The sequence below is a fragment of the Flavobacterium sp. TC780 genome (assembly GCF_056783245.1).
Genome location: NZ_JBXBAV010000066.1, coordinates 1 through 49,865, shown reverse-complemented (window position 1 = coordinate 49,865; position 49,865 = coordinate 1). Strand labels below are relative to the sequence as shown.

Sequence of the window (49,865 nt, the reverse complement as noted above, 5' to 3'; positions counted from 1 at the left end):
AAGGTTAATACATGCTCCTGTTGTTAGGGAGGCAGCACCTAGATGTTCAAGGTTCAATTTATTTTATAGATTTTAAAACTGGATATTTACTTTTTCATGAAATTCAATTATAAAAAATCTCTTTTGAATAGCTTTAACCTTTAAGTCAACGCATTAAAATTTCTGACTAAATTTTTCATGCAAAGACACCAAGTCGTTAAGTTACCAATACTTTCTCTGTGTCTTTGCACCTTTGCGAGAGATATATTCAGTACAATATTTAAAGCGTTTTTTTTACTTAATACTTTTATACTTTAGCAAAAAGCAAAACAAAAGCATATCTTTGAAAAATATGAAAAACAAAAGAACCTATCCTAAAAAAATGCGACTTGTCGTAATACTACTTGCTGTAGTGTTTGCGCTTGCTCCGTGTTCGGTAAAAAGTTCTTTGTTTTCTGTTTTTGACATTGAGTATTTTCAGACGCTTAATAAGAACCAAACTACCCCAACAGGAGTTTCTTATTGCGAAGTACAAGAATCAAGCGTTAATCAATCAGAAAATAGCGTTGAGAAGCTTAAGAAACAAATTCCTGTTTTACCCGTTTCTGTTTCTCAAAATCAAATTTTATTAGCAACAGCATTACATAAAAAACATATTTATGTAAATGTTGCCACTGTAAATACTCCACCTTTGTATATTTTATACAAACGATTAAAATCCGATTTGGCATAATCCCAAACAATCGCGTTTTATTTATTATCGTTTTTTAAAATTAAAATATACACTTATGAAAAATATTCATACGAATCAGTCATATAATTTGGCTGGTCTTTTTACGCTTTCTATTAGGCTTGTTATTGGTTGGACATACTTTTCTGCGTTTTGGAGAAGGCTTATTCTCGAGAACAAACTAATCCAAGATGAAGCAGGATATATTGGCGAAAAATTCAATCATTTCCTTCCAAATGCTTTAGGAATAAAACCCATAATCGAATATTTAGTTACAAATCCCGAAGCGCTCTGGTGGTCTATGGTTAGTTTCACCATTATCGAAGCTATTGTAGGATTACTAATTATGTTAGGATTCTTTACCCGATTAATGAGCTTTGGAGTATTTAGTTTAGCTATGGGGATTTTATTAGGTTCTGGCTGGATTGGTACCACTTGCTTAGACGAATGGCAAATTGGAGTTTTAGGAATTGCTTGTGGATTTACCCTCTTTTTAAGCGGAAGTGGTCCTTATTCACTAGACAATTACTTCATGAATAAAAATTATGGTTTCACTAAAACAAAATGGTTCTCATGGCTTGGTTCAGGACCACTTTCTATTCCTAAGCTTAAACCAATTGTTCTAGTTGGATCATTACTAATATTAGCACTTACATTATTTACGAATCAATACTTTCACGGTGGCGTATTTGGAAAATTGCATAACAAATCGGTAAAGCCTAAAGTAGAAATTAGCGATGCAACTATAAAAAATAATGCCTTACAATTTCAAATATATCGTACAGAAGGTGTTGATGTTTATGGTTCGTTTTTAATTGGAATTCAGCTAAAGAATGAACAAGGAGAAATTATCTTGGATTTAAAAGGGGAAGATTTGGCTAAATTTCCTAAAAAAGACATAGCCAACAAATACGTTACAAAAGTAAAACCTGGTAAACACAGTTTGATAATTCCGCTTGGCGCAAAAGCAATTCTGAATTTTGATTTAACGAATTATCATTTGCAAAAAAACACTAATTATACTATAATCCTCACCGACATTAGCGGAACAGAATGGACTAGTAAAGTGACTAATTAATGTGTAAATAATTTTAGGTTTGGCGGAACGGTAACTTATTTTTTATTTGTATTTTCGTACATTAAAAAATCTATTTATTTCTATTTCCGTCAAGCTTTTTCTAATTTAGATGTATTGGTCTTAACTATTATAAATTCGTTATTTAAAATTAATTTCAACGCATAGAAATATAGATTTTGTACTCTCGAAAAGACGTATCACTTATTCAAAAATACAAAGCTAGAGCTAGCTATGTGGAAGAAATATATTTCTTTTTGTATTCTATTTTATGTATAAAAACTATGTTTCTATGTGTTTAATGAGATACACTTAACACATTATTATAAAAATTAAAAAAAAATAAAAATGGTAAAATTCGGTTATACAATATTATATGTTAACGATGTAAGTAAATCAATTACATTCTATGAAAATGCCTTTGGTTTTACGAGAAAATTTGTAACTCCCGAAAATGATTACGGAGAACTTAGTACAGGGGAAACTACAATTTCATTTGCATCAAAAGAATTAGCTAATTCTAATTTAAAAAACGGTTTTATCGAAAGTGATTTAACCAATAAGCCTTTTGCTACCGAATTGGGTTTTATAACCGATAATGTAGAAGAAGTACTTGTAAAATCTAAAGAAGCTGGTGCTACCATTTTGCAAGAAGCAAAGCAAAAGCCTTGGGGACAAACAGTTGCCTATATAAGAGATATTGATGGGTTTTTAATCGAGATTTGTACTCCGATGGGATAATTATTCTATATCATTACTCTTTACATAATTTATCAAAAAGTTTACTCAAATTTATAATACAATGGCAAATTCACTACAGAGTTTACTTGGCAAATCAATTAAATCAGAAGAACTTCTTTCGTTTATGAAGGAATTTAAACTGCCAAATAATCCTAAAAGAAATTTAGACACAGCTAATGATGCTTATGACACTGTATCCAAAAATAAAGAAAATGGGATCCATATGAATTTTGATGGTTACAATCGATATAAACAAGAATATGGAGAACCTGAAACAATTAATACAGGAAACAAAGAGGAGCTTTTTTTAGACGAAATTACCATTGATCCTAATTACGAAAAGACAAAAAAGAAGTCTATTGTACCTCTTCCATTTGAGCTTCTTTTAGGAGATAGCAAAGAAGTAGTATTAAATAAATTAGGAAAAAAACCTTATGAAAAAGGAAATACTTCTTACGGTTATTATTACTGGACACAATTTGATTATTTTAGAATTTTAACCGCTTTTAATTCTGAATTTCAATTGATTTGGATTCGAATTATAAAACTTACATTAGACGAAAAAGCGAAAATAGAACTCAAAAAATTCCTTAGCCAACAAAATAAAAATATTAAACCAGATAATCATAAGTTCATTATAGAGTACACTAACAAAGTACCTACAATTGAGTGGAAAAAAAGGAAAGAAAAAGGTGACACTGTATTTACAGAAAATAATATCATTGCAATCGAAAATCTACTAAAAGATTACTTGGATACTTTGGTTACCCTGACCATTAATAAAAAAGCAACAAATATATACAACTCAACAAAGAAACTTGTACAGACAATAAATAAGATTAATAATCAGAATAACAGTTTTATTGAAACAATGGAAAGAGAAGAATTATGTGAATTCATAAATAACGTTATAAGAACCACAGGATTTGATTTTGATCATACTATTGATTTAACTGAAGAATGGCGAGAATGGTAAGTAACTAAAGCCTCTTACCCCTATTTATCAAATCATCAATAAAAAAAATATATTTATATTTAACGGAGAATCATTTAAATACTCAGATTATCCCTGATGTCATTTTTCGATTAGTTTATTTGCAATTCTGTTTTAGAACATTATTAAATTTAAATAGTTGTAGTAATACAAAATAGAATATATTCGCTCTGTTAAAAAACCAACCAAACCAAAGTGAAAATAATGGAAGAATTAAGACCTAATGAGCAAAGGGCAAAAAATGCAATGTTATTAATATGGATTGTTTTATCAATTAATATTGTTTCATTAATTTCAAACTTTCTACAATACAATTTACTTCATACTGTAGCAAATGGAGGTTTTATAACTCCAGATGAAGCAAATGCAAATGATAGCACCCAACAAATTATTCTAATCATTTACTTGATTTTTTTCATTATTTCTGGAGTCACTTTTATACAATGGTTTAGACGTGCTTATTATAATCTTCATTTAAAAGTTGACAACTTATCACATAGCGAAGGCTGGGCAGCAGGATGTTGGTTTGTTCCAATTATATCTCTATATAGACCGCTACAAATAATGAAAGAACTATATAATGATACCGATTTTTACTTATCTAAAAAAGGAATAAACATTGGTAAAAATTTCACAACTGGAGCATTGACTCTATGGTGGACACTCTGGATTATTAATAATGTCCTAGGACAAATCATTTATAGATATACTTCAGATGCAACATCTATAGATCAATTAACTACAAGTACAATTCTGAATATTATAGATAAAGTTATCGAAATACCATTAGCTTTAATTACTATAAAAATTATCAAAGATTATTCAAATGTAGAATCACTACTTGTTGAAATAGAGAATAACGAGAAACAAATTAAAACTACAGAGCCTTTAGTTGAATCAAATCTTGAATTATCTTGAATTATTATACCTATTGGTCAGTATTAGATTTACCGTCAAACTCGATTAAAACATCTGACGTATTTCTATATATAGCAATCATCACAATGATAACTTGGCTTCTAATAAAAAAGCTAAAAAAACAAAATGAAGACTATGAAAAATCAATTCTATTATGGTCAGTCGGCATTTTATTTATGTTATCTAGTTTTATACTCATTTATTTAAAATTCTATACAATCGATAATAGTGATGAGAGAATTCGTAAAAGTTTAGCTTCTGAACAAGTTGGAAAAGTCGAAGGAGTAATTTCTAACTTTAATCGCAGATTTGTACAAAAAAAACTTGGTTCCAATACTCACGAATCTTTTAAAGTTGACTCCATAAAATTTAGTTATGGTGATTATTTGTTGGGACGTTTTAATACCTATAGTAATACCAACAATGACATTATAAAAGATGGATTAAGAGTTCGTATAACATATCGGAAAATCGATAATGAATTACTTAAAATTGAAATTGCTAAGTAAGTTTTTATCTATACTTAGCTCATCTTTCACCTCAACCATCAATGAGAAAATCCTAAAGAAACACTTATCAGAATAATAAAGATTACAATTAGAGTAATTACTACATACAAATAATCCTTCTCTAGTAAAAAAGAGAATAGTGATAATAATACACGTAATACTGGAGTAAGAAAAAGTAATAATTACTCCAAAAAATATTATTGATTCACCATTACCCTGAATAACTCCGTTATAAATCGCTGCAATTACTTCAAAGATGTTTCTATCGTTTTCTTTAAATACCGAATAGTCTTCAATATCACCGCCATGATTCATTAAATAAATAATTCCGCCAATAAAAGCTACTGATAATGAAATCCATACTCCGTAACGCAATAAGTTCCCTATAATGGATTGAAAATCTTTTTCCAAAGTTTTGTGTGTCATAACCTTAGATTTTTCCATTAAGTCCATTATAAATCATATTTATTGCAAGTACAAAAATAAGACAGGCAAAAAAGATACGAAGCTTTTTGGGATTTGTTTTAACTAATAATTTGGCTCCAGCCATAGCCCCAAATAATACACCTATCACTACAGGCATACATATTCCGGGTTCGATATATCCTTTTTGAATATAAATTACTGAACTCGCCATTGCTGTAACTCCCATCATAAAATTACTGGTTGTGGTAGAAACTTTAAACGGAATTCGCATGATATTATCCATTGCAATTACTTTAAAAGCACCAGAGCCTATCCCTAATAATCCTGACATCATACCAGCAATCCCCATCATACTAAATCCGCCCACGACATTTTTTGTTCCATAGCTAATCACTTCTCCATCATGTGCAGGATAAGTCCCTTGTAATTTCAGCTTTTTAGCTAATGGACTTGACTCTAAAACAATATGCTCTTCTTTTTTTCGCAATGAATTAATAGCCGAGAAAATTAATGTAAGTCCGAATAAAACAGCAATAAAAGATGTTGGTGCAATTGTAGAAAGTAGTGCCCCGCCAACAGCACCAATAGTAGTTGCAATCTCAAGAAAAATCCCCAAACGCATATTGGTAATTCCCTCTCTAACATAAGCTGCAGCAGAACCCGATGAAGTTGCAATTACCGACACCAGAGCGGCTCCAATAGCATAATGGATATCGACTCCTAAAACAACTGTTAATAAAGGGATAATGATTATTCCGCCGCCTAAACCTGATAATGAACCTATAAAACCTGCCAAAAAAGCACCAAAAAGCATTATCAGTGTAAATGTAAGTACTGTCATTCGAATGTATTTATATCGCCCCTAATTTACGAATTGATATTAATTATTTCAGATTTCTGTTTCATAACAAAATATTAAAAAACAGAATCATGGCTATAACCATCAATTTTAATAGCACATTCCCGCAATTAAGTGTTATTTTTGATAATCTTTGTCATTAAAATAAATACAAGAAACAACTATCATATGAATGTTTTACTCATCGAGGACGATAAACGCATAAGCGAATTTATAGTAAAGGGTCTGGAAGAAAATAACTTCACAGTGCATTTAGCAGAAACTGGTGAAATTGCCAGAGACTTACTTCAGGAAAACACTTGGGATATTATCTTAATGGATATTATGCTTCCGGGCATTGATGGTATTCAGTTAACCAAATTAATGCGTTTTAAAAAAATCCATACTCCCATATTAATGCTTAGTGCACTTAGTAATACCGATGATAAAGTGAATGCTTTAGATTCTGGAGCCGATGATTATCTTGTGAAACCTTTTCATTTTCAGGAGCTAATTTCCAGAGTCAATGCATTAACCCGAAGAACAAAATTTAATTATAACAAGGTCGAAACATTATACACCTGCGGGAGCTTAACAATAAACCCTGAAGAACATAAAGTTACCGAAAACAATCAACCAATTGATTTGTCTCCAAGAGAATATAAATTACTATTGTTTTTGCTAGAAAACAGAAATAAAGTAATGTCAAGAACCCAAATATTAAATGCCGTTTGGGGAATTAATTATGATAATAATACCAATGTGGTTGATGTTTATATTTCTTACTTAAGAAACAAAATAGAACAAAACCATAAATTTATCCATACCATAAAAGGAACAGGATATATGATTAAAGAATAGTTATGAAAATACGCAACCGATTTACATTAATATCTTCATTTACGTTTAGCATAGTATTTATAATTGCTTCGATTATAACATACTTATCATTTTACAGCTATTCAGAAAAGATAATGTACAACGAACTTCAAAAAACATGTTTACTTACTGGAATCTTCTATTTAGAAAAAGATGAACTGCCAGAAAATCAACATTTAATCATTGGACAGCAATTCAAAGAAAATTCTCTTGAGATAGTAACCCGTGTTTACAACAAGCAAAACGAAATTGTTTATGGTGAAAAAGGACATGATAAAAATATAACTATTGAAAGACTAGATTATATTCGGAAGAATAGGAAATTAAGTTTTAAATCAAATCACCACTTTTATTTCGGAAGCTATTACCGTGACAATCAAGGTGATTTTGTTGTTTTTGTTAAGAAAAATGATATTGAATTTAAAACTATTACCAACCGATTGTTAATTATCATGGTGCTGGTTTTACTCATTGGACTCATACTAATATACATGGTTAGTCGTAAGTTATCAAACCTTGCTTACAGTCCAATTAAAAACATTGTAGATCAGGTAAACGAAATCGAGGCTTCGTCACTAGACAGGCATATTATATCTCCAAATACCAAAGACGAAATACAAGAACTTATAGAAACTTATAATAATTTATTTAAGCGTTTATCGGATACATTTGTAATTCAAAAAAACTTCATCAATTATGTTTCTCACGAATTTAAAACGCCTTTAACAGCCATATCAGGAAATTTAGAAGTATTTGCACAAAAAGAAAGAACAAGTGCTGAGTACAAAGAAATGTCTGAAAAAGTATTAGAAAATGTATATCAAATAGAAGATACTCTCAATACACTTATGATGTTGTCCGGACTTAGAGACAATACTGAACTTAATGAAGTTTTTAGAGTTGATGAACTCGTATGGGATATTAATGACCAGTTACCAGAGGTACATAAACTAAAGGATTCTCAAATTCAAATCGCACTAGAAGTTACTAATGACAAATTACTTTCGATAAAAGGAAATAGTAACGAAATAAAAATTGCTTTGTATAATATCATAGAGAATGCCGTGAAATACTCGAATGGTAATCCTATAAAAATAAGCTTATTACAACAGGATAATCAATTAAAAATAGTAATCGAAGACCACGGTACTGGCATTAGTGAAAACGACTTAAAGTTTATCAAACAAACCTTTTATAGAGGCAAAAATGTCGATGATATAAAAGGCAGTGGTGTAGGACTTTCTTTGGCAAACATTATCTTCAAGCAAAATAATATTCATTTTGCAATTACTTCTAAAAAAGATGAAGGAACAACAGTAACATTACTATTTCCGCCACTCTAATCGTTTTCTAATGTTAGTCTAATCCTCTTTTAATATATATCAAATTATGATTTAATATGCCGCAACTAGCTTTGCATCATATTAAAAACAACATAATTTGAAACGTATAATCTTAACCCTACTCGTTATTGTATCACACAAAGCTGTGGCGCAAAATACTACAATAAACGATACAATTGTTCTTTCTAGAACACAGGCCGAGGCTTTGTTTCTAGACAAGAACCTTTCACTTATTTCCGAAAAACTAAACATTGACATTGCCGATGCACAAGTTATTCAGGCAAAATTATGGCCAAATCCAACTCTTAATGTAGGTGAGATAAATCTTTGGAAAAACGCTACAGTTGAAGACTTACCACCTATGATGGGCAATTTTGGAAGAACAACTCAAGTTAATGTTGAGCTGGAACAACTTATCCAAACAGCAGGGAAAAGAAAAAAGATGATTGCTATGGAAAAAGTTGGTGTAGATATCGCCAAAGAATATTTTAAAACTTTTTTACGTAATCTGAAAATTGAGTTCAGAGGAAATCTAACCGAACTACAATTTGTGCAAGCGCAAGAAGCCGTTTATCAAAAACAGCTTTCTTCAATGCAAACATTACTCAAAGCATATAGTAATCAAGTTACACAAGGAAATATTGGTAAAGGGGAATATATTAGATTAAAAGCTTCTGAATTGCAATTCTTAAAAGAAATAAGCGAACTCAAAAAAGAAAATAATTCATTGCAAAAAGAACTTAAAGTTCTTATGAATATGCCTGCTACAAGTTATATCCAAATTACCGATGAAGGTTTTGTTCCCGATAATAAAAACATCGATAACATAAACTTAGGCAATCTATTGGCTTCGGCTATAGAAAACAGACCAGATATGAAGGTGCTTAAACTAGAAAATGAGTACAATACTAATAAGTACAAATACGAAAAAGCCATGCGAACGCCCGATGTAACTCTTGGTGTAACCTATGATCGAGCTTCAAATATAATGAAGGATTTTGTTGGAGTAGGATTCTCTATGGATCTCCCTTTTTTAAATAGAAATCAAGGAAATATAAAAGCCGCAAAAATAAGTATCGACCAAGGCAAATTACTTACCGAAGAAAAAGCGATAAGTGTACAAGCAGAAGTACTACAAGCCTATGAAGATTTAATAGTTACCAAGAAACTTTATGATAGTGTCGACTCTAGTTATGAAGGAGATTTAGACAAACTTTTAGAAAGTTATCGTAAAAACTTAATGCAACGAAACACCAGTATCTTAGAATATCTGGATTTTGTAGAAGCTTATTTAGAAAACAAATCAATACTGCTGAATTCTAAAAAAGACCTTAATAAAAACCTTGAAGAACTACGCTATATAGCAGGTCAGGAAATTAATTAATTCTCCTAATCTGGAATACTGTACTAATTATCTAAAAATAACAACAAACATAATGAAGAAACATATTTTACTTCCTATCCTTGGTTTAATGCTCGTTTATGGGTGTGACAAAAAAGAAACAATTAAAAATACAACAGATGAAAAATTTTGTATTGACAAAGACCTAAAAGAAAAAATTACTATCGAGCCTGTACAAAAACGTACGGTTAGTGAATCCATAAACCTTACTGGGAATATTACCTACAATAATGACCATGTAGTACAATTTAATAGCCTTGTAGAAGGGATTATAACCAAAACTACTTTTTCATTGGGTGATTATGTAAAAAAAGGACAAGTACTGGCAGAAATAAAAAGTACAGAGCTAAACGGTATGCAATCAGAAAGTAAATCATTACAATCACAATTATCAGTTGCTAAACGTCAATTACAAGCAACAAAATCAATGTTTGATGATGGAATTGCTTCGCAAAAAGACTTAATGCAAGCCCAAAGTGAATTAGATGTTTTAAAATCTTCACTAGAAAATGTAAAAGCAAATCTTGCCATGTTTAGTGCTAGCAGCGAAAGAGCCGTTTTTCAGATAAAAGCACCAACTGAAGGATATGTAGTAGCCAAAAACATTAGTCCTGGAATGCAGATAACTGATGGCAGCGAACCTCTTTTTACAATTTCTGATTTAAAAGAGATTTGGGTATTGGTAAATGTTTATACCAGTAATCTAAAAAACGTAACAGAAAACATGCTTGTAGATGTTACTACACCCGCTTATCCTGGAGAAATATTTAAAGGAAAAATAACCATGCTTTCTAAAGTTTTTGATGCCGAAGAGCATGTACTAAAAGCCAGAATTGTAATGGAGAATAAAAACTTAAAATTAAAACCAGGAATGACAGCAGATATCGTTATCGATAAAAGCTTAGGAGGAGAAATGCTAGCTGCAGTTCCTGCAAAAGCAGCCATTTTTGATAACAATCGTGATTCATATCTTAATCTATAAAGACGATTGTACAATTGAAACCAGAGAAATAAATCCAATTACAAAAAATAACAACTGGATTTATTTTGATAAAGGAGTTAAAGAAGGTGAAAAAGTTATTACTAAAAATCACTTGTTAATTCACGAAAGATTAAAAAACTAAATATCCTCCATAAAAACGGATAAACACAATACAAGACATGAAAAAATTTGTACAAGGTTTAGTAGCATTTTCGTTAAAAAACTCACTCATCGTGTTTTTCTTGACTGCAGTACTACTAGTAGCCGGAATAGTAAGCTATATCAATACGCCTATAGAAGCTTTTCCCGACGTAACCAATACCCGAGCAAGGATAATTACACAATGGCCAGGAAGAAGCGCCGAAGAAGTAGAGAAGTTTATTACACTTCCTATTTCCAAACAGATGAATACGATTCCGAAAAAATCCGAAGTACGTTCTATTTCACTTTTTGGATTATCAGTTGTAACCGTATTATTTGATGATGATGTTGAGGATTTTTACGCGCAACAATATGCATCTAATCGCCTTAACGGATTAGATCTTCCTGAAGGTGCAGATGTAGATATTGAACCACCATCCGGAGCAACAGGTGAAATATTCAGGTATGTCATAAAAAGTGATTTACCAATTAAAGAAATAAAAGCCATTCAGGATTGGGTAATCGAAAGAGAACTGGTATCAGTTCCCGGAGTTGCCGATGTAGTAAGCTTTGGTGGAGAAGAAAAAATCTTCGAAATAAAAATTAACCCTACACAATTAGAAAATTATAATCTATCAGCACTCGATGTTTACGAAGCTGTCTCCAAAAGTAACGTAAACGTTGGTGGTGATGTAATCCAGCGTGGGGATCAGGCATATGTAGTAAGAGGAGTTGGTCTTATCAATAAAATAGAAGATATTGGTAATATACTAATAGAAACCAAAGGAGCATCACCAATATTAGTAAAACACGTAGCCGAAGTTAAAATAGCAGCTAAACCAAGACTAGGACAAGTAGGTCTAGATAACGAAAATGATGTTGTAGAAGGTATTGTAATTATGCTTCGTGGAGAAAATCCAGGCGAGTTATAAAACGACTTAAAGATCGTTTAAATGAACTTAATGAAAGAGTACTCCCGGATAATTGTAAAAATAGTTCCGTTTATAGACCGTACTGAGTTGGTAAACACAACCGTAAAAACAGTTACAAAAGTTGTTGAAGGAATATTACTAGTATCATTAATAGTGTTTATTTTCCTTTACAATTGGCGTACATCATTAATTGTTGCATCGGTAATACCGCTTTCATTCTTATTCGCAATTATAATGTTACGAATACAAGGATTACCAGCCAACTTAATATCTATGGAGCTCTGGATTTTGGGCTGTTGCTCGAGGGAACACGTAGTCATAGTCGAACAGGTCTTTCTGTATCGCTGGAAAAGAAAGCGCATAAAGTAGGTATGGAACGTTTTAACAAAATGAGTAAAATGGGACTTATCAAGAAAAGCATCGGTAGTGTAGCTACTTAATATTTTCTTTGCTCTAATTATTTTGATTGTAGCACTTATGCCTATATTCTCTTTTAATAAGGTAGAAGGTAAAATGTTCTCTCCCCTAGCCTTTACTTTAAGCTATGCGTTATTAGGCTCATTAATCCTGTCTCTTACCTACGTACCTAGTAATGTGTAAAAGTAATGTTGACCAAAAATATTGTTTTAGAAGAAAATATGATTTCGCGGTTTTCTTTAAAGAGAAAACCTATTTAAATTATTTAAATGGAGTACTCGAAATCGTAAAGCAACATTATACGGATTCTTGGTATTACTTGCTGTATGTTGTGCCAAATTTGCTTTTTATGGTTCCGAATTTATTCCGAAACTAAATGAAGGAGCGATCTATGTAAGAGCAACTTTACCTAATAGCATTAATCTTGATGAACTTGTACGTCTTACAAAAGAGATGAAAGAAAATAAGAAAATTTGAAGAAGTAAAATTTATACTTACGAAAACAGGAAGACCAAATGACGGAACCGATCCAACAGGATTTTTTAATATCGAATTGCATATTGAATTATTACATCAGGATGAATGGAAACGTAAAATTAGTAAAGAGGACTTAATCGCCGAAGATTAAAAAGGAGTTGGATGTATATCCAGGAATTAGCTTTGGTTTTAGCCAACCTATTCAGGATAATGTAGAAGAATATGTCGCAGGTGTAAAAAGTCCTCTTGTTATAAAGATTTTCGGAAATGACTTATTTCAATTAGAAGAAATGGCGGCAAAAGTTGCCAAATCTATAAAAGATGTAAAAGGAATTGAAGATATAAATGTATATAAAAACATAGGTTTACCAGAATTAAGAATACAACTCCATGATGAAAAAATGGCACGTTATGCTATTACAACTGCCGATGCGCAAGCAGTTATTCGAATGACAATTGGAGGACAAGCAGCAACCCAGTTTTATGATGACGAAAAGATATTTGATATTAGTATACGTTTCGAAAAAGAATACCGAGACTCAAAGAAAAGATAGAAGATATCCTTATTCCAACCATGAATGGAAAAAAGGTTCCTTTAAAAGAAATCGCTACTGTAGAATATAAAACGGGTCCAACATTTATATACCGTGAAGGAAATAGTCGTTATATCGCAGTAGGATTTAGTATCGAAGGTCGAGTATCTAGGCATACAATTAACGAGGCACAGAAAAAAGTGGCTGCCGAAGTAAAACTACCTAAAGAAAATGTAATGAAATGGGCTGGAGAATTTGAAAGTAAAGAAGAGCATCTAAACAATTAGCGATGATTGTTCCAGTAGTACTAATTCTTATTTTATGCTTATTGTATTTCAATTTTGGTAATTTCAAGGATACTATGGTAGCAGTGAGTGCCATGCCATATGCCTTTATAGGTGGTTTCTTATCGTTATGGATAACAGGAACAGTGTTCGGAATATCAGCAGGAATAGGTTTCATTATACTCTTTGGAGTCAGCGCAATTGATAGTATTGTCCTCATCGGAATCATAAAAGAAAACATGAGAGCCAATATGCACCTAAAAGATGCAATATCAAATGGTATATACAGCCGAATACGACCTATTGTAATGATTGCACTTATGGGGTCTCTTGGATTATTACCTGCAGCATTATCTACAGGAATGGGATCAGAGGTACAAAAACCATTGGCAATTATGATTGTAGGAGGTCTAATTGTTTGTATGATCTTATCATTAACAGTATTACCTCAAGTATTTTATCTAGTATATCGCAAAAAAGATACAAGTAATACCGATTCATAATCATCTTACTATATTGAATTTAAGAACACCTTTGGACTTCATGTTTAAAGGTGTTTTTTTAATTAGATTGTCTAGAAATGGAACGCGGATTAAACGGATTTCTTTAATAATGAAACTGAAAAAATCCGTATCGTGTTCCTTTATCACATACTAAACGCGCACTGCTATACACCTCTACAAAAAACCTTTGTGCCTCTGCACCTTTGAACCTCTACTCCTTCTTCCTAAACTCAGATGGGGAAACTCCAGTACTTCGCATAATGAATTTATTAAAATGACTGCTGTCTATAAAACCCAAATCATTGCTGATTTCTGAAAAGTCAAATTGCTTTTACTTAATTTTTCGGTTACTACCTTCAGTTTCGTTTGTTCAATGTAATCTCTTAAAGTAATGTTTAAATGAGTTTTAAAATACTCCCCTATATAATGTATAGAAACATTAAAATAACTGGCTATTTCTTTTTTCTTAAGCAGATGTGGATTCGCAATATTAAAACGGATGTAACTTAAAATAGTATCTATCTTTAAAACCTCAGTAGTTTGGATATTTAAATCATTTTCATGTAGACTAGCATTTCTTCTTATTATTTGAATCAGTGACATCATCAAACTTTTGATTATAATTTCATTCTGTCCTTTTTGTCTGGCTACTTCATCTAATATTTTTAAAATCACCAATTCGCAAAATACCTTATCATCATCAGGCAAAATCAAATTTCCATTAAGCTGATTGTGGTAATAAAATATTTTTTATTTCTTCTATTTCCGTTTTATTTGAAAAAAAATTAGGTAAGAAACGCAAACAATGAAACTTAGTAGGTTCTAATGTTTTAAAAGAATGATAATCTTTTGGTGTGAGCAGATAAATATCATTCTGTTTATAATTATGATGAATGGAATTCAAAATATGATTTCCAGTACCATATTCAATATATAACAACTCAAAAAAGTTATGCCTATGCACCTCTTTCTTCCATGTTAATTCTTCAACCGAATAAATTTCGAAATCTTTATATATAAAAAAAGTGTTGTTCATAATCCTTAAATTATACAAATATAACCTATATTTTTACATCAATATATAAATACAAACCAGTTTACTTTGTATCAATAACCTAAATACAGTAAATACTAAAAGATGAATACAGATACAATAAAAATAGGAATTCTTGGAATTGGTGGTATCGGCGGATTTGTTGGCGCACCATTAGCAAAAAAGTACAAAGACAGTACTACCAAAATTATATTTATTTGCAGAGGTGAAACTAAAAATGCCATCCAAAAAGACGGATTAATATTTGAATCCAAAGGCATAAAAGAAACTCTATTTCCAGATTTAGTATCAGATAATCCAACAGAAATTGGAATCTTGGATGTGCTTATAATCACAAGTAAATCATACTCTGTAAACGAAATACTAAACTCTTATAAAGATTGCATAAGTCCTGATACTATTATAATCACTTTGCAGAATGTTGTAAATGCAAGAGAAATTATTCGTGAGACATTACCCGAACTAGGGCAAATAATGGAAGGTTGCATTTATGTGGCATCAAATGTAAAAAAACGAGGGCACGTTCAGCATGTTGGAGGACCTGGGAAGATTTTCGTTGGCGGAGAAAAAGAGAATCAATGGCTAATAGATTTATTAACAGCGGGTGGATTAGACATTACTTATGTTTCTGATATTAATCAAATACTCTGGAAGAAATACCTATTTGTAGCTCCAGTTGCCGCAATAACCTCAGCTTATAAAGTCACTTTTGGGCAACTCTTAGAAGATAAAAATTTAATGCATATTCTAGAAAATATGATGATCGAGATTCAGTCACTTGCCCGCAAAAATAATATTATCCTGACGATAGAAGACATCGAAACTTCAAAAGATTTATTGACTAAATTCCCTTTTGAATCTAAATCATCTTTGCAATTGGATTTTGAAAACAACAACCAAACTGAAAAAACTTTCTTAGTAGATTACGTCATTGAAAATTGTAAGAAACACGAAATCCTGACACCTTTTTATGAGAGTATCAACGAAAGAATTATTTCGCAAAATTAAAGAATAATTAATTTTGATTTGAATAGATTTCTGCAAGGTTAAAAAAACTTTGCAGAAATAAAATTTATCTTTTTTTAATCAAATCTCTCTTTGTATTTTTTGAACAAAGTATTCATTATCAAAAGCACTACTCCTACTCCCAATAAGACTAAAGCTCTGATTAGGAAATCCGCATTTGATAAATCAAAAAACATTAATCGGATTACACAAACACCAACTAAGGAAAGCGAAACGTAACGGAAATATTTTTCTTTCAGAATAATTCCGAGTATTAATAATCCTAGAGATTCTAAAATCCAGAAGAACGTTAAGATTCCTTTGTCAAACGAGAGAAACAGAAACAATCCGATACTAAAAGTAGCAGGATAAATAATGATACTGTTTCTGAATTTGAAATCTTCAATATATTTATAAATAATAAAAATGTATAATGCTAATAGGGCAAATATAATCAGATAAACAAATTCAAATTTAGATTCGTAATAATTGAAACTAATAAACGCTAAATGAAAATTTGCCAATAAATAATAAACAATACTAATCTCTTTTTTAGTACCGATTTTTTTATAATAAAGACATAAGTTTATTATAGCTGTTGCTGCCCAAAATACAGGAAGCCATTTGTGTTCTAATTGAGAGAACATAATAATCGAAAGCCAAATGTTTATGACAATTTGATAATCTATTTTTAATGATTTAACAAAGTCTTTTTTATTCATCAAAAGCACTAAAACAATCAATAAAGCAATACTAGAAAGTTGTAACACCCAGTCTAACAAGGTAAACTGATTTAGTTCTTTGATACTATATAAAACAGAGATTAAAATAGACAATAACCCAATCATAAGTACCGATTCTGGGACTAAATCTATTTTTTTGTAGGCGATTAAACCAAAATTAAGAATTGCCAAAAGCATAAATAACAGTGGTAAATAAGCCATCTCTACCTGAATAAATAATAAAATTATAATCCATAGATTTTGAATAACAGGTAAAATAGCAATAAACATTTTTCCTTTTTCTTTCAAGCATTTAATCTGTAAATAACTATAAACAACAGACAACAAAATGCATGTTGCTTGTGTCACATAAAACATCGTTTTATTAGCAGCATTTGCTTCATCGATAGCTAAATAAACACTTATAAGTATAGCGCTCATTAATAATATAAAGGAGTAAATATTATAACGTTTAATTTTTTCAGTTTTTTGAAAAACCCAAAAAGTAAGCAATGCCAAAGCACCTAAATAAACAGGGATATAATCGATTTCAATACAAGAAAATCCAAAAACCAAAGCATTAAAAAGAATAAATTCAGAATTAAGAACACTTAAATTTCCCCACCCCGAGATAATAGCATTTGATTTGTTTCTGATTTTGTCTACAAATAAAATATACGTTTCGATTATAGAAAGTCCAACAGCAATTAATCCAATTTCGGTATTATTCAAAAATTGGGTATTGTATAAAAACAAAAAGCTTCCAAATATCGAAAAAGCAAGACAAGAACCATAGAGCAAAGTTTGGTTGTTGACAGAAAGTGTTTTTCGTTTAAATTGAATCCATAAAAATTCGTGATTTAGTAGCGCTATAACAAAGAATCCAAAAATTTTGATAATATAATAAAGAGCAAAATATTTATATAAAAGCGAAACTAATAAAACATTTACACCAATAATCCCGACCATTTTGATAGTAGAATCATCTGTATATAATAATTTTATAAACCAGTTAAATGTTATTACAGAAACAATTCCTAAAGCAAATACAACATCTAAATTAGATTTTGGTTCAGTTAGAATTAATATTAATCCTGTAGCAATGGTAATGATTAAAAAAGTGAATCTTCCAAAATCAAAAGTATTTGTTTTGAATTTGAATCGTAAAGAACACCACAATAAAGCGATAAATAAAAGAGGGTAATAAAACGAAATTTCAATCGTATGATACCAACTTAAGAAAAATAATATTGAAAATAGTACCGAGAAAACTCCATTTAAGCTCAAATCTTTTTTAACAATAAAAGAATCTATTGCTAAGAACTCTTTTTTAATAGAACAAAAAACAGGAACAAATAACGTCATGAATATCATAACGATCAAGCTAGCAAAGGAGTTTGTAATATTGGTTTGTTCAGTAGATGGATTAATATGCAGAACAAAAAAGCCGAAAATAAACAAACAGAAAATATGATTGAGCCCTAAGAATATTTTAGACAACAAGACTTCCTTATTTTTATAAACAATAAACAAACAAGTAATTACTAAAGCGTACAATCCACAAGCAATAATATCAGAGCCAACTCTCCAATCATTAAGCATGATGATACTCAATGCAAAAAGTAAAAACGAAACCATCCCATCCAGATGATACAGCCAAAAGATCTTTTTCTTTCTAGCAAAAAGAGTTGCAAAAAGGCAAAGGACTCCTGCAATAAATAAAACGAAAATTTTAATCGTACTTCCTGTTGAATGCAAAATTAAGCCTAAAGCAAATAAAACCCAGTTAATAAGATGCGTTACAAAAGCAATTTTATCAAAACGGGTATTAGCATAAATGTTTCGATACTGCATATACATACAGCTTACTGAAACCAAGATGATACCCAATATTGCAAAAATATTTTGAGACGCACTCAAAGTATTTGCCCCTTGAGTAAACCAAATATCAAATATGATAAAGCACGAAATAACTATCAATAAATGATATTCCCATTTTTCTTTATAGGATAAAATGATTCCTGCCGTTGCTGTTATTGCTGCTAGTAAGAATGTAATTAAGAGTTTTTCGGGAATTACACATAAGATCAAGATACTTAAAATTACGTGAAGCGATAAAAAAGTTTGCTGCCTTATAATGTAACCAACATATAAATTGATTGCAATTCCAATTCCGATGAGTGAATAAGCAATTGGAATATTATCTATAAAAGTAAGTGCCGGAATTTGCGAAGCACCAAAACAGCCAAACAAAAACAAACTCGCTCCTGCACTGCGAAGCCAAAGTCCTGTTTTAAACCATTTTTCTTTTGTTTTTAAAAAGAAATAGGATCCAACTAAAATTCCGGCATAAAGCCAAAGAATTAAGATTCGGAACATTGGTGAAACTTTTAAAGCAGTATAAATGCTTAAATAACCAATTCCTAAGACCATAATTGCAGTACCCAAAATACCTGTCCAATTTTCAGCAAATTGATGTTCTATCTTTTTAATTAGGATAGAAAAAGCACTTTCTACGTAAACCTCTTCTTCATAAACTTGAGGCTCAGGCTGAGGTTCAGGTTCGTAAACAGGTTGCGTTTCAAGGTTTTCTTCTAGTTCTGGAGTTTCTTTATCGTTACCATTTTCTTCTTTATCAAGTATATGAATCGTTCGGGACTCAAAGCTAAAAGCAGGTTTTTCTATAGACTCTTCAATAATGACATCTTCTTCTTTTTGAGGAGAATTATCAATAACATCCAAAATATCAGGAATGTCTTGAGGAATAACTTCTTGAATTGGTTCTGAAATGTTTTCTACTTCAGCAATTTTTGATACTAAATTTTCGGTAACAAAACCAGGTTGCATGATTTGATTTTTAATCTCATCAATTTCCTTTTTCAAAGAATTATATTCCTCTTTGTTTTTTCTATAAAGAGAATCTAAGTATTCGTTCTCTCTTTTTAATATAGAAAAATTATAAAATAGAATAACAACACATACAATTAAAGCAAAAAGGAGAAAACCCGCCATAGTTTAAATTTAGAATCGTCTAATGTAAGAATTATTAGCAATTTTAAATTCACCAAGTCGTTTTTTTTGTTAGAATAAAACAACTTAATAATGCACAATTAAATGATTATAAATGAATTAAGCTAAACAACATAGAAAAGACATTAATAAGAATAATAATAACCGAACAACTTAATCACACTCAACAAGTTAACATACCCTTTATCCTATTTGCATTATATGCCTTAGCTTTTATCTTTTTACCTATTACTTATCTTAATATTACATCCAGAATTTCAATACTTTACCTCAAACAACACCTTCCTTAGAATTTATTTATTCAGCAATAAGAAAAAACTATGAGAGAAATATTTTTTAATCTTAAAAATTGCCATACATTTGCCTAACGGTGTTAAACAATTTAATACTCTATAAAAATGGCAAGTAAAGATCGAATTTTAAGACAAAAAGAAGAGACCAGAAAAAATATTCTGGATGCTGCCTGTACTATTGTAAAAGATGAGGGATGGCAAGGTCTTAGTATGCGAAAAATCGCAGACAAGATTGAATATACTGCCCCAATCATTTACGAATACTTTTCTAATAAAGAAGCAATATTACAAGAACTAACTGGTAGAGGTTTTGTAAAATTAACTATTGAACTAGAAAAAGCCAGAAACAAATACGATAATCCTGAAGAACAGCTTGAAGCAATGTGGATGGCATATTGGGATTTTGCATTTACCGATACCGAAATGTATCAGTTAATGTTTGGTGTACAAATGACTTGTTGCAATGAACGATGTTCGGCTTCTGAAGCACCTTACAAACTATTTGTTGCAGTTATTGCCGAAGTAATGAAAGATAGCAAGCCAACTGAAGAAGTAATAAAACAAAAGTATTTTACTTTCTTTTCTGTTATTCACGGATTAATCTCAATCAACATCATTAACAAAAGTGAGGTTTTGGAAACAATTAATACCCAAATTTTAAAAGATGCCATTGGTGGAATTATAAAATCAATACGATAAAAAAAATTTAATGCTAACTTAACGCTGATAAATAATTTAATGTAGTAATTTTGAACCAAACATTAGTACTCCATTATTAACCTAAGCTGAATTAAACAAAAAAATCAAAAAAGTTTTTTTTTATAATTTCACTTAACAACGTTAAAAAATTTAATACAGTAATTCAATACCACAATTTCAATTTATTATCATCCTTTTGTCATCCTGAGCGGAGTCGAAAGTCGTGTCGAAGGAGAAATTGTTTTTTTTTGCCACATCACTTAACAGTGATAAATAATTTAATACCAATTATTACATAATATAACTGGAATGAATCATTATATGGATTTTTATACCAATTTACTTAACGTCGTTAGAAAATTTAATACAATTAAATGTGAATCAAATTAATACAAAACCCAATCCAAATTTAAATAACTCAAATGTTCAACAAATTAAAATCAAAGCTAAAATGAAAAAAATAATAATTACCAGTGTCCTAATTGCCTTAGTTGTAATAGGATGTGCAGATAAGGCTCAAGCACCTGCTCCTGCAGCCCCATTGTTACCAGTGCTTGCCATTAAAAATTCAGATGCAACCACCGATTCCGAATATCCAGCTTCGATACAAGGAACAATTGATGTAGAAATCCGACCACAAGTAAGCGGTAACCTAGACCGAGTTTTTGTAGATGAAGGTGCTTACGTTTCAAAAGGACAATCATTATTTAAAATAAACGAACGTCCATTCCGTGAGCAACTTAACAATGCATTAGCAAACCTTCATGGAGCCGAAGCAGCATTAATCAATGCTCAACTAGAAGTTGACAAACTAACTCCTCTTGTACAAAACAAAGTAGTTTCAGACTATCAATTAAAAACAGCAAAAGCTTCTCATAGAATTGCCGCTGCAAATATTGAACAAGCCAAAGCAATGGTAGAATCTGCAAAAATTAATTTAAGTTATACTACAATTACAGCACCAGTTAATGGTTACATAGGAAGACTTCCAAAAAAACAAGGAAGTTTAGTTTCTGTATCAGATATTGAGCCGCTAACTAAATTATCAGATGTTCATGAAGTTTATGCCTATTTTTCATTAGGTGAAACAGATTTTATAAATTTTAAAACTCAATATTCTGGAAATACAATAGGTGATAAAATCAAAAACCTCCCTCCAGTTTCTTTAATACTTGCAGATGGTAATGCATATACACAATTAGGAAAAATCGATATGGTTGATGGTCAATTCGATAAAAACACGGGAGCAATAACACTTAGAGCGACTTTTCCAAATGCAAATGGAACATTACGCTCAGGAAATACAGGCAAAATCCGTTTAGGGATTCAGCATGATGATGCTATTTTGGTTCCGCAATCTGCCACTATAGAAATGCAGGATAAAGTTTTTGTTTATACCCTAAGCAAAGAAAACAAGGTAAACAAAATGCCAATCACAATTATCGGAAAAATGGGAACAGATTATCTTATCAAAGATGGTGTTAAATCTGGCGATCAAATTGTATTAACTGGCATCGACAAACTTCAGGAAGGACAAGTGATTCAGCCAGAGAAATCGACTGCTAAAGTTGCCCAAATAATTAACAAAAAATAATTTAACGAAAATGTTCAAAATATTCATACAAAGACCTGTACTGGCAACTGTTATCTCCATTTTATTGGTGATATTGGGTGTACTTGGACTTACAAAATTACCCTTACAACAGTTTCCCGATATTGCCCCTCCATCCGTTTTGGTAACAGCAGTATATCCGGGAGCAAGTGCCGAAACTGTCTTACGTTCGGTAGCACCATCACTAGAAGAGTCTATAAATGGTGTGGAGAACATGACCTATATGAGCTCAACAGCTAGTAATGATGGTACGCTAGCCATTACTATTTTCTTTAAATTGGGTACAGATGCAGATCAGGCTGCAGTTAACGTTCAAAACAGAGTTTCACAAGCAACAAGTCAATTGCCATCAGAGGTGGTTCAGCAAGGAGTAACTACTGCAAAACAACAAAATAGCTTCATCATGGGTATTGGATTATATACCGAAGACGAAGCTAAATATGATCAGACATTTATTGCCAATTATGCTCAAATCAATATTATTCCTGAAATAAAACGTATTCCTGGAGTAGGTTCCGCAAGTATATTTGGTGGAGTAAGAGATTACTCGATGCGTGTGTGGCTAAATCCAACACAAATGGCAACCTATCAGGTTACGCCAAACGAGGTAATGAAAGCGATACAAGATAAAAGCTTAGAAGCAGCTCCAGGTAAATTTGGAGAACGCAGTAAAGAAGTTTTTGAATACGTTATCAAGTATAAAGGTAAATTAACAAAACCTGAAGAATATGAAAAAATAGCTATACGCGCTAATGCCGATGGTTCAATACTTCGTGTAAAAGACGTTGCAAGAGTTGAACTTGGAGCTTATTCATACAATAGTTTAACTCGTTTAAATGGTAAAAAAGGGGTTGTAATAGGGATCATACAGTTGGCAGGATCTAACTCAAATGATATTCAGGTAGCAATTAACAAGCTGATGGAAAAATCGGCTAAAAGCTTCCCAGCTGGAATAAAACAAAATGTTTTTTATAGCACAAAAGTTTCATTAGACCAATCTATCGATCAGGTAAAACACACTCTGATAGAAGCCTTCATATTAGTATTTATCGTAGTATTTATATTCCTGCAAGATTTTAGATCAACATTAATTCCCGCAATTGCAGTTCCGGTTGCTATTTTGGGTACGTTTTTCTTCATGCAACTATTTGGCTTTTCAATAAATCTGTTAACATTGTTTGCCTTGATCCTAGCAATCGGTATTGTCGTCGATGATGCAATTGTCGTCGTCGAAGCAGTGCATGCCAAAATGGAACACAAGAATTTATCACCAAAAGCAGCTACAAATGAAGCGATGCATGAAATTACAGGAGCAATCATTTCTATTACCTTAGTAATGGCTGCTGTTTTCTTGCCAGTAGGTTTCATGGAAGGTTCTACAGGAGTTTTCTATCGCCAGTTTGCCTTTACATTAGCAATTGCAATTCTAATATCGGCAGTTAACGCATTAACTTTAAGTCCTGCACTTGCTGCATTATTCTTAAAAAATAATCATGCAACGCATGCAGCTGATCCTGAAGCTAAAAAAGGGTTTAAAGAAAAATTCTTTATTGGATTCAATAAAAGCTTCAACTCATTAACAAACCGTTATGTTGGAAGTTTAAGATTCTTAATCCGTAATAAATGGGTTAGTTTAGGAGGATTAGCTGTAATAACTGCTGCAACTATCTTAATGGTAAAAACTACTCCTGCAGGATTTATACCAACAGAGGATCAAGGATTTATTGCAATTGCAGTTAATACACCATCAGGAACATCATTAGATGGAACTCAAAAAGTAATGACCGAAGCAGAAAATACTTTAAGAGGATTAGATGCATCACGATTTGTAACAGCAATTTCAGGTTTTAACTTGTTAACGAACTCAACAAGTCCATCATCTGCCGTTATTTTTGTTTTGCTTAAACCAAATGAAGAGCGTGGAGCAATCAAGAATATTGATCAAATCATGGCTGACGTACAAGGAAAATTAGGCGCTATTTCAACAGGTAGTTTCTTTGTATTCAGTTTCCCTACCGTACCTGGATTCAGTAACGTAGAGGCATTGGATATGGTGTTACAAGATAAAACAGGCGGTAAACTAGATAAATTTAGCGGAATCTCACAAACCTTTATCGGTGAATTGATGAAACGACCAGAAATTGCTGTAGCATTTACCACCTTTAAAGCTGATTATCCACAATTACAATTGGATATCGATGATGAAAAAGCAGATCAGTTAGGCGTTAATGTAAAAGACATTCTACAAACCATGCAAGCCTATTTTGGTAGTGCACAAGCATCCGATTTTAACCGATTTGGTAAATATTATAGAGTTGTTGTACAAGCAGATATTGCAGATAGAGCTGAACCATCATCAATTAATAACGTCTTTGTAAAAAACAAAAATGGCGGAATGGTTCCAATCAATACTTTGGTAAAACTGACTCGTATTTATGGATCTGAAACAGCTTCGAGATATAACTTGTTTAACTCAATTTCAATTAATGCCATTCCCAAGCCAGGATTTAGTTCAGGAGATGCCATTAAAGCAATTGAAGAAGTTGCTGCACAACAATTACCAACAGGATATAGCTATGAGTTTTCAGGACAAACACGTGAAGAAATTTCTTCAGGAGGGCAATCAACAACTATTTTCCTACTCTGTCTTATATTTATTTATTTCCTACTTGCTGCACAATACGAAAGTTACATCTTGCCTTTGGCAGTAATTTTATCAATCCCAGTTGGAATATTTGGAGTATTTGTAGCTATTGGATTAACTGGTATCGAAAATAACATTTATGTACAAGTAGCTCTGGTCATGCTTATAGGATTGCTGGCAAAGAATGCAATTCTTATCGTTGAATTTGCTTCACAGCGAAGAAAAGCAGGAAAATCATTAGTGGCATCATCGATAGAAGCTGCTAAACTAAGGCTACGACCAATTATCATGACATCATTAGCATTTGTCGTGGGAATAATACCGATGATGAGCGCTACAGGTCCATCTGCAAAAGGAAATCACTCTATCAGTATTGGTGCAGCAGGTGGAATGATTTCAGGGGTAATTCTTGGGGTATTAATCATCCCAGTTCTATTTATCGTATTCCAACATTTACAAGAAAAGGTTTCTGGAAAATCATTAGCCGTAATACATAACGAAGAAAAATAAAAAATGGAAAATTATATAACATCAGTTCTGATAACAGTATTTGTTGTCTTCGCATTAATATCCTGGAAAGTTTCTAAAGTACTTGAAGCACCAGAAGATAAATGTCAAAAAAATTAATGATACCATATAAAATGAAAAATTATATAACAAAAACTGTTGTGGTATTGTTACTCATCACAACATTCATATCCTGTAAAGTTTCAAAGGATATTGAAGTTCCAAAAGATGCATTTCCTGATAATTTCAGGGGTGCATCCGCTTCAAGTGATACTACAAGTACTGCTACTATGGAATGGAAAACATTCTTTACAGAGAAAGACATCGTAAAACTGATAGACAGTGCAATTACAAAAAACAATGATTTGCAAATCGCAACTAAAAATATTGAAATTGCACAATATCAATTATCGCAAGCAAAATGGGGAAATATCCCCGAAGTGAATGCCTTTGTAAACGGAAGTATTAATAATCCATCTAAAAATAGTTTCAACGGACATAATCTGAATCAATCTTTAAATAAAAGTCATATCGAAGATTATTCCGCTGGAATAGGACTATCATGGGAAGCAGATATTTGGGGCAAGATTCGCAGTCAGAAAAGAGAAGCTTATGCAGGATATCTTCAGTCAGAAGAAGTAAAAAAAGCATTGCAAACGACTATAGTTTCTAATGTCACCAAAGGATATTACAATCTTTTGATGCTCGATTCACAATTAGAAATTGCCAAAAAAAACCTGAAATTAAATGATAGTACCACTTTCATCATCAAATTAAAATACGATGCAGGTCAGGTAACCTCATTAGCCATTCAGCAATCAGAGGCACAAAAACTAATTGCCGCACAATTGATCCCTTTATTGGAGCAAAATATCGCCATTCAGGAAAACGCATTAAGCGTATTAACAGGTTCATTTCCTAGTTCAAAAGAAAGAACAATTACACTGAGTTCAATCGAATTAAAACAAAATTTAACAACTGGAATTCCATCATCATTAGTAAGACAGAGACCCGATGTAAAAAGTGCCGAATTAGCATTGGTTAAAGCAAATGCTACTGTTGGAATTACAAAAGCAAGCTTATACCCAGCTCTTAAAATTACAGCAAGCGGAGGATTAAATTCATTCGAAACAAGTAATTGGTTTAATATCCCAGCTTCTTTATTCGGAACTGCACTTGGCGGATTAACACAACCTTTGTTAAACAGTAAAAGAATAAGAACACAGTACAATATTGCTAAAGCGGAGAGAAAAAGCAGTCTTAAACTTCAGACAATCAGTGCTCGTTGCCGTAAGTGAAGTATCAGATGCTTTGGTTAAAATTGAAAAATTAGAAAGCCAACAGTTCTTTCTTAAAGAGCGTGTAAAAACATTGCAACAAGCAACAACCAACTCAAATATGCTATTCAAAAACGGAATGGCGGATTATCTGGAAGTTATTACAGCACAAGCAAATATATTACAAAGCGAGTTGGAACTAGCCAACATCAAACGCGAACAATTAACCGCCAATACCGAATTATATAGAGCACTCGGTGGAGGATGGAAATAATACCTGTTACCCGTTAATTATTTATTTTTTGAGAAGGCGCTGTAAGACTTAGGTTTTGCAGCGTTTTTTATTATCCAGAATTAAGCAGAATAAGGAGCTATCCCAATAGCTATCGGGACCTGCTGTTCACTATATCTTTTATGGCGAACACCGCCACAAAAGGATGCTGTTTCCATCAGGGCTAGAGCACTCGTTTTTATGAAAAATATTGTGTTTAATGGTACACAGATGACACGGATTTGCTATCCCTAAAATGCGGATTAATACGATTTTTTCACCTGCATTTATCCGAATCTTTTATCTGTATTTTTGTCATCCTGAGCGGAATCGAAGGACCGCAAAACATATCAACAATGGTAATTTGCTAAATTTTTTGAATTGTCTCCAACTAAAGTTCAATGCCATTAAGCTAAGAAAAAACAACTGTAATATTGTACCGAATAAATCTCACGCAAAATCGCAAAGCCGCCAAGTTTACGCCTAAAACCTTTGCGCTTTTGCGTCTTTGCGAGAAAACGATTAACCATAATTTAATCAAAAAAGTCCTAAATTAATGACATTGAGCTTTAGCTAGAGGAATACAGAGCAATATAGATTGGCTATATCCAAAACGACAAATATTTTGGCTAAAGCCCTATACAATATCAATACTTTAAACTCCCGCTAAAGCTGGAGGCAATTCAAAACTTCAGTATCAAAAACCAAAATATTCATATCAACTTAAAATTCATTCAGCATAATTAAATACTTTTGGTAGAACATATAAAAACTCATGACAATCAATAAAGATAAATATGGCAGCGATTTAAAATTAAAGCTCCAAAGCTATGCACCTATTACAGAAACCTCTTGGAAATTAATAGAAAACATTGCTGAATTTCAACTTTTAGAAAAGGGCGAAATCCTTTTACGGAATGGACAAATTGCTAAAGAGATTTACTTTATATGCAAAGGTGCTTTAAGAGCTTATATTACCGATAAAGAAGGAAATATCTATAACAAGAACATTTTCTTAGAAGGCTTTTTGGCAGGGTCAACAGTTTCATTATTACAACAAACACCTTCTGATTTTACAATCGAAGCGTTAGAAGATTGTGTTCTTATTGCTATTAACTACAAAAAATACAGAGAGTTAATTAACCAAAATGAAGATTTAAAAAACTATTATATTGCTTACCTCGAAAAAAATTGGGTAATCGAAAAAGAACAAAGAGAAATTGCAATCGTTATGGAAAATGCTACCGAAAGATATCTCGATTTACTAGCAAAACACCCAGATATTTTAGATAGAATTCCCCTACTCCATATTGCATCCCATTTAGGAATTACCCCAACACAATTAAGCCGAATTAGAAAAAGTTTAGACAAAAATACCTAAATCAACATAGGTAAAGGGTTCAATATAATATCAAACTTATCTTTGACTTATATTCTTATAATTTTATTGAAAATGGAAAAAAATACAAATCTTATAGCAGACAACATTAACAATCTTACCCGTTTTTGGAAAACAGTAGGAACTCCTTTTCAATCCTATCATAAAAATGATACTTTCGAATATTGTAAAATAGAAAATTCAGGTTGGCCAAATAAGTTATGGTTTAATCAGGATGTTAATCAAAATAGTGCCGAAAAAGCTATTGAAACACTACAAGCCAATCCTAATTTAGTAATTCCATATTGGGATATTTACGGAACAAGTTCTAATGAAATACTAGAAGCCAAAGGTTTGGTTAAAAAAACCGAACAAGTGGCAATGGCATTAAAACTAGAGAAACCATTTGTGCTGCAAAATACACTAGAATTCAAACGTATAAGGAATAGCGAAGATGCCAAAATCTGGTCCGACTTATATCCCAATGCATTTGGTTATATAATTAGTAGAAGAAATTCTAGTTCATAATTACGATGAAGTACAATTTCATTTAGTTACATATCAAAACCAACCAATCGGTACTTTTATGTTATTCCAAACCGAAAATAATATTGGAATCCATGGGGTTGGTGTTATACCAGAAATGAGAAGAAAAGGCTTAGCCGAAGAAATAATGAAATATGCACTCAATCTTGCTATAGATTTAAATGCCGAATATGCTCTATTACAAGCATCGGTAATGGGTAAAGGAATCTATACCAAACTTGGCTTTGAAGACTTGTTTATCATAAAAAATTACATTTTAAAAAGCGAGTGATTTTTTTAACCATTAAGGAAAATTAACCGCAAAGAGCGCAGTCCCGATAACTATCAGGATACGCAAAGACCGCAAAGTTTAAGAGCTATAAGAAATGGCACGCAGATAACGCGGATTTAAGCAGATTTCGACTCTCCTTATTTGTCAGGCTGAGCAGAGTCGAAGCCTACACAACTCTTCGGTTACTCCCAGAGAAACAAGATTAAGGTTACTTAACTTTCCTTAATTCCATAATACTGTAAAAAAATGATTGTCTCATACGCCCCTAAAATAGTCGTAAATGCGTATTTAACATAAAAACAATATTCGTAATTTCGTTAAGCAATTAGTAATCAACCAAAAAACTAACAAAAAATGAAATCAACAAAAATTATTTTCTGGGTAACAACCATTATTATTTTTCTATTTGAAGGCGTTATGCCAGCCCTAACATCTCAAACAGAACTAGCAAAAGAAGGAATCAAACATTTAGGCTATCCTGGCTATTTCGGAAATGCATTAGTCGTTTTTAAAATTTTAGGGGTACTAGTATTAATAATTCCAAAAGTCCCAAATCGTATTAAAGAATGGGCATATGCAGGCTTTGCTTTCGATTTTATATTCGCCTCAATAAGTCACTTTGCAGTTGATGGAGCTGGCTTTCAAGCCGTTTTCCCTTTGATTTTTCTGGTAATTTTGATAATCTCATATATTAATTACCATAAACTATTAAGACACATTAGCCTTTAGTTTTAAATTAGAAAACCATGATAGAAGTTTTCAAAACAAATGTTCAAGAAGTAGAACAATCAAAAATAATTATTGGAAAACTTCTTGAACATTTTCCAAATAGCAGCATCAATTTTGACTTAGAAGATTGTGATAAAATTCTACGCGTACATGATTTGAAAATTTCAAATAAAAAAATAATCGAACTGCTTAATTCTTACGGATATTACTGTGAGGCACTTAAATAATCAAAACATCTCATAAATCATTGACTTTTAAATATTTAAAACATTAAATATTGTAATTTTATTCTATTATTAATCAAATTATAGAAAAATGGAAGTCCTAACAACACATCAAACTGTAATGCCCTATTTAATGTTAAATGGAGCCTTAAAATTTATAGAATTTACAAAAAATGTTTTTGATGCGCAACTAGTAACAAGCATGCATAAATTACATGAAGATGGAGAAACAGTAAGACACTCAGAGATAACAATTGGTGGAAGTACTATAATGTTTACTGATGCTACCAAGGATTGGAAACCACAAACAGCAAACTTATTTATATATGTTGACAATGCCGATGAAACCTACAAAAAAGCTTTAGTCTCTGGCGCAACAACATTAATGGAATTAAGTAATCAGGATTATGGCAGAACCTGTGGTGTAACTGACCCATTTGGTAATGTATGGTGGATAACATCATCTGTAAATAGGTAATTAACATAACCTTTAAATTAATCCATAAAATGAAAACAGGGCTTCAAAAAAAAATCACTGATACATTTGAACAGCTTTACAAAACACTTTCCTCCTTTTCTAATAAAGAGCTAAATACAGTTCCTTATGAAGGAAGCTGGACAGCAGGACAAGTTATACAACACCTCATCTTGGCAAGTTCAGATTATCCTAAAATGTGTAGCGGTCCAACTGAAACAACCACTCGAAAACCCGATGAAAAAGTAAAAGATATCGAAACTCTTCTTTCTAAACTTTGACATAAAAATGCAATCTCCGGAATTCATAATGCCATTGGATAAAAAATACGACAAAAATTCGTTAACTTTATCTCTTCAAAAAATTGAAGAAGAATTATTACACGTATCCGAAACTTATGATTTAAAGTTAATTTGTCTTGATTCTGAAATTCCTTCATTTGGAAAATTCACAATTTATGAGTGGATTAATTTCTCCCTTATTCATATACAAAGACATATCAAACAATTAAATACAATTTTTGAAAATGTGACTAAAAAATAAAAAAGTATTTATATGAAATCAAAAGTTGGAACTGTATTATTATCAGGTTTAATTGCAGGCACGTTGGATATTATTACCCCTATTCTTATTTATGCCGTTATATTACAAAAAACTACTGCTCTTAAAATTTTACTATCTATTGCTAGTGGTGTTTTTAAACAAGATGCCTATTCGGGGGATCCGAAAATGGCGTTTCTACGGACTCCTATTTCATTTTATAATTGCTATCAGTTTTGCTTTATTCTATTTTATAATTTATCCATATATACCATTTTTAAAAAATAATGTCATAATTTCAGGAATCGTATATGGTATTTTTGTTTGGATTATAATGAACCTCATTGTTCTTCCAACTGTATTTCCTGTCCTTCCAGCCAAAAATTTAGATTTTCCATTACTATTATCAATCCTAATACTGATTTTTTGTATCGGGATTCCTATTGCATACATTACAAAGAAATATTATAATAAGTAATTCAAATAATCATGGCAAACGAACTAACAGTTAACAATACTATCGAGATAAATGCTCCTGCTGATAAAGTATGGGATGCATTGACAAATCCTGAAAAAACAAAAGTTTATATGTTTGGTTGCGAAGCGTTGTCTGATTGGGAAGTGGGAAGCGAACTTCTTTGGCAAGCTAATTATGAAGGTCAGGACTTGGTTTTTGTAAAAGGACATATTGTGAGCATCGAACCAAATAAAAAGCTTATTTACTCTACTTTCGACCCTAATTCAACGATTCCCGACATTCCAAATAATTATCTGAATGTAACATATGAATTAGCCGATAATAATGGAAAAACCGTTCTCAATGTTTCTCAAGGCGATTACTCAACAGTGGCAGATGGACAAAGAAGATATTCTGAAGCTTTAAATAATGGAGAAGGTTGGAATCCGATTTTGGAAGAAATAAAAAAACTAGTAGAAACAAATTAAATGATACCATTATTTTTCGAAAACCAGGCTGAATTTAGAGAATGGTTAATACAAAATCACCTACACGAAACCGAATTAGTAGTAGGTTTTCATAAAATAAACACCAATAAACCGAGTATGACATGGTCGCAATCTGTAGATGAAGCACTTTGCTTTGGGTGGATTGATGGTGTTCGTAGATCTGTTAATACCGATAGCTATTCCATACGTTTTACCCCTCGAAAAGCAACCAGTATTTGGAGTGCTATAAATATCAAAAAGGTTGAAGATTTAACCGAACTAGGATTGATGCAACCCGCAGGAATTGCCAGTTTTAAATTACGCAAAGAAGATAAATCCAGAATTTATACGCACGAAATTGAAGAAGTTCATTTTTCTGATGAATTTGAGAAAATCTTTAAAGCCAATGAAAAAGCTTGGAATTTCTTTCAGACACTTGCTCCTTCTTATAAAAAAGTTTCAAAAAACTGGGTTATGAGTGCCAAGCAAGAAGTTACCCGGGTAAAACGACTTAATGAACTAATTACTGATAGTGAAGCATTCAAGAATAAATGGAAATAGAAATTTAAAACAAAAGTCTTTAGCGTAATTCAACCTAAAGATTTTAATTTATTATCAGCATTTATATTTTAAAATTCAACTTATTTTACCAATGCTCGAATTAATTAAATGATGTATTAGTTTTTTTTAACAAAACTTTTAACTCTTAACGTATTGATAAATACTACTTAGGAAGCTACAGTTTTGATTACCTTTAAAAAAAACTAACTCACATGGAAACTCAATCCTATAAAAATCATGTTCGGTACTACCCACCTCATCATTTTGTTTATTATCCAGTACTGCTAATTTTACTCGTTTTTAGTATCTATTTTTCTTTTACATCAGAAGAGCAATTAATTTGGATATTTATCAGCTTTATATTTATAGTTTTATTTGGATTAGGATTTATGCTGCGCCAGCATTATGCACTAACATTACAAAACCGAATTGTAAAACTAGAACTTAGATATAGGTATTTATCATTAAGCGGAGAAAGGCTTGAACTTATTGAAGACCAATTAAGTGATGAGCAAATATTTGCATTACGATTTAGTCCCGATAAAGAACTCCTTATACTAATCGAAAAAACATTGGATGAAAATCTATCTGGAAATTCAATCAAAAAATCTATTTCTGATTGGAAGGGAGATTACGAAAGAGTATAATTTATTACACTAAACCCTGATGATACAATTATTTAAAGAATATTTTTATTCTTCAATCGATCAGATAGTTCCCTTTTATAAGTAATTCCGATAGGCAATCGTTCTTTTTTTATTACCACAAAATCTTTGTCAGTAGTATCTATTTTATCCAAAGCAACAATATACGATTTATGAATGCGCATAAAACCCAATTCAGGAAGGCACTTTTGAATTCACTGGTTGTAATAGATGCCAAATAGGTTCTTTTTGTAGTGTGCAATTTTACGTAATTCCCAAAGCTTTGCGCAAACAAAAAAGTATCAAGTTCTAGTTCTATAAAATGTCCATCGACTTTTACATTTACGGTATTGGCAACAGTTTCAGTAAGCTTGTTTGGAATATTTTCAACAGAAAAAAAACGGTCAATTGCTTTTAAAAATCTAGGAAAATAAATAGGCTTTAATAAATAATCAATAACCCCATAATCATAACTTTCTAAAGCAAATTCAGAGTAAGCAGTCGTTAAAATTGTTTTTGGTGGCATCGGAATAATTTTCAATAACTCAATTCCGGTTATTTCGGGCATATTAATATCCAGAAACATCAAATCAACTTTATTCTCTCTAAGATAATTCATAGCTTCAATGCCATTATAGCATTGAAAAACTAAATCTAACTGTGGATTTTGCTTAATATAATTCACCAAAACGTAATGCGCAGCAGGTTCATCATCGACAATAATACATTTTTTTGGCTCTTTCATTTTATACAAGCTTCTTAAGTTGCAATTTTAAATCTACGATATAGGTATTATTATCATCCTGGATATCTAATTTATATTCTTTGCCATAAATTAGATTCAATCTTTCAATAGTATTTTTCAATCCGATTTTTGTCGAAACTACATTTGTTTTTTTGGCTGGTATCGAATTGATAACATGAAGATGCAGTAAACCATTTTCGACCGTAATAAAAATACGAACAAAACAATTTTCGATTGCACAGGTTCCGTGTTTAAATGCATTTTCTATAAAAGCAATTAATAACATAGGCGAAACTTTATAGGCATTTTCATTATCGATTTTGCAATCATATGTAATATCACAACGATACCCTACTCGCTCTTTTTCTAATTGAATATAACTATTAATAAACGAAAGTTCCTCTTCTAGCGATACACATTGTTTGTTATTACTCTCTAATTGATAACGCATTAATTGGGACATTTTCATTATTAAATCGGGAGTCCGATCAGGAAACTCCAAACTAATTCCGTAAAGCGTATTAAAAGTATTGAATAAAAAATGAGGGTTTAATTGTCCTTTAAGCGCATTAAGCTGCATTTGATTAAATAACAGCGTTTCGTCAGTTTGTCTTTTATGAATTCTATAAAATTTAAAAACGATTATAGGACATAAAATACACACCAGCGTTCCTAAAACACTTGCCAATTGGTACGCATAACTCCTTTGATGTGAGTTTTGATACAACCGACATTTGCTAAACATATCCAATGTCGTTACTTCATGTAAAACTATCGAAAATAATAATACTCCTAAGATTGTCAGAGATACATAAGTTAATGGCCTTTGTTCCCTAAATAAAATAGGAAGCAGAAAAAAGCGATTGAACTGAGCATGCATATATAATATAAAGTAGAAAAAAATGCCCATTAATATGGAAGTAAAAGAACTAAATAACATCCAGTCATTTTTTAACGTATAAAGCGTAAATGAAAAGATAACAACAGCAATCTCCTGCCACCATTTGTTATCCAATATGTTATTGTTTTTTTTACTCATTTTTAATACTTAAATAGTTTACAAATTAACCACATTTTTTTATTTTTTGAGGCCATTAAATGACCAATTCAATTCATCATTTACTATTGCATTACATCATTTAAGAAAGGCAATTTCCGTTCAAGTAAAATATTTTTGTTTCATAATTTCTTACTTAGAGTTTTATGTATTTCAAAAAAATTACGCTATTATTTTTATTATTTTCCGTTTCGGTACCCTTTGCTCAAACACTATCATTAAAAGATGCTATTAAAATAGGTCTTGAAAATTATGGAAGTGTTAAAGCAAAAAGCAATTATGCTAATGCCTCCAAAGAAACGCTAAAGCAAGCAAACCGGGATTATTTACCCAATTTAAATTTATCGGCACAACAAGATTATGGAACCATAAATGGCCAGAATGGTGCATTATATGGATTTAATGGTTTAGGAACGGCTTCTTCTGGTCCTGCATTGCCAGAACAAAACTGGAACGCTTCGTTTGGAGCATTGTATCTGGTTAATATGAATTGGGATTTTTTTACTTTCGGAAAAATCAAACAAAAAATCAATCTTGCTAAAGTCGAAGTTCAAAGTCGTGAATATGATTTGCAACAAGAAAAATTTCAGCAGGAAATCAAAATCTCTGCAGCCTATCTTAATTTGCTGGCAAGCCAACGTTTATTAATCTCACAGCAAAAGAATTTAAAACGCGCCGTAGTCTTCAAGAATACAGCCGTGGCGAGAGTAAAAAATGGTTTACTAGCAGGAGTAGATTCTACATTGGCTACAGCCGAAGTATCACGTGCAAAAATTGCCTTAAACCAAGCCAAAGATTTTGTAAAAGAACAAAATAGCAAACTGGTTATTTTAATGGGAGTTCCTACTCAGGATTTTGTTCCAGATACTTTGTTTGTAAATCAGATTCCTAGAGAAATGATACACCCTTCTGTAGCTAACGATAGTTTACATCCAGCACTTCAATACTACAAAACCAAAATTGATTACAGCAACCAACAACTGAAATTGTACAAACGAAGCTATTACCCAACGATGAGTATGTTTGGCGTTTTACAAACAAGAGCATCGGGGTTTAACTCCAATTATGTAACCGATCAGACTTCTTTCAATCGAAATTATATAGATGGAATCAGTCCTGACCGAACCAATTATCTGGTTGGAATTGGTATTAGCTGGAATCTTACAACTCCATTAAGAGTGAGTAAACAAGTAAGTGCACAGAAATTTATTTCGCAAGGATTACAAGATGAGTACAACCAGATTGATACTGAACTAAAAGCACAATTACAGCTCGCTGATGCAAAAATTAAAATCACTATGGATAATTATGCCGAAGCACCTATTCAGGTTAATGCAGCCGCTCAGGCTTATTTACAAAAATCAACTTTATACAAAAACGGATTAACCACATTAACCGATATTACTCAAACACTATATACGCTTAATCGTGCCGAAATAGACCGCGATATAGTCAATAATAATGTTTGGCAATCTTTCTTACTCAAGGCTGCTGCCACAGGTAATTTTGACTTATTTATAAATGAATTTTAATTATAGATCCTAATGAATTTAATACGTTTTGCACTTCGCAAACCCATTTCCATACTGGTTATGGTTGCAGGTTTATTCTTCTTCGGAATTGGTGCCATCAAAGACATCAAAGTAGATATACTTCCGAAAATGAATTTGCCGGTTATTTATATCGCACATCCTTTTGGTGGTTATACTCCCGATCAGATGGAAGCTTATTTTGCTAAGACTTATGTTAATATCTTGCCTTTTGCCAATGGTGTAAAATCGGTAGAAACTAAGAATATTCAGGGGTTAATGATTATGAAATTAACCTATTACGAAAATACAAATATGGCGCAAGCTGCTGCCGAATTGAGTTCGCTTTCAAACAGAATTCAGGCGGCATTTCCTCCAGGAACACAACCGCCATTTATTATTCGTTTTGATGCATCATCATTACCAATCGGACAATTGGTTTTGAGTAGTAAAATACGCTCCAACAATGAATTACAGGATTTAGCCAATGTGTACGTACGTGCGTCATTTACTTCTATTCCGGGATTATTATCACCAGCACCCTTTGGCGGAAGCCCAAGAACAATTGAGGTTAACGTAGATCCCGATTTGCTTCGTTCGCATAGTATGACTCCTGATCAAATTGTTGAAGCCATTCGTGTAAACAACCAAACGGCTCCATCTGGAAATGTGAGAATAGGCGATAAAAATTATATTACACCAACCAATAATACGATCAAAGAAGTTAAAGATTTTGAGAACATTCCGTTGTTTAAAGGAAGCGTTCAGAACTTAAAATTAGGTGATGTTGCCACCGTAAAAGATGGTGCCGATATTACGGCTGGTTATGCCTTAGTCAACGGAAAACGTTCAGTTTATATAAGTATTGCCAAAGCGGGAGATGCTTCGACTTGGGATGTGGTTCAGAAATTAAAATCCGAACTGCCTAAAATACAAAGTACCTTACCCGAAGATGTAAAACTATCATACGAATTTGACCAATCAGTTTATGTAATCAATTCGGTTAAGAGTTTAATTACAGAAGGGATTATCGGAGCTGTATTAACAGGATTAATGGTTTTATTATTCCTTGGTGACAGACGCGCAGCTTTGATCGTAATCCTTACCATTCCTATTTCGATTATCTCAGGAGTTTTGTTCCTGAAACTATTCGGACAAACCATCAACTTAATGTCTTTAAGCGGACTGGCTCTTGCTATTGGAATTCTGGTAGATGAAAGTACTGTTACCATAGAAAACATTCACCAGCATCTCGATATGGGAAAACCCAAGGCACTCGCCATTTGGGATGCTTGTCAGGAAATTGCACTGCCTAAATTATTGATTCTGCTTTGTATTCTTGCCGTATTTGCACCAGCATTTACGATGGTCGGAATTCCGGGAGCATTGTTCTTACCATTAGCATTAGCGATTGGATTCTCGATGGTTATTTCGTTTTTGTTATCACAAACTTTTGTGCCTGTAATGGCAAACTGGTTGATGAAAGCGCACCCAAAACACGCCCACGCACCAGGAATTACAGATGACGAAGCCGAATTTAATGATTGCGGATTAACGCCTGAGTCAGAAAAAGATTTGATTACTCAGAAAAAAGCAATGGTCGAAAGAGACGATTTTAACAATGATGGAAAAATAAGTCATTTTGAGAGATTCAGAATCCGATTTATGAGAACCTTAGATCGACTCTTCCCGCATAAAAAAGGAGTCACTCTCGCCTATCTTTTCGGAATTACTTTCTTGGCAATTGTACTGATTACCTTTATCGGAAAAGATGTTTTCCCAAAAGTAAACTCAAGTCAGTTTCAGTTAAGAATGCGCGCTCCCGACGGAACCCGTTTAGAACGTACCGAAGAAAAAGCAATTTTAGTACTGAAAGAATTAAACAAAATGGTTGGCAAGGAACATATCGGGATTTCCTCAGTATATGTAGGTCAACACCCGGCATTGTTCTCTATTAACCCCATTTATTTGTTTATGGCAGGGTCGCATGAAGCTGTTTTTCAGGTGAGTTTAAAAGAGTATCATACCGATATGGATGATTTTAAAGATGAATTCAGAGCTAGAATCAAAAAAATTATTCCTGATGTAAAGCTCTCTTTTGAACCTATCGAACTAACCGATAAAGTTTTAAGTCAAGGTTCCCCTACTCCTATTGAAGTGCGAATTGCAGGAAAAGACAAAAAACGAAATGAGCTTTACGCCAACCAAATAGTCGAAAAACTAAAAAAGATATCTTATTTCAGAGATGTACAAATAGGGCAACCAATTCATTATCCTGCAATGAATATCGATATTGACAGAACTCGTGCTGCCGAACTAGGTGTAGATATGAATGATATTTCAAGATCGCTTGTAGCATCAACCTCTTCATCCAGATATACTGAAAAAAATATGTGGGTAGATGAAAGAGCTGGATTATCGTATAACGTACAAGTTCAGGTTCCGTTGAATCAAATGAAGAGCAAAACCGATATTGGAGAAATTCCAGTATTAAAAAATTCGCTCCGTCCAGTTTTAAGCGATGTTGCCAAAATTACACCCGGTTTTGTTAGTGGTGAGAATGACAACTTAGGAGCCATGCCATATATTACCGTTACTGCGAATATTAGCCAAACCGATTTGGGTACGGCAGTAAAAGATGTAGATGCAACTATAAATTCATTGGGAGAGTTACCTCGTGGATTATTCATTACCCCTATTGGTATGAGTAAAGTATTGGTAGAAACATTAAGCAGTCTGCAAGTTGGTTTATTGGTTGCTATTTTCGTAATCTTCCTAATGCTGGCGGCAAATTTCCAATCGTTCAAAGTTTCGTTGGTCATCTTAACAACTGTTCCTGCAGTAGTTCTGGGTGCTTTATTAATGCTAACGATTACAGGTTCGACCTTAAACTTACAATCATATATGGGAATTATCATGTCGGTTGGGGTTTCTATCGCCAATGCGGTTTTATTGGTTACCAATGCCGAACAATTACGCAAACACAATGGCAACGCATTAGAGTCGGCTCGTGAAGCAGCAGCATTACGTCTCCGCCCTATTATCATGACATCAGTAGCGATGATTGCCGGAATGTTACCCATGGCAATTGGTCACGGCGAAGGAGGCGATCAGGTTTCACCATTAGGACGTGCAGTTATAGGCGGATTATTCTTTTCGACCTTTACAGTACTTTTAATTTTACCATTAATTTTTGCGTGGGCGCAAGAAAAAGCAACAACACAATCGGTTTCATTAGATCCCGAAGACGAAGAAAGCATTCATTATATATCCTCATTAAATCCAAAAAATGCAAAATAAAATAATACAATCGACCATGCTATTATTCGTAGCAGTAAGTTTATTAAGCAGCTGCAACTCGAGCAAAAAAGAAGAAGCTGTTGCCGAAGTGGAACCTAAAACGGAAACCTTCCTTTTGCAAAAAGAAAAACTATCTACCGAATTGCGAATGCCTGCAGAATTATCAGGTTTCCAACAAGTAGATTTATATGCCAAAGTGAGCAGTTTTGTGAAATTACTTAAAGTAGATATTGGTTCAAAAGTAGCCAAAGGACAGCTATTAATTGTACTGGAAGCACCCGAAATTAGTTCGCAACTTGCAGCTGCTGAATCGAGATTAAAATCGATGGAAGCCATTTACAATACAAGCAAAAGCACCTACAACCGTCTTTATGAAACCAGCAAGGTCGAAGGAACAATTTCTAAAAATGACTTAGAAATGGCAAACGGAAAAAAGAATTCTGATTATGCACAATATCAGGCAGCCGTTGCAGCACATAAAGAAGTCGCGATTATGAGAGGTTATCTGGAAATTCGTGCGCCCTTTAACGGAATTGTAACAGCAAGAAATGTCAATTTAGGCGCTTATGTTGGGCCATCAGGAAAAGGATCGGATTTGCCTCTATTAACCATTCAGGAACAAACAAAATTACGTCTTGCCGTATCTATCCCAGAACTATACACAGGATATTTAAAACAAGGAGACGAAATGAGTTTTAATGTAAAATCATCGCCAGATACATTTAAAGCAAAAATTCAACGTATGTCGGGAGCATTAGATTTAAAACTACGCTCAGAACGTGTAGAAATGGATGTGAACAATACCAACGGAAATTTATTACCTGGAATGGTAGCCGAAGTTTTGCTTCCGCTAAATGCAAAAGACAGTACATTTGTAGCGCCTAAAACTGCCGTTGTAAGTTCTGCCGAAGGAGTTTATGTTATAAAAGTAGTAAATCATAAAGCAACAAGAATCAACGTAAAAAAAGGTAGAGAAATCGATGATAAAATTGAAATCTTTGGTGATTTAAACACCAACGACAAACTAATAAAACTTGCCAGCGAAGAAATTAAAGAAGGTGATGCTGTTAAGGAATAACTAACTTTCTTTTTATAGATTACAAGAACTGTAAGCAATTTTTAAATCCCGCATTTTAAAATCTGGTTTTAGAATGCAAATTAAATTTTGCCTTAAAGGGCGATACTTTATTTAGTATCGCCCTTTTTTTATATTTAAAAATTTCGCAGAGATTCGCGAAGATTAATACTAAAAGTTTGAATAGCCTCCTGCTTTAGCTGGAGGGATTTTATATAGCAAGAATCAAGGTTTTAACCGAATGTATATTTTGGCTAAAGCCTTTTTTATTATTCTATTCTAAACCTCCAGCTAAAGCAGGAGGCAATTCAAAAAACTATTGAAGCTTTAAAAAATATTTTCTTCAGGAGCTATTCCTGCTATCATTCCAATCTTTTTTATTGAGAAAAACAATAAAAAAGGATTTTCCCTTTTATCAGGGCTAGAATGCGACTGCATGGATACACACAGCAATAACGCGAATTTTCAATCCGTGCCCACAACAATAAGACCTAACTATTTCTTTAATACAACTTTGCAGACACAGATTTCAAATCTGCGTTGTCAAGCATAAATAAGAAATACCTTTTAATTAAATAAACAGGTATTTATACGTAGTTGCTTGAAATTGTTAATTGATATTTTTGAAAATTAGGGTTTAATTTTGTTAAGTAAGGTTTTCCGTAAAACACTTATGAATCAAACAATTAAATTTACAAAAGGATAGTATAGATTACAAATCTCTATTATCGGGTTTTACTAACTAATAAAACAAATATGGAGATAATACTACCTGAACTAAAAGAAATAATAAAAACTTCTAATAATTCTATTATCCATTTAAAAGATATTGAAAGAAAAATTGAAGTTGATTTAATTGAAAAAAACAGAAGTTATGTCATCTTTAAAGATAAAACTACTAAATACTGCATCACGGGAAATAAAAATATATATCCTAAAGATATAGCTTTTGTATTATTATCTGATGGCACTCCTACAGAAGAGAATTTAAATGATAAAAAGCTTGTTATTAAAAAATGGATAAAACATCCTAAAATATTAACAATTGCCCCAAATATGGTATGCGCATCTTGGAAAGATAGTTTTGTTTATAAGAATGATGAAATTTCTGAATTCGAAAAGGTAGACGCAAAAGAAAAAGGTGGACTACGTAAACCCCAATTAGGAGCAATACATAATATTTTAGGACACTTTACTAATTCAAAAGAAGCAGGGATTGTTGTATTGCCAACAGGGACAGGAAAGACGGAAACCATGCTTTCTGTATTGGTTGCAAATAAATGTGAAAAGCTTATAGTTATTGTTCCTTCGGATTCTTTACGTACTCAACTTTCTGAAAAATTTATTTCATTAGGTGTTTTAAAAAAGTTTGGTATTGTTTCTGAAACTGCTCTATATCCAAAAGTTGGAATATTAGATAAAGGAATAAAAGATTTAAAAGAACTAAAGGATTTTTTTGAAAAATGTAATGTTGTAGTATCAACTATGAGTTTGATTTCAAATATCCCAGATGATGATATTAAAATTATAGCAAATTTATGTTCTCATTTATTTGTTGATGAAGCTCATCATGCAAAAGCAAAGCAATGGAACAGAGTAATTAATTATTTTGATAAAGGTAAAATAATACAATTTACAGCAACACCCTTTAGATATGATGGGGAGCGACTTTCAGGAAAATTTATTTATAATTTTTCAATGAAAGATGCTCAAGAACAAAAATATTTTCAGAAAATTGATTTTATAGCTATTAGAGAATATGATAGAGATCTTGCGGATAAAAATATTGCATTAAAAGCTATTGAAAAATTGAGAGAAGATCGAGATGTTAAAAAACTAGATCACTTTTTAATGGCGAGGTGTCGAACAAATGGAAGAGCTGATGAAGTTTTTAAATTATATGAAAGTTATACAGAATTTAATCCTGTGATTATTCACTCTGGCGTTCTAAGCAGAAAAACTGTTCTGGAAAATATAAAAAAAAGAAAACATAAAATAATTGTCTGTGTTGATATGCTGGGAGAAGGTTTTGATTTACCTGAACTAAAAATTGCAGCATTACATGATATTAGAAAAAGCTTACCTATAACATTGCAATTTATAGGAAGATTTACAAGGGTTAGTAATTCAATTAATTTAGGAAATGCTTCGTTTATTGCTAACTTAAGGCAGGAAGGAATTGAAGAGGGTATAGATCTGCTTTATAATAAAGAATCTAATTGGAATACTATTTTGCCAGATTTAAGTCAAATTGCAACTCAAGATCAGATTGATTTTAGTGAATTTTTATCGGGATTTAATAATATCGAAGAATCAGATATCCCCTTTCAAAACATTAATCCAGCATTTAGTACATTAGTTTATAAAAATTCAAAAGATGTATTCCAAAAATTAAATGTAATTACTAAAGAAGATTTCGATGAATATAAACATAGATTTATTTCATATAACGAGGATGAAAGAACTTTGGTAATTTTATTAGGTAAAGAGATAAATGTTGAATGGGGAAGTTTTAGTGAATTTCAAAATTTTGATTGGCATTTAATGGTTATACATTATGAATCTAAAAACAATTTACTTTTTATTCATTCCTCAGTTAAAAAAGAAAGTTATAATTTCCTAGTTGATAAAATCTTTGTTGATGGATATGTAAAAATCTCAGAATCTGATGTATTTAAGATATTTCACAATGTAAAAAGATTATTATTATTTAGTGTTGGTATGAGAATGACTCCTAAAAGACAAAAGTTTTCAATCTTTTTTTGGTAGTAATTTACGCTCAGCTATAACAAAAAAAGAATTAGATTCGGGTACTAAAAATAATATTTTCGGAGTTGGATTTGAAAATGGAGAAAAAGTTTCTTTTGGTGCATCTAAGAAAGGTAAAATCTGGTCATATCTTAGAGGGAATTTAAAAGAACTTACAAAATGGTGTGAAAGTGTAGGTGATAAGTTGATTAATCCAGATGTAGATCCAAATGAAGTTTTAGATACTCTTGAACCTGAAATTATAGAAAAAAGACCAAATTCAATACCTTATTTTATTGATTGGAGCCCTCTACATTACAAAGAACTTGATAAGAAATATGTATTGAAGATTTCAGGTGTTTCGTATAATTTATGGGACTGTGAGTTACAACTTAAAAATCCAAATGAGCTTGGAGATATAGTTTTTGAATTATTAACTCCAAAAGAAATAATAAGTTTTAAATTAAGTGTAAATAAAACTGAATTTAGGGTAGAGAAAATTTCTACTTTGGATGTTTTTATAATAAAAGGAACACAAGAACCAAGATCACTACTTGAATATTTTAATGGGGATTATGTTCCTCAGATAGGTTTTATAGAAAATTCAATACTTTACGGTAATCGTTACATAAAATTTAATGAAGAAATTTTAGATTTTCCAAAGGATGAAATTATACCATTTGATTGGCAAGGTATAGATTTAGCAAAAGAATCTATGGGGTTTAATGAAGGTAATTTTATAAAGGACTCTATACAATATAAATTATTTCAATCACTAAAAACAGAGAATTGGGATGTAATTTATAATGATGATGATAGTGGTGAGATGGCCGATCTAGTTACATTAAGAAGTGATGTAGACAAAGTTTTTTTGAATTTATATCATATCAAATTTGTAAGTAAGGGAAAAATCAATCTATAGCGATTCCAACAAATGATTTAGAAAAGTTAAACCTGTATCAGATATGTGGTCAAGTTCAAAAATCTATTAATTGGAAATATAAAGATTATATTTTTTTTAAGGAGCATTTTAATAGAAGAGAAAATCTGAAAACAAGAATAAATAAAACCAGAATTTTAAAAGGAGATATTGATCTAATAGATAATATATGCAATGATATGAGGAAAAAACCATTGGAAATCCAAATTTTTCTTGTCCAAATGCAGGAATAAGCAAAAAAAATGTAAGTCCAAATGTTTTAAAGCTTTTATATGTACACAAACCATTTGGATATAACTGCAGGGATTAAATTAAAAGTTATAGGCTCGGAAATTTAAATTTATTTAAACAAAAAACAAATGATAAAAATAATTGATGAAGGAATAACAAAACAACTTGAACTCATTACGGCATTTACAAAAGAACTTCATTTTGTAGAAGTATGCCAATTTGAATTAAATGAAAAACTAGAAAATATTCCATGGGTAACATTAGCTAATTCTGGTCTTTATTTAATTGAAGTAAAGAATAATGGTAATTTTTCAGTATTTGAAGAATGGGTAAATGATTTTAAATTTAGATGGGAAGACAAAGATTATTTAAGAAAATTTACTCCAAATTTTAAACTAAAAAGGATAAAATCTCATACTGAATTGGGAGAATGGATTCCTCTATATATAGGTAAATCTTAAAATATCAAATCAAGATTACATGAACATATTTATAAAGATTTAAACAAGACAACTTTTGCAATGAAACTTTTAGCAAGACAAAACATGAAAGATGAAACCTTTAGAATTAGCGTAATAAAACTTGAATTTAAAAATTATGACTCGATAATACCAATTATAGAGAATCAATTAAGAAATCGTATAAATCCACTCATTGGAAAACAATAAACTCTAAATTATTGGTTTTCATTCTACGAGTGTTCATCATAAACGCTGAACAAACGTCTATGATTTCATGAGCACAGAAAATGATAAAACAAAAAACCCTCGATTTCTACAAATCGAGGGTTTTTAAAATATGCTAATTAAAACTTATTCCACATTCAAATAAGGATTTAAAGCTTCGGCTAATTCATTGAGCCAATAAAAGCTGTTTTCAAAGTTGATCATTTCGTTCTGAAGATCTTGATTTTCTCTAATGGCACTTATAGCAAGAAGATAGTTTGCTTGCCTTATTACTTTAGCCATATCTTTTGGTTCTATTACATGGCTAAAAAAATTCATAAGCCTTGTTTTGGCTTCTTCTGAAAGGTGGTTTGTGTTTGTACTCATAATGTGAAGATTTAAGAATAAAAACCCTCATGCGTTAGCAGTCTTACGCTTCTTCACGGCGTCAAAGCCCTTTCGGAACTTTACTACATAACATAAGGGAAATTTTGTTTTGTTCTTAATGTGAAGATTTAAGAACTACAAAAATAAGAAAAAACTTTCATTAATGATGTTGTATTCATAAAAACTTGATAGTTATTCCAATTAAATGAAGCTACCAATGATTTTCAGCAAAGAAACCAAAAAATACTGAACTATCCATCTATCCTTCTTTTTACTATTTCTAAAAGTTCTTCTTTCGTCATAAAAGTATTTAAGAAATCTTCTAGATTTCCTTCATTAGTAACTTCTCTAAAAAAGACTTCGTGATCAGTACCAAATAATGTAGGATTCTCTGGATTTGGGTCTGATAGACATATATAGTAATTATCAGGAAAGCCATAACTAGAAAAAAGGTAGATGAAATCTGGAGCAGGATCATTCGTTACCTTAGTTATTTCGCTTAGATCAATATCTTCATCTATAAACTCATCATTCCATTCCTCATAGTCTTCTGTACCTACTTTAAAAGGGGTAAAAGGCTGGCCTTCCCAAAACATCTGTCCATAGCCTTCAATCGTTAATCGATAATATTTTTCGATTATTTTATCATAAAATACTTTTGGGTCTTTTTTAAAAAGTTCTTGGTTTTCAGTAATGAACTCAGCGATTCCATAAATTGGTTCCGAATCCTCGGCTTTTTCCCATGGAGTATCAATTGGTCTTCGATAGAGAACAGTATCAAAAGTAATTGACAAAATAGCACTATGCGTAGGCAGTCCTTTTACTTTACTTATGTTTCCTCCTAGTTGTTGAATTCTATCTAAAATTTCCTTTTTCATTTATGTTATTTTTTCCAGAAAAATTCTGGTAATTCATATTCAAAAGTGCTCGAATCAAAAATAGATAATTATAATATTCAAAAAATAAATTCTTCGTTTATTATCTGTTTTTTATTCGTTTGCCAAAAGATTATCGGTTTTGATTAGTAATAAAACTTAAAATTTTCTTTTTGATTTTGAATATATGTAGTCAACTACGTATATTTGCATATAAATTATTTTTTGACAGTATAAAATCAATAAAATGGAGACTAAATCAAATCACACTTTGCCCAATATAATCAAGACTGCATTAGTTAATGATAAAGATCAAATAGATCTCGCTTTCTTTATTCGCAGACAAGTTTTTGTAGAAGAACAGCATGTATCTGTAGAACGCGAATCGATGGATGACAACGAATCGGTTCATTATTTGGCGACTTACAATGAGTTACCAGCTGGTGCAGCCAGATACAGAAAAACAGAGAAAGGAACCAAAATAGAGCGCATTGCAGTATTAAAAAACTACAGAGGAAAAGGTATTGGAGAAGCGCTATTGCTTAAAATCTTAGATGATGTAAAATCAGAAGAAAAAATATACTTGCATGCTCAGGTTGTTGCTCAACAATTTTATATAAAGAATGGTTTTAAAGTAACCGACAATTATTTTGTAGATGCAGGAATCGATCATGTTGAAATGGATTTCATAAAATAAAACTGATTTTCAGCCAAATACAAAGCCTTCAAAATAGCAATTTTTGAAGGCTTTTTTAATTAAAATAGAAGTAAATTTGGGAGCGAATTATTTCGTCGAAAATAAACCCGAAAATATATGTTATTTCTAATATTAAGTATTTTATGCAGTGTGAGTGTTGGTGTTTTATTTAAAATAGCACGAAAATACAATACCAGCAATACTCAAATCGTGGCTTACAATTATATTTTTGCCTTGTCACTTTGTTATCTGTCATTCAATCCCGACATCTCTGCAATTTCAGCCGCTGCTCCTTGGAATCTTTATATTGTAATTGGGATTTTATTGCCTTCTATATTTCTGTTTTTGGCACTTTCTATAAAACATATGGGAATTGTAAAAACAGATGCTGCACAGCGCCTTTCGTTATTTATCCCTATTCTAGCCGCTTGGTTATTATTTAAAGAAGATTTTAATATCCTTAAAATCATAGCCCTTTTAATTGCCTTACCTGCCTTATTGCTTATCCTAAACAAACCCACTGATAAAACAACCAATAAATGGATTTATCCTGCAGTTGTATTGTTAGGTTTTGGAGTAATCGATATTCTTTTTAAGCAAATTGCAACCTATACCGATCTTCCCTACACTACTTCATTGTTTGCTATTTTTGCAATCTCAATGACTATAATGATAGTAGTTGTTGTGTATGAAACTACTATTAAGAAAGTAAAGCTTACTGCAAATAATATCCTTTTTGGCGGATTGGTAGGTATTCTTAATTTTGGTAATATTCTCTTTTATCTAAAAGCACACAAAGAATTTGCCGAAAATCCTTCGACAGTTTTTGCAGGAATGAACATGGGAGTCATCATTTTAGGAAGTCTTATTGGTATTTTAATCTTTAAAGAAAAACAATCCAAGATGAATTACCTTGGTCTTTTCTTAGCCTTAATAGCAATAGTTTTAATTGTAATATCTCAAAACAGCAAATAATCTAATGGAAAGTTTTTCCTTTGAACCTATAGCATCGCCAAGTGCTACTATTTTAATTCTTGGAACCATGCCTGGAATAAAATCTTTGGAATTAGGGCAATACTATGGACATAAACAAAATAACTTTTGGAAATTAGTATTCACCATTTTTAAAGAAGATATAACGAATGATTACGAAACTAAAAAAGAAATTCTTTTAAAAAACAACATTGCTTTATGGGACGTTTTGAAATACTGCGATCGAGTTGGAAGTCTCGATAGTGCGATTAAAAATGAAATTACCAACGATTTTGAAGCTTTCCTGAAAGAGCATTCCCATATTAAAACAATCCTTTTTAATGGACAAAAGGCTGCTGCATTTTTCAAGAAATACATACAAATAAGTGATGATTATAAACTCATTACTCTTCCGTCTACAAGTCCAGCAAATGCCAGCAAATCATTTGACACAAAACTAAATGAATGGAAAGTCATTTTAGATTTACAATAGGAAGATCCAAATTAAAATCAGCACTATTTAAGAGAAAATAATTTCGTTTATTTGCATCAATATTTTTACTTTTTTCGCATCACAATTTAACATGACAGACTATTTCCTTGATAAAGAATACAAAGACATCACTTACAATAGAGATGATCTGAATTTCAAGGATTTTGAATGCTGTACTTTTAACAATTGTAATTTCTCTGCCTGTACTTTCTTAGCCCTTACTTTTATTGATTGTATATTTAACAATTGTACTTTTAGCGAAGCCAAAATAAATTATGTCGCTTTTAGAACTGCTACTTTTAATGACTGCGAAATTAAAGATGTAAATTTTGCTATGTGTGATAAACTTATATTCGAAGTAAATTTTAATAATTGTGTTTTAGATTTTTCTAAGTTTTATACTTTAAAAATAAAAGGAACATCGTTTACCGATTGCAGCTTAGTAGCAGTCGATTTTATGGCTAGTGATATCACAAATGTAGTTTTTGATAATTGCGACTTATACCGCGCCGAATTTGATAAAGCAATTGCAAATAAAGCCGATTTAGGTGCTGCCTCCCTAACAACAGGGAGCATGTATTAACCTTAGACAATACGCCGAACGAAGTAGATGTAAAAACA

General features: G+C 31.8%; 46 protein-coding genes and 4 pseudogenes. 40 read left to right on the top strand and 10 right to left on the bottom strand.

The window, feature by feature from the left end; translation table 11 throughout:
- Positions 1–331 precede the first annotated feature (331 nt).
- The 6 genes from AC1RYN_RS06555 (at position 332) to AC1RYN_RS06530 (ending at position 4,946) form a co-directional block, all read left to right on the top strand.
- Positions 332–712: a hypothetical protein gene (locus AC1RYN_RS06555; protein ID WP_481806316.1), complete on the top strand. Its 381-nt coding sequence runs from the start codon at positions 332–334 to the stop codon at positions 710–712.
- Positions 713–767: 55 nt separating this feature from the next.
- On the top strand, positions 768–1,787 hold the full coding sequence (locus AC1RYN_RS06550; RefSeq protein WP_481806315.1) for a TQO small subunit DoxD: 1,020 nt from the start codon (positions 768–770) through the stop codon (positions 1,785–1,787).
- 345 nt (positions 1,788–2,132) lie between these two features.
- On the top strand, positions 2,133–2,525 hold the full coding sequence (locus AC1RYN_RS06545; protein ID WP_481806314.1) for a VOC family protein: 393 nt from the start codon (positions 2,133–2,135) through the stop codon (positions 2,523–2,525).
- Positions 2,526–2,586: 61 nt separating this feature from the next.
- A complete protein-coding gene (locus AC1RYN_RS06540) occupies positions 2,587–3,501 on the top strand; it encodes a hypothetical protein (protein WP_481806313.1) in 915 nt (304 codons plus the stop codon).
- Positions 3,502–3,723: 222 nt separating this feature from the next.
- On the top strand, positions 3,724–4,437 hold the full coding sequence (locus tag AC1RYN_RS06535) for a DUF4328 domain-containing protein (protein ID WP_481806312.1): 714 nt from the start codon (positions 3,724–3,726) through the stop codon (positions 4,435–4,437).
- 86 nt (positions 4,438–4,523) lie between these two features.
- A complete protein-coding gene (locus AC1RYN_RS06530; protein WP_481806311.1) occupies positions 4,524–4,946 on the top strand; it encodes a hypothetical protein in 423 nt (140 codons plus the stop codon).
- On the opposite strand, the gene AC1RYN_RS06525 is transcribed toward AC1RYN_RS06530, so the two are convergent.
- Together AC1RYN_RS06525 and AC1RYN_RS06520 are read right to left on the bottom strand one after the other, a co-directional pair.
- Positions 4,920–5,372, bottom strand: a complete 453-nt coding sequence (locus tag AC1RYN_RS06525) for a DUF1634 domain-containing protein (RefSeq protein ID WP_481806310.1) — start codon at positions 5,370–5,372, stop codon at positions 4,920–4,922. The genes AC1RYN_RS06530 and AC1RYN_RS06525 overlap by 27 nt on opposite strands.
- A gap of 4 nt (positions 5,373–5,376) precedes the next feature.
- Complete coding sequence (locus tag AC1RYN_RS06520; RefSeq protein ID WP_129538766.1) at positions 5,377–6,213, bottom strand: sulfite exporter TauE/SafE family protein; 837 nt, start codon at positions 6,211–6,213, stop codon at positions 5,377–5,379.
- A gap of 186 nt (positions 6,214–6,399) precedes the next feature.
- On the opposite strand from AC1RYN_RS06520, the gene AC1RYN_RS06515 reads away from it, so the two are divergent.
- The 7 genes and pseudogenes from AC1RYN_RS06515 to AC1RYN_RS06485 all read left to right on the top strand — a co-directional run bounded on the left by AC1RYN_RS06515 (position 6,400) and on the right by AC1RYN_RS06485 (position 14,103).
- Complete coding sequence (locus AC1RYN_RS06515) at positions 6,400–7,071, top strand: response regulator transcription factor (protein WP_129538767.1); 672 nt, start codon at positions 6,400–6,402, stop codon at positions 7,069–7,071.
- Between the two features lie 113 nt (positions 7,072–7,184).
- Positions 7,185–8,432, top strand: coding sequence for a sensor histidine kinase (locus AC1RYN_RS06510; RefSeq protein ID WP_481806309.1), 1,248 nt, complete (start codon positions 7,185–7,187; stop codon positions 8,430–8,432).
- Positions 8,433–8,529: 97 nt separating this feature from the next.
- On the top strand, positions 8,530–9,816 hold the full coding sequence (locus AC1RYN_RS06505; protein WP_481806308.1) for a TolC family protein: 1,287 nt from the start codon (positions 8,530–8,532) through the stop codon (positions 9,814–9,816).
- Positions 9,817–9,868: 52 nt separating this feature from the next.
- Positions 9,869–10,816 (top strand): efflux RND transporter periplasmic adaptor subunit, encoded by a 948-nt coding sequence (locus AC1RYN_RS06500; protein WP_481806307.1) that lies wholly within the window; start codon positions 9,869–9,871, stop codon positions 10,814–10,816.
- Positions 10,794–10,958 carry a hypothetical protein gene (locus tag AC1RYN_RS06495; protein WP_481806306.1) on the top strand — a complete coding sequence of 55 codons (165 nt, stop codon included), beginning with the start codon at positions 10,794–10,796 and terminating at the stop codon, positions 10,956–10,958. Before AC1RYN_RS06500 ends, AC1RYN_RS06495 begins: the two co-directional genes overlap by 23 nt.
- 37 nt (positions 10,959–10,995) lie before the next feature.
- Positions 10,996–12,489: pseudogene (locus AC1RYN_RS06490) on the top strand (efflux RND transporter permease subunit).
- Between the two features lie 452 nt (positions 12,490–12,941).
- Positions 12,942–14,103, top strand: a pseudogene (locus tag AC1RYN_RS06485) (efflux RND transporter permease subunit).
- A gap of 211 nt (positions 14,104–14,314) precedes the next feature.
- On the opposite strand, the gene AC1RYN_RS06480 reads toward AC1RYN_RS06485, so the two are convergent.
- Genes AC1RYN_RS06480 through AC1RYN_RS06470 form a run of 3 tightly spaced genes read right to left on the bottom strand, consistent with a single transcriptional unit; the run spans position 14,315 to position 15,139 of the window.
- The gene (locus AC1RYN_RS06480; RefSeq protein WP_481806317.1) at positions 14,315–14,401 is read right to left on the bottom strand and encodes a hypothetical protein; all 87 of its coding nucleotides are present in this window, start codon (positions 14,399–14,401) and stop codon (positions 14,315–14,317) included.
- Positions 14,389–14,811, bottom strand: coding sequence for a helix-turn-helix domain-containing protein (locus AC1RYN_RS06475; protein WP_481806305.1), 423 nt, complete (start codon positions 14,809–14,811; stop codon positions 14,389–14,391). Before AC1RYN_RS06475 ends, AC1RYN_RS06480 begins: the two co-directional genes overlap by 13 nt.
- Before the next feature lie 13 nt (positions 14,812–14,824).
- A complete protein-coding gene (locus AC1RYN_RS06470; protein ID WP_481806304.1) occupies positions 14,825–15,139 on the bottom strand; it encodes an AraC family ligand binding domain-containing protein in 315 nt (104 codons plus the stop codon).
- A 102-nt stretch (positions 15,140–15,241) separates the two neighbouring features.
- Between AC1RYN_RS06470 and AC1RYN_RS06465 the strand changes: the two genes are divergently transcribed.
- On the top strand, positions 15,242–16,165 hold the full coding sequence (locus tag AC1RYN_RS06465; protein ID WP_481806303.1) for a ketopantoate reductase family protein: 924 nt from the start codon (positions 15,242–15,244) through the stop codon (positions 16,163–16,165).
- A 74-nt stretch (positions 16,166–16,239) separates the two neighbouring features.
- Here AC1RYN_RS06465 and AC1RYN_RS06460 read toward each other — a convergent pair whose 3' ends face one another.
- Entirely contained in the window at positions 16,240–19,896 is a 3,657-nt protein-coding gene (locus AC1RYN_RS06460; RefSeq protein WP_481806302.1) for a DUF2339 domain-containing protein, read from the bottom strand.
- Between the two features lie 416 nt (positions 19,897–20,312).
- On the opposite strand from AC1RYN_RS06460, the gene AC1RYN_RS06455 reads away from it, so the two are divergent.
- From AC1RYN_RS06455 to AC1RYN_RS06380, 16 genes and pseudogenes are all read left to right on the top strand, one after another.
- Positions 20,313–20,906: a TetR/AcrR family transcriptional regulator gene (locus AC1RYN_RS06455; protein ID WP_481806301.1), complete on the top strand. Its 594-nt coding sequence runs from the start codon at positions 20,313–20,315 to the stop codon at positions 20,904–20,906.
- Positions 20,907–21,357: 451 nt separating this feature from the next.
- Complete coding sequence (locus tag AC1RYN_RS06450; RefSeq protein WP_481806300.1) at positions 21,358–22,500, top strand: efflux RND transporter periplasmic adaptor subunit; 1,143 nt, start codon at positions 21,358–21,360, stop codon at positions 22,498–22,500.
- A 10-nt stretch (positions 22,501–22,510) separates the two neighbouring features.
- The gene (locus tag AC1RYN_RS06445; RefSeq protein ID WP_481806299.1) at positions 22,511–25,672 is read left to right on the top strand and encodes an efflux RND transporter permease subunit; all 3,162 of its coding nucleotides are present in this window, start codon (positions 22,511–22,513) and stop codon (positions 25,670–25,672) included.
- A 101-nt stretch (positions 25,673–25,773) separates the two neighbouring features.
- Positions 25,774–27,220, top strand: a pseudogene (locus AC1RYN_RS06440) (TolC family protein).
- 772 nt (positions 27,221–27,992) lie between these two features.
- Complete coding sequence (locus tag AC1RYN_RS06435; RefSeq protein ID WP_481806298.1) at positions 27,993–28,598, top strand: Crp/Fnr family transcriptional regulator; 606 nt, start codon at positions 27,993–27,995, stop codon at positions 28,596–28,598.
- A 72-nt stretch (positions 28,599–28,670) separates the two neighbouring features.
- A complete protein-coding gene (locus AC1RYN_RS06430; protein ID WP_481806297.1) occupies positions 28,671–29,123 on the top strand; it encodes a hypothetical protein in 453 nt (150 codons plus the stop codon).
- A gap of 58 nt (positions 29,124–29,181) precedes the next feature.
- Positions 29,182–29,412: a GNAT family N-acetyltransferase gene (locus AC1RYN_RS06425; protein WP_481806296.1), complete on the top strand. Its 231-nt coding sequence runs from the start codon at positions 29,182–29,184 to the stop codon at positions 29,410–29,412.
- A gap of 354 nt (positions 29,413–29,766) precedes the next feature.
- Complete coding sequence (locus tag AC1RYN_RS06420; protein ID WP_481806295.1) at positions 29,767–30,141, top strand: DoxX family protein; 375 nt, start codon at positions 29,767–29,769, stop codon at positions 30,139–30,141.
- 17 nt (positions 30,142–30,158) lie between these two features.
- Entirely contained in the window at positions 30,159–30,368 is a 210-nt protein-coding gene (locus AC1RYN_RS06415; RefSeq protein WP_481806294.1) for a hypothetical protein, read from the top strand.
- Between the two features lie 88 nt (positions 30,369–30,456).
- Positions 30,457–30,843: a VOC family protein gene (locus AC1RYN_RS06410; RefSeq protein WP_481806293.1), complete on the top strand. Its 387-nt coding sequence runs from the start codon at positions 30,457–30,459 to the stop codon at positions 30,841–30,843.
- 29 nt (positions 30,844–30,872) lie between these two features.
- Positions 30,873–31,121 carry a DinB family protein gene (locus AC1RYN_RS06405; protein ID WP_481806292.1) on the top strand — a complete coding sequence of 83 codons (249 nt, stop codon included), beginning with the start codon at positions 30,873–30,875 and terminating at the stop codon, positions 31,119–31,121.
- Positions 31,122–31,128: 7 nt separating this feature from the next.
- Positions 31,129–31,383, top strand: coding sequence for a hypothetical protein (locus AC1RYN_RS06400; protein WP_481806291.1), 255 nt, complete (start codon positions 31,129–31,131; stop codon positions 31,381–31,383).
- Positions 31,384–31,395: 12 nt separating this feature from the next.
- On the top strand, positions 31,396–31,668 hold the full coding sequence (locus AC1RYN_RS06395) for a hypothetical protein (RefSeq protein WP_481806290.1): 273 nt from the start codon (positions 31,396–31,398) through the stop codon (positions 31,666–31,668).
- A 201-nt stretch (positions 31,669–31,869) separates the two neighbouring features.
- Positions 31,870–32,325, top strand: coding sequence for an SRPBCC domain-containing protein (locus AC1RYN_RS06390; protein WP_481806289.1), 456 nt, complete (start codon positions 31,870–31,872; stop codon positions 32,323–32,325).
- On the top strand, positions 32,326–32,886 hold the full coding sequence (locus AC1RYN_RS06385; RefSeq protein ID WP_481806288.1) for a YdeI/OmpD-associated family protein: 561 nt from the start codon (positions 32,326–32,328) through the stop codon (positions 32,884–32,886).
- Positions 32,887–33,098: 212 nt separating this feature from the next.
- Entirely contained in the window at positions 33,099–33,533 is a 435-nt protein-coding gene (locus AC1RYN_RS06380; RefSeq protein ID WP_481806287.1) for a DUF6526 family protein, read from the top strand.
- Positions 33,534–33,565: 32 nt separating this feature from the next.
- Here AC1RYN_RS06380 and AC1RYN_RS06375 read toward each other — a convergent pair.
- Positions 33,566–34,275: pseudogene (locus AC1RYN_RS06375) on the bottom strand (LytR/AlgR family response regulator transcription factor).
- A gap of 1 nt (position 34,276) precedes the next feature.
- On the bottom strand, positions 34,277–35,314 hold the full coding sequence (locus tag AC1RYN_RS06370; RefSeq protein ID WP_481806286.1) for a sensor histidine kinase: 1,038 nt from the start codon (positions 35,312–35,314) through the stop codon (positions 34,277–34,279).
- Between the two features lie 164 nt (positions 35,315–35,478).
- Here AC1RYN_RS06370 and AC1RYN_RS06365 point away from each other — a divergent pair, with 164 nt between their 5' ends.
- The 6 genes from AC1RYN_RS06365 to AC1RYN_RS06340 all read left to right on the top strand — a co-directional run bounded on the left by AC1RYN_RS06365 (position 35,479) and on the right by AC1RYN_RS06340 (position 45,616).
- On the top strand, positions 35,479–36,864 hold the full coding sequence (locus AC1RYN_RS06365) for a TolC family protein (RefSeq protein ID WP_481806285.1): 1,386 nt from the start codon (positions 35,479–35,481) through the stop codon (positions 36,862–36,864).
- 12 nt (positions 36,865–36,876) lie between these two features.
- Positions 36,877–40,161, top strand: a complete 3,285-nt coding sequence (locus tag AC1RYN_RS06360) for an efflux RND transporter permease subunit (protein ID WP_481806284.1) — start codon at positions 36,877–36,879, stop codon at positions 40,159–40,161.
- The gene (locus AC1RYN_RS06355; protein ID WP_481806283.1) at positions 40,151–41,239 is read left to right on the top strand and encodes an efflux RND transporter periplasmic adaptor subunit; all 1,089 of its coding nucleotides are present in this window, start codon (positions 40,151–40,153) and stop codon (positions 41,237–41,239) included. Before AC1RYN_RS06360 ends, AC1RYN_RS06355 begins: the two co-directional genes overlap by 11 nt.
- 753 nt (positions 41,240–41,992) lie before the next feature.
- Positions 41,993–44,005 (top strand): DEAD/DEAH box helicase, encoded by a 2,013-nt coding sequence (locus AC1RYN_RS06350; protein ID WP_481806282.1) that lies wholly within the window; start codon positions 41,993–41,995, stop codon positions 44,003–44,005.
- A 184-nt stretch (positions 44,006–44,189) separates the two neighbouring features.
- Positions 44,190–44,906, top strand: coding sequence for a hypothetical protein (locus AC1RYN_RS06345; protein WP_481806281.1), 717 nt, complete (start codon positions 44,190–44,192; stop codon positions 44,904–44,906).
- 377 nt (positions 44,907–45,283) lie between these two features.
- Positions 45,284–45,616 (top strand): hypothetical protein, encoded by a 333-nt coding sequence (locus AC1RYN_RS06340; RefSeq protein ID WP_481806280.1) that lies wholly within the window; start codon positions 45,284–45,286, stop codon positions 45,614–45,616.
- A 351-nt stretch (positions 45,617–45,967) separates the two neighbouring features.
- Here AC1RYN_RS06340 and AC1RYN_RS06335 read toward each other — a convergent pair whose 3' ends face one another.
- Together AC1RYN_RS06335 and AC1RYN_RS06330 are read right to left on the bottom strand one after the other, a co-directional pair.
- A complete protein-coding gene (locus tag AC1RYN_RS06335; protein WP_481806279.1) occupies positions 45,968–46,207 on the bottom strand; it encodes a hypothetical protein in 240 nt (79 codons plus the stop codon).
- Positions 46,208–46,458: 251 nt separating this feature from the next.
- Positions 46,459–47,085 (bottom strand): hypothetical protein, encoded by a 627-nt coding sequence (locus tag AC1RYN_RS06330; protein ID WP_481806278.1) that lies wholly within the window; start codon positions 47,083–47,085, stop codon positions 46,459–46,461.
- 244 nt (positions 47,086–47,329) lie between these two features.
- On the opposite strand from AC1RYN_RS06330, the gene AC1RYN_RS06325 reads away from it, so the two are divergent.
- The 4 genes from AC1RYN_RS06325 to AC1RYN_RS06310 all read left to right on the top strand — a co-directional run bounded on the left by AC1RYN_RS06325 (position 47,330) and on the right by AC1RYN_RS06310 (position 49,827).
- Positions 47,330–47,779, top strand: a complete 450-nt coding sequence (locus AC1RYN_RS06325) for a GNAT family N-acetyltransferase (protein WP_481806277.1) — start codon at positions 47,330–47,332, stop codon at positions 47,777–47,779.
- Positions 47,780–47,896: 117 nt separating this feature from the next.
- A complete protein-coding gene (locus AC1RYN_RS06320; RefSeq protein ID WP_481806276.1) occupies positions 47,897–48,754 on the top strand; it encodes an EamA/RhaT family transporter in 858 nt (285 codons plus the stop codon).
- A gap of 4 nt (positions 48,755–48,758) precedes the next feature.
- Positions 48,759–49,244, top strand: a complete 486-nt coding sequence (locus AC1RYN_RS06315; protein WP_481806275.1) for a DNA-deoxyinosine glycosylase — start codon at positions 48,759–48,761, stop codon at positions 49,242–49,244.
- A gap of 91 nt (positions 49,245–49,335) precedes the next feature.
- Positions 49,336–49,827, top strand: a complete 492-nt coding sequence (locus AC1RYN_RS06310; RefSeq protein ID WP_481806274.1) for a pentapeptide repeat-containing protein — start codon at positions 49,336–49,338, stop codon at positions 49,825–49,827.
- Positions 49,828–49,865: the final 38 nt, after the last annotated feature.

Coding starts and splice junctions, on each gene's coding strand:
- AC1RYN_RS06555 (WP_481806316.1), top strand. CDS start 332: ATGAAAAACAAAAGAACCTATCCTAAAAAAATGCGACTTGTCGTAATA.
- AC1RYN_RS06550 (WP_481806315.1), top strand. CDS start 768: ATGAAAAATATTCATACGAATCAGTCATATAATTTGGCTGGTCTTTTT.
- AC1RYN_RS06545 (WP_481806314.1), top strand. CDS start 2,133: ATGGTAAAATTCGGTTATACAATATTATATGTTAACGATGTAAGTAAA.
- AC1RYN_RS06540 (WP_481806313.1), top strand. CDS start 2,587: ATGGCAAATTCACTACAGAGTTTACTTGGCAAATCAATTAAATCAGAA.
- AC1RYN_RS06535 (WP_481806312.1), top strand. CDS start 3,724: ATGGAAGAATTAAGACCTAATGAGCAAAGGGCAAAAAATGCAATGTTA.
- AC1RYN_RS06530 (WP_481806311.1), top strand. CDS start 4,524: ATGATAACTTGGCTTCTAATAAAAAAGCTAAAAAAACAAAATGAAGAC.
- AC1RYN_RS06525 (WP_481806310.1), bottom strand. CDS start 5,372: ATGACACACAAAACTTTGGAAAAAGATTTTCAATCCATTATAGGGAAC.
- AC1RYN_RS06520 (WP_129538766.1), bottom strand. CDS start 6,213: ATGACAGTACTTACATTTACACTGATAATGCTTTTTGGTGCTTTTTTG.
- AC1RYN_RS06515 (WP_129538767.1), top strand. CDS start 6,400: ATGAATGTTTTACTCATCGAGGACGATAAACGCATAAGCGAATTTATA.
- AC1RYN_RS06510 (WP_481806309.1), top strand. CDS start 7,185: ATGTACAACGAACTTCAAAAAACATGTTTACTTACTGGAATCTTCTAT.
- AC1RYN_RS06500 (WP_481806307.1), top strand. CDS start 9,869: ATGAAGAAACATATTTTACTTCCTATCCTTGGTTTAATGCTCGTTTAT.
- AC1RYN_RS06470 (WP_481806304.1), bottom strand. CDS start 15,139: ATGAACAACACTTTTTTTATATATAAAGATTTCGAAATTTATTCGGTT.
- AC1RYN_RS06465 (WP_481806303.1), top strand. CDS start 15,242: ATGAATACAGATACAATAAAAATAGGAATTCTTGGAATTGGTGGTATC.
- AC1RYN_RS06460 (WP_481806302.1), bottom strand. CDS start 19,896: ATGGCGGGTTTTCTCCTTTTTGCTTTAATTGTATGTGTTGTTATTCTA.
- AC1RYN_RS06455 (WP_481806301.1), top strand. CDS start 20,313: ATGGCAAGTAAAGATCGAATTTTAAGACAAAAAGAAGAGACCAGAAAA.
- AC1RYN_RS06450 (WP_481806300.1), top strand. CDS start 21,358: ATGAAAAAAATAATAATTACCAGTGTCCTAATTGCCTTAGTTGTAATA.
- AC1RYN_RS06445 (WP_481806299.1), top strand. CDS start 22,511: ATGTTCAAAATATTCATACAAAGACCTGTACTGGCAACTGTTATCTCC.
- AC1RYN_RS06435 (WP_481806298.1), top strand. CDS start 27,993: ATGACAATCAATAAAGATAAATATGGCAGCGATTTAAAATTAAAGCTC.
- AC1RYN_RS06430 (WP_481806297.1), top strand. CDS start 28,671: ATGGAAAAAAATACAAATCTTATAGCAGACAACATTAACAATCTTACC.
- AC1RYN_RS06425 (WP_481806296.1), top strand. CDS start 29,182: ATGTTATTCCAAACCGAAAATAATATTGGAATCCATGGGGTTGGTGTT.
- AC1RYN_RS06420 (WP_481806295.1), top strand. CDS start 29,767: ATGAAATCAACAAAAATTATTTTCTGGGTAACAACCATTATTATTTTT.
- AC1RYN_RS06415 (WP_481806294.1), top strand. CDS start 30,159: ATGATAGAAGTTTTCAAAACAAATGTTCAAGAAGTAGAACAATCAAAA.
- AC1RYN_RS06410 (WP_481806293.1), top strand. CDS start 30,457: ATGGAAGTCCTAACAACACATCAAACTGTAATGCCCTATTTAATGTTA.
- AC1RYN_RS06405 (WP_481806292.1), top strand. CDS start 30,873: ATGAAAACAGGGCTTCAAAAAAAAATCACTGATACATTTGAACAGCTT.
- AC1RYN_RS06400 (WP_481806291.1), top strand. CDS start 31,129: ATGCAATCTCCGGAATTCATAATGCCATTGGATAAAAAATACGACAAA.
- AC1RYN_RS06395 (WP_481806290.1), top strand. CDS start 31,396: ATGAAATCAAAAGTTGGAACTGTATTATTATCAGGTTTAATTGCAGGC.
- AC1RYN_RS06390 (WP_481806289.1), top strand. CDS start 31,870: ATGGCAAACGAACTAACAGTTAACAATACTATCGAGATAAATGCTCCT.
- AC1RYN_RS06385 (WP_481806288.1), top strand. CDS start 32,326: ATGATACCATTATTTTTCGAAAACCAGGCTGAATTTAGAGAATGGTTA.
- AC1RYN_RS06380 (WP_481806287.1), top strand. CDS start 33,099: ATGGAAACTCAATCCTATAAAAATCATGTTCGGTACTACCCACCTCAT.
- AC1RYN_RS06370 (WP_481806286.1), bottom strand. CDS start 35,314: ATGAGTAAAAAAAACAATAACATATTGGATAACAAATGGTGGCAGGAG.
- AC1RYN_RS06365 (WP_481806285.1), top strand. CDS start 35,479: ATGTATTTCAAAAAAATTACGCTATTATTTTTATTATTTTCCGTTTCG.
- AC1RYN_RS06360 (WP_481806284.1), top strand. CDS start 36,877: ATGAATTTAATACGTTTTGCACTTCGCAAACCCATTTCCATACTGGTT.
- AC1RYN_RS06355 (WP_481806283.1), top strand. CDS start 40,151: ATGCAAAATAAAATAATACAATCGACCATGCTATTATTCGTAGCAGTA.
- AC1RYN_RS06350 (WP_481806282.1), top strand. CDS start 41,993: ATGGAGATAATACTACCTGAACTAAAAGAAATAATAAAAACTTCTAAT.
- AC1RYN_RS06340 (WP_481806280.1), top strand. CDS start 45,284: ATGATAAAAATAATTGATGAAGGAATAACAAAACAACTTGAACTCATT.
- AC1RYN_RS06335 (WP_481806279.1), bottom strand. CDS start 46,207: ATGAGTACAAACACAAACCACCTTTCAGAAGAAGCCAAAACAAGGCTT.
- AC1RYN_RS06330 (WP_481806278.1), bottom strand. CDS start 47,085: ATGAAAAAGGAAATTTTAGATAGAATTCAACAACTAGGAGGAAACATA.
- AC1RYN_RS06325 (WP_481806277.1), top strand. CDS start 47,330: ATGGAGACTAAATCAAATCACACTTTGCCCAATATAATCAAGACTGCA.
- AC1RYN_RS06320 (WP_481806276.1), top strand. CDS start 47,897: ATGTTATTTCTAATATTAAGTATTTTATGCAGTGTGAGTGTTGGTGTT.
- AC1RYN_RS06315 (WP_481806275.1), top strand. CDS start 48,759: ATGGAAAGTTTTTCCTTTGAACCTATAGCATCGCCAAGTGCTACTATT.
- AC1RYN_RS06310 (WP_481806274.1), top strand. CDS start 49,336: ATGACAGACTATTTCCTTGATAAAGAATACAAAGACATCACTTACAAT.